56 protein-coding genes, 1 tRNA gene and 1 rRNA gene (1 of these 58 running past the window's edge) are annotated in these 56,432 nt (G+C 67.7%); 13 read left to right on the top strand and 45 right to left on the bottom strand.

All coding sequences use genetic code 11. From position 1 onward, the window contains the following. The 7 genes from B7R21_RS07535 to B7R21_RS07505 all read right to left on the bottom strand — a co-directional run. Positions 1 to 397, bottom strand: the start of a protein-coding gene (locus tag B7R21_RS07535; protein ID WP_116282656.1) for a family 1 glycosylhydrolase. Its footprint begins 869 nt before the window's first position; only the first 397 of its 1,266 coding nucleotides appear in the window; it begins with the start codon at positions 395 to 397; its stop codon lies off the left edge, out of view. Positions 398 to 417: 20 nt separating this feature from the next. Further along, on the bottom strand, positions 418 to 1,296 hold the full coding sequence (locus B7R21_RS07530) for a carbohydrate ABC transporter permease (protein ID WP_253259692.1): 879 nt from the start codon (positions 1,294 to 1,296) through the stop codon (positions 418 to 420). Beyond that, positions 1,293 to 2,246, bottom strand: coding sequence for a carbohydrate ABC transporter permease (locus tag B7R21_RS07525; protein WP_116282624.1), 954 nt, complete (start codon positions 2,244 to 2,246; stop codon positions 1,293 to 1,295). Before B7R21_RS07525 ends, B7R21_RS07530 begins: the two co-directional genes overlap by 4 nt. Positions 2,247 to 2,333: 87 nt before the next feature. Further along, the gene (locus B7R21_RS07520) at positions 2,334 to 3,599 is read right to left on the bottom strand and encodes an ABC transporter substrate-binding protein (protein WP_116282623.1); all 1,266 of its coding nucleotides are present in this window, start codon (positions 3,597 to 3,599) and stop codon (positions 2,334 to 2,336) included. Positions 3,600 to 3,740: 141 nt separating this feature from the next. Next, complete coding sequence (locus tag B7R21_RS07515; protein WP_116282622.1) at positions 3,741 to 4,766, bottom strand: LacI family DNA-binding transcriptional regulator; 1,026 nt, start codon at positions 4,764 to 4,766, stop codon at positions 3,741 to 3,743. Positions 4,767 to 4,893: 127 nt separating this feature from the next. Continuing rightward, a complete protein-coding gene (locus tag B7R21_RS07510) occupies positions 4,894 to 5,736 on the bottom strand; it encodes a glycosyltransferase family 8 protein (protein ID WP_116282621.1) in 843 nt (280 codons plus the stop codon). Between the two features lie 33 nt (positions 5,737 to 5,769). After that, entirely contained in the window at positions 5,770 to 7,152 is a 1,383-nt protein-coding gene (locus tag B7R21_RS07505) for a D-arabinono-1,4-lactone oxidase (protein WP_116282620.1), read from the bottom strand. Positions 7,153 to 7,344: 192 nt separating this feature from the next. Here B7R21_RS07505 and B7R21_RS07500 point away from each other — a divergent pair, with 192 nt between their 5' ends. Next, a complete protein-coding gene (locus tag B7R21_RS07500) occupies positions 7,345 to 8,259 on the top strand; it encodes a 2-hydroxyacid dehydrogenase (RefSeq protein WP_116282619.1) in 915 nt (304 codons plus the stop codon). Between the two features lie 67 nt (positions 8,260 to 8,326). Here the strand turns inward: B7R21_RS07500 and B7R21_RS07495 are convergent, their stop codons facing one another. Beyond that, a complete protein-coding gene (locus tag B7R21_RS07495; RefSeq protein ID WP_172592089.1) occupies positions 8,327 to 9,373 on the bottom strand; it encodes a glycosyltransferase in 1,047 nt (348 codons plus the stop codon). After that, on the bottom strand, positions 9,346 to 10,155 hold the full coding sequence (locus B7R21_RS07490; RefSeq protein ID WP_116282617.1) for a glycosyltransferase: 810 nt from the start codon (positions 10,153 to 10,155) through the stop codon (positions 9,346 to 9,348). Before B7R21_RS07490 ends, B7R21_RS07495 begins: the two co-directional genes overlap by 28 nt. A gap of 177 nt (positions 10,156 to 10,332) precedes the next feature. Between B7R21_RS07490 and B7R21_RS07485 the strand changes: the two genes are divergently transcribed. Next, entirely contained in the window at positions 10,333 to 10,866 is a 534-nt protein-coding gene (locus tag B7R21_RS07485) for an alpha/beta fold hydrolase (RefSeq protein ID WP_116282616.1), read from the top strand. A gap of 38 nt (positions 10,867 to 10,904) precedes the next feature. Here B7R21_RS07485 and B7R21_RS07480 read toward each other — a convergent pair whose 3' ends face one another. After that, positions 10,905 to 11,555 carry a TMEM175 family protein gene (locus tag B7R21_RS07480; RefSeq protein WP_116282615.1) on the bottom strand — a complete coding sequence of 217 codons (651 nt, stop codon included), beginning with the start codon at positions 11,553 to 11,555 and terminating at the stop codon, positions 10,905 to 10,907. A gap of 105 nt (positions 11,556 to 11,660) precedes the next feature. On the opposite strand from B7R21_RS07480, the gene B7R21_RS20425 reads away from it, so the two are divergent. Together B7R21_RS20425 and B7R21_RS20420 are read left to right on the top strand one after the other, a co-directional pair. Next, entirely contained in the window at positions 11,661 to 11,819 is a 159-nt protein-coding gene (locus B7R21_RS20425; protein ID WP_216364167.1) for a VOC family protein, read from the top strand. Beyond that, positions 11,810 to 12,010 carry a VOC family protein gene (locus B7R21_RS20420; protein ID WP_216364165.1) on the top strand — a complete coding sequence of 67 codons (201 nt, stop codon included), beginning with the start codon at positions 11,810 to 11,812 and terminating at the stop codon, positions 12,008 to 12,010. Before B7R21_RS20425 ends, B7R21_RS20420 begins: the two co-directional genes overlap by 10 nt. 25 nt (positions 12,011 to 12,035) lie before the next feature. Here the strand turns inward: B7R21_RS20420 and B7R21_RS07470 are convergent, their stop codons facing one another. The 4 genes from B7R21_RS07470 to B7R21_RS20040 all read right to left on the bottom strand — a co-directional run bounded on the left by B7R21_RS07470 (position 12,036) and on the right by B7R21_RS20040 (position 13,546). Beyond that, complete coding sequence (locus B7R21_RS07470) at positions 12,036 to 12,452, bottom strand: type II toxin-antitoxin system VapC family toxin (protein WP_116282614.1); 417 nt, start codon at positions 12,450 to 12,452, stop codon at positions 12,036 to 12,038. Further along, positions 12,449 to 12,790: a FitA-like ribbon-helix-helix domain-containing protein gene (locus B7R21_RS07465; protein WP_216364163.1), complete on the bottom strand. Its 342-nt coding sequence runs from the start codon at positions 12,788 to 12,790 to the stop codon at positions 12,449 to 12,451. The genes B7R21_RS07470 and B7R21_RS07465 overlap by 4 nt, the downstream gene beginning before the upstream one ends. Before the next feature lie 105 nt (positions 12,791 to 12,895). Beyond that, complete coding sequence (locus tag B7R21_RS07460) at positions 12,896 to 13,252, bottom strand: DUF2200 domain-containing protein (protein ID WP_116282613.1); 357 nt, start codon at positions 13,250 to 13,252, stop codon at positions 12,896 to 12,898. 123 nt (positions 13,253 to 13,375) lie between these two features. Then, positions 13,376 to 13,546 (bottom strand): hypothetical protein, encoded by a 171-nt coding sequence (locus B7R21_RS20040; protein WP_172592088.1) that lies wholly within the window; start codon positions 13,544 to 13,546, stop codon positions 13,376 to 13,378. A 152-nt stretch (positions 13,547 to 13,698) separates the two neighbouring features. On the opposite strand from B7R21_RS20040, the gene B7R21_RS19705 reads away from it, so the two are divergent. Further along, complete coding sequence (locus B7R21_RS19705; RefSeq protein ID WP_147305842.1) at positions 13,699 to 14,316, top strand: hypothetical protein; 618 nt, start codon at positions 13,699 to 13,701, stop codon at positions 14,314 to 14,316. Positions 14,317 to 14,355: 39 nt separating this feature from the next. Then, a complete protein-coding gene (locus B7R21_RS20930; RefSeq protein ID WP_367379391.1) occupies positions 14,356 to 14,451 on the top strand; it encodes a hypothetical protein in 96 nt (31 codons plus the stop codon). Positions 14,452 to 14,743: 292 nt separating this feature from the next. Here B7R21_RS20930 and B7R21_RS07450 read toward each other — a convergent pair whose 3' ends face one another. The 5 genes from B7R21_RS07450 to B7R21_RS07430 all read right to left on the bottom strand — a co-directional run bounded on the left by B7R21_RS07450 (position 14,744) and on the right by B7R21_RS07430 (position 18,179). Next, complete coding sequence (locus tag B7R21_RS07450) at positions 14,744 to 15,244, bottom strand: NUDIX hydrolase (RefSeq protein ID WP_116282653.1); 501 nt, start codon at positions 15,242 to 15,244, stop codon at positions 14,744 to 14,746. Positions 15,245 to 15,327: 83 nt separating this feature from the next. Next, positions 15,328 to 16,158, bottom strand: coding sequence for an SDR family oxidoreductase (locus B7R21_RS07445; protein WP_116282611.1), 831 nt, complete (start codon positions 16,156 to 16,158; stop codon positions 15,328 to 15,330). Between the two features lie 116 nt (positions 16,159 to 16,274). Then, on the bottom strand, positions 16,275 to 16,751 hold the full coding sequence (locus B7R21_RS07440; protein ID WP_116282610.1) for a VOC family protein: 477 nt from the start codon (positions 16,749 to 16,751) through the stop codon (positions 16,275 to 16,277). 27 nt (positions 16,752 to 16,778) lie between these two features. Further along, on the bottom strand, positions 16,779 to 17,648 hold the full coding sequence (locus B7R21_RS07435; RefSeq protein WP_116282609.1) for an LLM class F420-dependent oxidoreductase: 870 nt from the start codon (positions 17,646 to 17,648) through the stop codon (positions 16,779 to 16,781). A gap of 9 nt (positions 17,649 to 17,657) precedes the next feature. Next, positions 17,658 to 18,179: a hypothetical protein gene (locus B7R21_RS07430; protein ID WP_147305840.1), complete on the bottom strand. Its 522-nt coding sequence runs from the start codon at positions 18,177 to 18,179 to the stop codon at positions 17,658 to 17,660. Between the two features lie 199 nt (positions 18,180 to 18,378). On the opposite strand from B7R21_RS07430, the gene B7R21_RS07425 reads away from it, so the two are divergent. The 4 genes from B7R21_RS07425 to B7R21_RS07410 all read left to right on the top strand — a co-directional run bounded on the left by B7R21_RS07425 (position 18,379) and on the right by B7R21_RS07410 (position 22,268). Further along, a complete protein-coding gene (locus B7R21_RS07425) occupies positions 18,379 to 19,758 on the top strand; it encodes a sensor histidine kinase (RefSeq protein WP_116282607.1) in 1,380 nt (459 codons plus the stop codon). Continuing rightward, entirely contained in the window at positions 19,755 to 20,423 is a 669-nt protein-coding gene (locus tag B7R21_RS07420; protein WP_253259691.1) for a response regulator, read from the top strand. The genes B7R21_RS07425 and B7R21_RS07420 overlap by 4 nt, the downstream gene beginning before the upstream one ends. Before the next feature lie 49 nt (positions 20,424 to 20,472). Continuing rightward, positions 20,473 to 21,549 (top strand): ATP-dependent DNA ligase, encoded by a 1,077-nt coding sequence (locus B7R21_RS07415; RefSeq protein ID WP_116282606.1) that lies wholly within the window; start codon positions 20,473 to 20,475, stop codon positions 21,547 to 21,549. A 95-nt stretch (positions 21,550 to 21,644) separates the two neighbouring features. Further along, positions 21,645 to 22,268 carry a TIGR00730 family Rossman fold protein gene (locus B7R21_RS07410; RefSeq protein ID WP_116282605.1) on the top strand — a complete coding sequence of 208 codons (624 nt, stop codon included), beginning with the start codon at positions 21,645 to 21,647 and terminating at the stop codon, positions 22,266 to 22,268. Between the two features lie 22 nt (positions 22,269 to 22,290). On the opposite strand, the gene B7R21_RS20605 is transcribed toward B7R21_RS07410, so the two are convergent. From B7R21_RS20605 to B7R21_RS07395, 3 genes are all read right to left on the bottom strand, one after another. Next, positions 22,291 to 23,181, bottom strand: coding sequence for a hypothetical protein (locus B7R21_RS20605; RefSeq protein ID WP_172592087.1), 891 nt, complete (start codon positions 23,179 to 23,181; stop codon positions 22,291 to 22,293). A gap of 298 nt (positions 23,182 to 23,479) precedes the next feature. Next, positions 23,480 to 24,508 carry a non-homologous end-joining DNA ligase gene (ligD, locus tag B7R21_RS07400; protein WP_172592086.1) on the bottom strand — a complete coding sequence of 343 codons (1,029 nt, stop codon included), beginning with the start codon at positions 24,506 to 24,508 and terminating at the stop codon, positions 23,480 to 23,482. A gap of 394 nt (positions 24,509 to 24,902) precedes the next feature. Then, the gene (locus B7R21_RS07395) at positions 24,903 to 30,962 is read right to left on the bottom strand and encodes a DUF3320 domain-containing protein (RefSeq protein WP_116282603.1); all 6,060 of its coding nucleotides are present in this window, start codon (positions 30,960 to 30,962) and stop codon (positions 24,903 to 24,905) included. Between the two features lie 199 nt (positions 30,963 to 31,161). Between B7R21_RS07395 and B7R21_RS07390 the strand changes: the two genes are divergently transcribed. From B7R21_RS07390 to B7R21_RS07380, 3 genes are read left to right on the top strand one after another with little or no spacing between them, the layout of a single operon-like run. Next, positions 31,162 to 31,740 carry a helix-turn-helix domain-containing protein gene (locus B7R21_RS07390; RefSeq protein WP_172592085.1) on the top strand — a complete coding sequence of 193 codons (579 nt, stop codon included), beginning with the start codon at positions 31,162 to 31,164 and terminating at the stop codon, positions 31,738 to 31,740. Then, on the top strand, positions 31,740 to 32,183 hold the full coding sequence (locus B7R21_RS07385; RefSeq protein WP_116282601.1) for a hypothetical protein: 444 nt from the start codon (positions 31,740 to 31,742) through the stop codon (positions 32,181 to 32,183). The genes B7R21_RS07390 and B7R21_RS07385 overlap by 1 nt, the downstream gene beginning before the upstream one ends. A 23-nt stretch (positions 32,184 to 32,206) precedes the next feature. Beyond that, a complete protein-coding gene (locus tag B7R21_RS07380; protein ID WP_116282600.1) occupies positions 32,207 to 32,704 on the top strand; it encodes an SRPBCC domain-containing protein in 498 nt (165 codons plus the stop codon). Positions 32,705 to 32,710: 6 nt separating this feature from the next. Here B7R21_RS07380 and B7R21_RS07375 read toward each other — a convergent pair whose 3' ends face one another. From B7R21_RS07375 to rrf, 23 genes are all read right to left on the bottom strand, one after another. Next, positions 32,711 to 34,177: a GmrSD restriction endonuclease domain-containing protein gene (locus B7R21_RS07375; RefSeq protein WP_116282599.1), complete on the bottom strand. Its 1,467-nt coding sequence runs from the start codon at positions 34,175 to 34,177 to the stop codon at positions 32,711 to 32,713. Positions 34,178 to 34,426: 249 nt separating this feature from the next. Further along, the gene (locus B7R21_RS07370; RefSeq protein WP_116282598.1) at positions 34,427 to 36,751 is read right to left on the bottom strand and encodes an ATP-binding cassette domain-containing protein; all 2,325 of its coding nucleotides are present in this window, start codon (positions 36,749 to 36,751) and stop codon (positions 34,427 to 34,429) included. A 34-nt stretch (positions 36,752 to 36,785) separates the two neighbouring features. Beyond that, a complete protein-coding gene (locus B7R21_RS07365; RefSeq protein WP_253259690.1) occupies positions 36,786 to 38,849 on the bottom strand; it encodes an amidase in 2,064 nt (687 codons plus the stop codon). Positions 38,850 to 38,906: 57 nt separating this feature from the next. Beyond that, positions 38,907 to 38,980: transfer RNA gene (locus B7R21_RS07360), tRNA-Pro, on the bottom strand. A gap of 60 nt (positions 38,981 to 39,040) precedes the next feature. After that, entirely contained in the window at positions 39,041 to 39,601 is a 561-nt protein-coding gene (locus B7R21_RS07355; protein WP_116282597.1) for an MOSC domain-containing protein, read from the bottom strand. A 69-nt stretch (positions 39,602 to 39,670) separates the two neighbouring features. Further along, entirely contained in the window at positions 39,671 to 41,209 is a 1,539-nt protein-coding gene (der, locus tag B7R21_RS07350; protein ID WP_116282596.1) for a ribosome biogenesis GTPase Der, read from the bottom strand. Continuing rightward, positions 41,187 to 41,915, bottom strand: a complete 729-nt coding sequence (cmk, locus tag B7R21_RS07345; protein ID WP_116282649.1) for a (d)CMP kinase — start codon at positions 41,913 to 41,915, stop codon at positions 41,187 to 41,189. The genes der and cmk overlap by 23 nt, the downstream gene beginning before the upstream one ends. A 35-nt stretch (positions 41,916 to 41,950) precedes the next feature. Next, positions 41,951 to 43,033, bottom strand: coding sequence for a prephenate dehydrogenase (locus B7R21_RS07340; RefSeq protein WP_116282648.1), 1,083 nt, complete (start codon positions 43,031 to 43,033; stop codon positions 41,951 to 41,953). Then, the gene (locus B7R21_RS07335; RefSeq protein WP_116282595.1) at positions 43,026 to 43,868 is read right to left on the bottom strand and encodes a pseudouridine synthase; all 843 of its coding nucleotides are present in this window, start codon (positions 43,866 to 43,868) and stop codon (positions 43,026 to 43,028) included. The genes B7R21_RS07340 and B7R21_RS07335 overlap by 8 nt, the downstream gene beginning before the upstream one ends. Next, positions 43,852 to 44,472 carry an SMC-Scp complex subunit ScpB gene (gene scpB, locus B7R21_RS07330; RefSeq protein WP_116282594.1) on the bottom strand — a complete coding sequence of 207 codons (621 nt, stop codon included), beginning with the start codon at positions 44,470 to 44,472 and terminating at the stop codon, positions 43,852 to 43,854. Before scpB ends, B7R21_RS07335 begins: the two co-directional genes overlap by 17 nt. Further along, positions 44,462 to 45,307 carry a segregation and condensation protein A gene (locus B7R21_RS07325; protein WP_116282593.1) on the bottom strand — a complete coding sequence of 282 codons (846 nt, stop codon included), beginning with the start codon at positions 45,305 to 45,307 and terminating at the stop codon, positions 44,462 to 44,464. Before B7R21_RS07325 ends, scpB begins: the two co-directional genes overlap by 11 nt. Beyond that, complete coding sequence (locus B7R21_RS07320; protein WP_116282592.1) at positions 45,291 to 46,169, bottom strand: ParA family protein; 879 nt, start codon at positions 46,167 to 46,169, stop codon at positions 45,291 to 45,293. Before B7R21_RS07320 ends, B7R21_RS07325 begins: the two co-directional genes overlap by 17 nt. Before the next feature lie 140 nt (positions 46,170 to 46,309). Then, on the bottom strand, positions 46,310 to 47,257 hold the full coding sequence (gene xerD, locus B7R21_RS07315) for a site-specific tyrosine recombinase XerD (protein WP_253259695.1): 948 nt from the start codon (positions 47,255 to 47,257) through the stop codon (positions 46,310 to 46,312). Then, positions 47,254 to 47,901 carry an NUDIX domain-containing protein gene (locus tag B7R21_RS07310; protein ID WP_116282591.1) on the bottom strand — a complete coding sequence of 216 codons (648 nt, stop codon included), beginning with the start codon at positions 47,899 to 47,901 and terminating at the stop codon, positions 47,254 to 47,256. Before B7R21_RS07310 ends, xerD begins: the two co-directional genes overlap by 4 nt. Positions 47,902 to 47,912: 11 nt before the next feature. After that, on the bottom strand, positions 47,913 to 49,616 hold the full coding sequence (locus B7R21_RS07305) for a CTP synthase (RefSeq protein ID WP_301182557.1): 1,704 nt from the start codon (positions 49,614 to 49,616) through the stop codon (positions 47,913 to 47,915). A gap of 30 nt (positions 49,617 to 49,646) precedes the next feature. Next, on the bottom strand, positions 49,647 to 51,506 hold the full coding sequence (locus tag B7R21_RS07300) for a DNA repair protein RecN (protein ID WP_253259689.1): 1,860 nt from the start codon (positions 51,504 to 51,506) through the stop codon (positions 49,647 to 49,649). Then, positions 51,499 to 52,416 carry an NAD kinase gene (locus B7R21_RS07295; protein WP_253259688.1) on the bottom strand — a complete coding sequence of 306 codons (918 nt, stop codon included), beginning with the start codon at positions 52,414 to 52,416 and terminating at the stop codon, positions 51,499 to 51,501. Before B7R21_RS07295 ends, B7R21_RS07300 begins: the two co-directional genes overlap by 8 nt. Further along, positions 52,413 to 53,267 carry a TlyA family RNA methyltransferase gene (locus B7R21_RS07290; RefSeq protein WP_253259687.1) on the bottom strand — a complete coding sequence of 285 codons (855 nt, stop codon included), beginning with the start codon at positions 53,265 to 53,267 and terminating at the stop codon, positions 52,413 to 52,415. The genes B7R21_RS07295 and B7R21_RS07290 overlap by 4 nt, the downstream gene beginning before the upstream one ends. Further along, positions 53,260 to 53,433 (bottom strand): hypothetical protein, encoded by a 174-nt coding sequence (locus B7R21_RS20030; protein ID WP_172582242.1) that lies wholly within the window; start codon positions 53,431 to 53,433, stop codon positions 53,260 to 53,262. Before B7R21_RS20030 ends, B7R21_RS07290 begins: the two co-directional genes overlap by 8 nt. A gap of 21 nt (positions 53,434 to 53,454) precedes the next feature. After that, on the bottom strand, positions 53,455 to 54,477 hold the full coding sequence (locus tag B7R21_RS07285; RefSeq protein WP_437184178.1) for an HAD-IIA family hydrolase: 1,023 nt from the start codon (positions 54,475 to 54,477) through the stop codon (positions 53,455 to 53,457). After that, positions 54,449 to 55,492, bottom strand: coding sequence for a tetratricopeptide repeat protein (locus B7R21_RS20410; protein ID WP_216364162.1), 1,044 nt, complete (start codon positions 55,490 to 55,492; stop codon positions 54,449 to 54,451). Before B7R21_RS20410 ends, B7R21_RS07285 begins: the two co-directional genes overlap by 29 nt. 115 nt (positions 55,493 to 55,607) lie before the next feature. Continuing rightward, a complete protein-coding gene (locus tag B7R21_RS07275) occupies positions 55,608 to 56,126 on the bottom strand; it encodes a hypothetical protein (protein ID WP_116282588.1) in 519 nt (172 codons plus the stop codon). 187 nt (positions 56,127 to 56,313) lie between these two features. Next, positions 56,314 to 56,430: ribosomal RNA gene (gene rrf / locus B7R21_RS07270) — 5S ribosomal RNA — on the bottom strand. Positions 56,431 to 56,432: the final 2 nt, after the last annotated feature.

Raw genomic sequence — 56,432 nt, 5'->3', positions numbered from 1 at the left:
CGACGTCACCATATCGCTCGGCAAAACGCACGCCGAACTCGGCAACGTGGTGGGGGTAGTCGGGGTTCGCGAACTGGTCGGTGAGCCAGAGCGGAGTGCCGTAGTGCAGCAGATCGACAATGGGTTTGAGGCCCAGCTGGCGAAACTCGTCCATTGCGCGGTCGACCCACGACCAGTCCCAGCGGCCGGGCTCAGGTGCGACCCGGTACCACGGAACACCCCAGCGCAGAAACTCGGCCCCGACCTCCACCGCCAGGCCGAAATCTGCCTCGACCTGGTTGTAGTGGTCGGTCAGGTCGTATTCGTCGATCGCTCGCTCGCCGGCACGGCTCTGCGGCACGAAGGTGTCTTCGATACCGATGGCGAAGTGCAGCTCACCGTCGTCAAACCATTTCACAGGGGTACTCGTCTCGTAGGTCACTTGAGGCCGGTGCTCGCAACGCTTTCGATGAAGCGTCGCTGCACGAGCAGAAACATGATCGCCAGCGGCAGGAGGGCCAGGAGGGCGCCTGCCATCATGACGCCCTGAGGGATGATGCCTCCGGGCCCGGTCAGAAGGGTCAGGCCCGAGGTGATGGTTCCCATGTTCTGGTCGGTGGTGAACACGAGCGGCCAGAGCAGGTCGTTCCAGTTGTTCACGAACAGGAAGATACCGAGGGTGAGCAGAGCAGGCACCGCGTTCGGCAGAACGATGCTTCTGAACACCCGCCACTCTGATGCACCGTCGATGCGGGCCGCGTTGTCGAGGTCTCTGGGCAACGAGACGAAGAACTGCCTGAGAAAGAAGATGCCGAAGGCGTCGGCAGCGCGGGGCGCAATCAGTCCCGCGAAGGTGTTCACCCAGCCCAGTTGTGAGACCAACTGGTAGATCGGAATGAGCGTGGCCTGAAACGGAATCATCAGGCTGGCGATGATGACAATGAGCAGGATGCGCGACCCACGAAAGTCGAGCCGGGCAAGTGCATAGGCAGCCAGAGAGTCGAACACCAGCGCGAACACGGTGACGCCGCCGGCAAAACCGAAGCTGTTCAGAATGAGCCGGCCGAACGGCAGCTCGGAGAAGATCGCCTCGAAGTTTGCGAGGGTCCACTGGTGAGGGAAAAGCGTCGGCGGGAAGGCGTTGACCTCTGAGGCCGGCTTGAAAGCGGTGAGCACGATGATGATAACCGGCAACATCAGAGCGAAAGTCACGACCAGGAATGCGGCGAAGAAGACCCAGCGCATCGGGTCGCCACGGTGCCGTCGCGAGCTCGCGTAGCTCGAAGGCAGGGCCCGGGGGCGGGCGAGAACGGTCACGAGTTGATGTCCTTTGAACGACGGCCGAAGAAGAGAAACTGCAGAAGGCTGAGCAGAAGGGTGACAATGAGCAGCACGTACGACAGCGCTGAGGCGAACCCGAGGTCGAGGTCTTTGAACCCGGACTGATAGATCTGCATCACGATGGTCTCTGTGCTCCGGTAGGGGCCGCCACCGGTCAGCACGTAGATCTGGTCGAAAGCTTGCAGCGCGGCGATGAGCGCGACGATGACGACGAAGGTGATCGTGTTGCTGAGCATCGGGAAGGTGACGTTGGTGAAGCGCTTCCAGCCACCCGCTCCGTCGAGCTGCGCGGCTTCGTAGAGGCTTGTCGGAATCTCTTGGAGGCCCGCGAGGAAGATGACCATGTAGAACCCGAAACTCTTCCACACCGCGACGACCACGACGGTGGGCATGGACAGGGTCGGGTCTTGCAGAACGTTTCCGATGCGGATTCCGACGGCCTGCAGCCAGTAGTTGAGCAGGCCGATCTGGGGGTCGAGCAGGTACGACCACGCGAACGCGGCGACGGCGAGCGACACGATGAAGGGCAGAAAGAGTGTCGAGCGGAAGAAGCCGCGAAACGGCAGTCGTGGGCTGTTGATGACGAGGGCGAGCAGAAGCGCCACGACAATGGCGGTCGGAGTGAAGAGCACCGCGTACAGGGCGGTATTGCCCATGGACTGCAGAATCTCGCCGTCAGTGAAGACGCGCACATAGTTGTCGAGACCCACGAACTCGGGTGTACCGAAGCCGCTCGCGTCGGTGAACGAGAGCTGCAGGGCAGAGATCATCGGCCAGGCTACGAACGCCCCGAGAATGATGAGGGCAGGGGCGAGAAAGCCGACGATGGTGGCACGTCGCTTGAACGAACCGTTCAGGGGGGTGCGCCCCCCGAGTTGCGCTGGTGGCCGGTACCGGCGGGGGCGTACGAGATTGTGTGTCGTCATGGTGTCTCCCGGCGAGCGACGGGGGTGTGGGGCTCGACTGCCGCACACCCCCGCCTCTGGCGTAGTCGGTGCTCCGTGTGGTCGGTGCTACTTGGTGAGGGCTTGCTGGATGCTCGCTGACGCGTCACTGAGCAATTGCTTCGGGTCGCCACCAGCAACGGCCTTCTGAGTGGCCGTGTCGATCGCCGTCAGCACGTCGGTACTGTTGACGACTCCCGGCAGCAGCGCCACGGTGTTCGGCGCGATCTCGGTCAGGCTGGCCACGGTCGCGTTCGCCGACACATCGGCAGACGTGATGTCTGTGCGAAGCGGCGGCCACCCCGACCCGAGCGACCACTTCGTGGCGGTCGTCTTGTCATTGAAGTAGGCGAGGAACTTCTCGGCCGCCTGCTGCGTGCGGGCATCCGTCTGCGCCGTGATGCCGATTGAGATACCGATCGCCGACGCCGCCTGCGCCTTCGGGCCCGCCGGGATGGCGGCGAGCCCATAGTCGATGTTCGAGGACGTCGCGACCCCGGCCATCCACGGGCCGCCGACCTCCATGGCGGTTTTGCCCGCGGTGAAGAGTTTGTCGGCGGCGATGCCGTCGAGGCCGGTCGGGGAGATCTTGTCGTTCTGAATGGCCTTCGACCAGTAGGTCAGGGTCTCGACGTTCTGCGCCGAGTCGATGGTGGACTGAGTGCCGTCTTCGTTGGTGATCGACCCGCCGTTGCCCTCGAACAGGCTCGGCCAGATGCCGTTGCCGACGGTAGCGTGGTCGGGTAGAGCGAGGCCGTACTGCTCGGGGGTACCGTCACCATTGGAGTCGACGGTGAGCTTCTTCGCATCGGCGACCCACTCGTCCCAGGTGGTGGGAAAGCTCGTGATGCCGGCGGCGGCGAACAGTGTCTTGTTGTAGATCACGGAGAGGGGAACAAATCCGCTCGGCACACCGAACTTCTTGCCTCCCACAGTCTCCATGGCGACAGCTTCGGGCTTCAGGTCGCTGGTATTGCTCGATGACTGACTGTAGAAGTCGTCGAGGTCGACGAGCGCCTTCTTCTGTGCGTAGACGGGCAGCCGGTCGCTGGTCATGGCCACGATGTCGGGGCCGTTCTTCGACGAGAGGGCGGGCAGGAGCGTGTCGTCGATGACGGCCCAGGTCTTCGTCTGGGTCGACACCGTGATGTCGCTCTGCGAGGCGTTGAAGTCTTTGACGATGTCGTCGAGCACTCCCCCGTCTGCTTCGGTGTAGCCGTGCCAGAACGTCAGCGAGACCGGGCCGCTGGCCTGATCATTCGACGATCCCGCGCATCCTGAGAGCCCCGCCGCAATTAACACTGCTGCTGCGGCGACTCCGATCAGCTTCTTCACTGAGTACCTGCTTACTGTTCCCGACGTCTGCGTAGGGGAACTCTTCGAGTGATGGGCATCAAATTTACATCGATGTAAAAGTGACAGTAAGCGACAAATTGTGCGCTGTCAACTCATGCGCGCCACGACACGCTGAGACGGCTACGTCGTCGCGAGCTGGCCGACGCTCAGCCCCGTCGACGACTCTCTGATCACCAGCGAATACCCGGTCTCGACATGCCGCGGAGCGGGGCGGGCACCATCACTCTCAATGCGCTCGATGAGGATGTCGACGGCGTTCTGCGCGATCTCGTCGCGGTGCGGCGAGATCGTGGTCAGCGACGGCGTCGAGTAGGCCGAGTCTTCGATGTCATCGAAACCGACCACCGCGACATCCTCGGGAATGCGAAGACCACTCCTGTGCAGAGCGCGCATTGCGCCGAGCGCCAGAGCGTCATTGAAGCAGACGACGGCGTCGAATGGAACCCGGCTGGCGACGAGTCGCTCCATGGCCTCGACGCCGTTCTCGCGATGCCAGAGAGCGGCCGAGACGATGAGGTCGACATCGACTGCGATGTCATGCTCAGCCAGGGCTTCGACATAGCCATGCAGCCGCGAGGCTGCCGTACCGACCGGGCCGTCAGGCTGAGTTCCGATGACCGCGACACGGCGTCGGCCCAACGAGAGCACGTGCAGCGTGGCAGCCTTCATGGCCTCGATGTTCGACATCGCGACATGGTCTGAGCGTGTGCCCACGACCTTCTCGCCGAGAACGACAATCGGAAAGTCGACGTCGAGTTGATCGACGTCACCAGGGTGAACGGCCAGGGGGCTGTAGATGAGTCCGTCGATCGAGTGGCGCCGCATGTCAGAGACAGTCGTGATCTCAAGCGACCGATCGACGAGCGTCTGCTCGATGAGCACCGTATAGCCTCGCGCTCCGGCTGCACGGATGACCGCATCGGCCAATTCCGCGAAGTACGCCTGGCTCAGTTCTGGAACCGCCAGCCCGAGCACCCGCGTACTGCCCACGCGCAGATTGCGCGCCGACACGTTCACCTCGTAGCCGAGCTCAGACACGGCGTCCATCACTCGAGCACGCATCTTCTCAGACACGTGCTCGTACCCCGACAACACGTTCGAGACCGTCTTGACAGACACCCCCGCCAGAGCAGCTACGTCTCGCATTTTCGGAGCTTCGCGCGCCGGCCGACCCATCAGCACCCCAATCAGATACGTGGGCTAAGAATACCCCGATGCTTTTGCCGAGGAGTCGCGACTCATCCGCTCACCACCGTGCCACTGCGACCGTCGCTCAGCGCTCGACGGTCACACCCAGGGTGTCTGCCATCTCCCACCACAGGCGGTTCACCTCGAAGTATCGATCGGTGGGGTCGAGCGGCTTCTCCCACGGCTTATCGATGATGTAGTGGATGTTCTTGACCGACGAAAGCTGCCAGACCGAGGGGTGCTGGTGCGGCAGGGTCTTCAGCGCGTTGTAGACGTAGGGAAGTGGGCGCCAGCGGCCTGAGTAGAACTCGTTCAGGAAGTCCTGCTCGGCGAACGGGTAACGCGACAGGTCGTCGATGATCGCCAGCCGATCCAGCATCTCGGCGAAGACGGCGCCGTCGGGCGACAACACGAGGAAGCCGCCGTTCAGGTAGTTGTCTGTGGCTCCCGGTTCGGTGACGTGGTCGCCGCCTCGGCAGTAGGTGTAGAAGCAGGTGGCGGGCATCCAATCCGGCGGATAGCTCGCGATCCGGTTGGGATTGCAGCGGCAGGCGTGGCAGGCGGCGATGGCGCCGTCTGGCAGGTCGAGCGAGAACAGCTCATCCATGTTCTGGGTCACGAGCATGTCGGCGTCGAGAAAGACGACGCGTTCGAACTCGGTGAGGCCCCAGACGGCCAGCTTCGTCCACACTTCAGCGAACCGGGAGTTGGCGTAGCTGCCCGCTGAACCTCCGGCTGGCCGAAGCGGCGCGACGTCGCGCACGAGGCATCCTTCGTCGGCAAGCAGGCGCCGCGTCGATTCGTCGATCTCCGAGGTCACCATCACGACGAGGGGCGCCTCGCTGCCGGAGGCGGCAAGTGAGGCACGAAGCGTGCGCACCCCGATCAGATAATTGGGCTGCGTGAGCAGGGTGACCCAGGCGTTCATCGGCGGTGCTCCTGTTTCGATGGCAGCGCCCCGTCAGTCGAGCAGGGCCGCGGTGAAGGCATTGGCGAAGCGGTGCTGCGGGTCGAGGGCCTCGCGCACGCCTTGAAAGGCCTCCCACTCAGGGTAGAGCGCCGGCCAATCGTACAGGGACTCGTCGAAGTACTTGCCCCAGTGGGGTCGACCACCCTCCTCGGCCACGACACGTTCCACTGCCCTCAGAAAGTCCCCACCCTCCTCAGACAGGGAGCCGTCGGCCGCGTAGTAGACCACGAAACCGAAGTAGCAGGTGTCCTCGTTGCGAGAGGGGCTCAGCCAGCCGTCTGAGGGGCCGGTGCAACGCAGAATCACCGGGTAGTGCATCCGCGGCTGGGTCTCGGCGTGCCACTGCTTGATCTTCGCAATTACTGCTCCGGCCCGAGCGAGCGGGATGCCGATCTCGACGTTGATCTGGGGAGTGGCGATGCCGCGGCAGAACACCTGGTAGACGTCGCCCGTGATGTCGGTGAAGTCGCGGAAGCGGCTCACTGTTCGAAGCGGCTTGCCGTCGTCGGCCACTCCCCTGGTGTCGTCGCGCAGCTGGCGGAGCGTCGACTCCACCGTGTCGTTCATCGCCTGGTTGGTGGCCGCGTGCTTCAACAGTTCACCACCGCCGTCGTTGTAACGGCGTAGTTCGTCGTCGGTGGCCTCGTTGGCCTTCCACACCTGCACCTGGCCTTCTTGCGGGAACCACCACGCCTTCACCATGATGTTCTCGCGGTTCCAGGTTTCGAGATCCGCTTCAAGGTTGCCTGCGTCGACCGCGGTCTTGATGCAGGTGTAGATGATCGATGTGCGCGTGCGGAGCGTCACCGCAGTGATGACGCCGAGTGAGCCGAGGCTGAGCTGCACGGCACCGAAGTCAGGATGGTCGCGATCGAACTCTGCGACCGTTCCGTCGGCCAACACCATCCGAATCGACACTGCGGCACCAGCGATCGAGCTCTGCTCGAGGCCCTGGCCGTGGGTGCCGGTCGACACGGCACCGGCCAGGGTCTGCTCGGCGATCACCCCGGGCGAGGCGGGCAGCATCTGCCCGCGCGAAGACAGGTAGGCGTACACATAGGCGAGTGGGGTGGAACCGGCGAACGTTGCGGTGTCGTCAGTGCTGGAGATGAGGCCGCTCAACCTGCTCAGGTCGAGCAGGGTGCCGCTGCCGTTGGCCACCTCGATCATTCTGCCCGGCGACATACGGCTGCCGATCATCCGGATGCGGCCGTCGCTCGTGGCGAGGAAGTCGCACAGTTCTGCCTCGGTGGCCGGGGCCACGACCGAGCCGGGAGGGCCGAGCCTGGAATTCTTGGCCCAGTTGCGAAGCCGGGTGTCCTCGCCGACGAGCTCCGGCTCCTGAGGGGGGTAGGACAGCTGCGTGGTGGTCATGGCGCGTCTCCTGTTCACGTTCGGCCCTGCTTTCGGAGCCGCACTGTTCCGCAGAGCTGATTCACCGGCACGCGAACAATCTCATGCCTTATGGCAGTCTAAGTACTTGAACCGACCGAACTTCCACCTTGCGTAGAAGTCGAAGAGACACTAGGGCGGCGGCCTGATCCCAGCGGTGATTACTCTAGGACCATGACTGTCGTATGCGTGCCGGATTCGAACGCTCGTGAGCTCCTCGGAGCCCTTCCCGACGGGGTCGAGGTGATCGCATGGAACGGTGAAGACGAGAAGCCCGACCGCCTGGCGGAGACCGTCTTCTGGGTACCGCAGGTCGAGGACTCCACCAACCTCGAGGGCAAGTTCCGCGCCATGCCTAAGCTCGAGGTCACCCAGCTGACGAGTGCAGGCACCGAGGACATCCTCGACCACGTGCCCGACGGCGTCACGCTCTGCACCGCGCGAGGTGTGCATGGCTCAGCGGTTGCCGAGCTCGTCATGACGGTCATCCTGGCGACGCTTCGTCAACTGCCCCACTTCATCGAGGCACAGCGGCAGGGGCGATGGGATCCGGTCGAGGCCGATGACCTCCGCGACAAGCGGGTTCTGATCATCGGTGCCGGTGACCTCGGTGAGCAGACCGCTCGGCGCCTGAGGAGCTTCGACGCCACTCCGGTGCTCGTCGCGCACACGGCTCGCGACGGCATCCACGCCACCTCGGAGCTGCCGAAACTGCTTCCCGAAGCCGATGTCGTCGTGCTGACCGTGCCGCTCACCCCCGACACCACGGGGCTCGTGGACGCCGATTTCCTGGCCCGGATGCCCGACGGCGCCCTGCTCGTCAATGTTGCGCGCGGCAAGGTCGTCGACACCGAAGCGCTGCTCGCCGAGCTGACCTCCGGTCGGCTGCGCGCTGCCCTCGACGTGATGGAGCCGGAGCCGCTCCCTGCCGGACACCCGCTCTGGACGGCGCCGAATCTGATCATCACCCCGCACGCGGCCGGCTCCATCGCGAAGGCAGGGCCGCGAGCTTTCGCTCTGGTCAACGCGCAGGTGCGACGGTACCTGGCCGGCGAGGAACTCGTCAATGTCGCGAAGAGTGGCCACTGAGCCCGGGGGCGCATGTGCCTGAGCCCTGGGCGTACACGCCTGAGTTCAGAGGCGTACGCGCCCGAGCTCAGGCGTAGGCGGTGAAGTTCGGGCCGAGGCTGTCGAGCCAGGCTGCCGGATGCACGGCCACCGATGCTCGGCCGGGACGCTCCCGGGCGGCGCTGAGCGCCTCCTCCAACGCCGCGCCGGTGCGCTCGAACGTGTAACGATCCAGCACCCAGCGCCGGTTCGCCGCACGCAGTGACTCACGGTCGTCGATGTCGTGGATCAGTTCCGCCACCCTGTCGCGGATCAGCAGCGGCCGTTGGTCAGGAACGCTCCATGCCCCTGGTGCCTCGAAGAGTTCGTGACCGCCTCCGCCGTCATAGCCGACCACGAGACATCCAGAAGCCAGCGCCTCGGCCACCGGCAGACCGAAGCTCTCGGTGTGCCCGAGCGCGATGAAGACCGCCGTGCTGCCGAGGGTTGCAGCCACCTCGGCCCGCGAGACCTGCACGAGCTCCACCAGTTCGACTCCCGTGAGCCGTGGGTCGTTGGCGAGCAGGCGCTTCAGGAGCGAGGCCTCGCGCGGCCGCTTCTTGGGGAACCAGCTCACTCGGAGCCGATCAGTCTGGAGGGGGGCGAACAGGTCGCCGTCCACCGGGTTCGGCACCAGGCTCACGGGCAGGCCGGGTAGCGTGGCCGCGAGCACGTCCCGGCTCTCGGCCGACACCGCCCAGAGCGCCGGCGCCGGCTCCCAGCCGGGAAAGTTATCTGCCGGAGTGCCTGCTGCAAAGGTGTAGAAGTGGTTCTGGTTGAAGATGACCTTGCGTGCCCCGGGTGCCGGGTCGCGGCCCTGGATGGTCGGGGTCTCCGGCAGCACCAGAAGGTCGTCTGCGCCGATCGGGATGGTGGCACCGAACAGCATCGGCACGTCGCGCGCGATCCAGTCGGTGCGGTCATCCGCATCGGGAAGCCACAACCAGGCCTCGTGGCCGCTCTCCCGCAGCAGGCGCACGTGCTGGGTCATCACGTGCACGCCGCCGCTCTGGTGGCGGGTGGCGAACCCCGCGAAGACGATCCGCCCCTGGGATGGGTTCGGCGGGCTCACCATTCCGGCGGGGTCAGGTACCACGACGCGCCGCTGCCCGTGTTGTGGGCGGGAAACGACTCCGGCCCCAGCCCGACCTCGGCGCGCCATCCGTCGCCCCACTTGGCGTTCAGGCCATCGAGAATCTCGGCCCGGTTGCCCTCGGACGACTGGCCGGTGCGGTTCATCGTCTGCCGGCGGAGGTGCGAGACGTAGGCGCCCTCGGTGACGACGCATCGAAGCCCGGCCGCGCGCGCCCTGATGGCCAGGTCGATATCCGCTCCGTAGCCGTGCCCGGAGAACGTCACCTCGTCGAGACCACCCAGTTCGGAAACGGAAGGTACCGAGAACGCAAGGGCCGTGCCGTCACAGAAAGCGACATCGCGAAGCACATCACGCGGCGCGTACTCAGCGGCCGACGGCGGAATCGTGTGCGCCCGCTGGTGCAGCCAGAAATCGTCGTAGCAGGATGCCACCAGCGCCAGATCGTTTTCCGTGCCGAACGGGGCGAGAAGTCCGCTGAGAAAGGCGGGTGACAGCCGGATGTCGTTGTTCAAGACGACGCAGACCTCGTGCCCCTCGCGTGACGACGTCTGCAGCGCCCAGTTCGCGGCGCCGATCCACCGCAGGTTACGGCCTGGACGGTAGACCTCGATGTTGCCCTGCGGCAGCACATAGTCACCGGCGTTGTCGACCACGACGATGCGCACCGCGGGGTCGAGATCGCTTTCGTCGCGACACAGATCGGCGACGACCGCATCGGTCAGCTCCGGCGAGCCGAACGCGGGGATGACGACGAGGGCCGACAGGGCCTCAGCAGCGGTCATGGCTCAGTGTGGGACCCACGGCCCCGGCTGTCGCGGCTGTCGCCGCTGTACACGGTGATCACGAATCTCGATTCCCGTCAGGTCAGGTGGATGTGACTACGGCAGCCAACAGTACCCGGTCTTCTTCCGTGCGCGGCGGACCAAGTGCGGGCGGCGCGCTCTCGTATATTGGGTGCAATGAGCGAGAAACAGATATTCACGGCGGCTGGGCGATCCGTCGCCTTCGCAGTCGAAGGTGCGGGCCCCGCGCTCGTCATCGTGGCCGACCAGGGTTCGGAGCTTGCAGGGCTGGCCGGGCTCTCGCACCTGGTCTCCGAGGCGGACTTCCGCGTGGTGCTCATCGAGACCGACAGGGCAGAGGATGTCGTGGACCTGCTCGACAGTCTCGACATCACGGACGCGTGGATCGGCGGTCACGGTAGCGGCGGGGTCGTTGCGCGCACCATCGCCATCGAGAACCACGACCGGGTGAACGGCGTGCTGCTGCTGGGCGTGGCAGGCGAGGCGCCGGCGCTGGCCGAGGGCATTCCGGTGCTCGTGGTGCAGGCGAGCGACGACGAGGTCACTCCCCCGGCCAACGGCGAGGCGCTGCGGGATTCCGCTCCGGGCCTGGTGAGCGTGGTCACGATCGACGGCGGGGGTCACCAGTTCTCCGAGACGCGCGCCGGCGAGACGGCCTGGGCGATCGAGGACTACCTCGACTGGGACTGACGACTCGTCTGTCGTGAAGCCCTGGTCGTCAGTCCGGGTCAGCCGCCGTCTGCTCCATCGCCGGCGTCGAAAGCTGGATCTTCGCGCTCGAAAAGCCGCGCCGAGAGGAAGGCCGCGGCCACCACGAGGTACAGCACGAGTGCGGCCAGCGGCGAGAAGATCGCCACGACGACGCTGACCACCGCGACGACGAGGGTGCCGGCCGAATAGAGCGCGTGACGGCGCATCCACGCGACGCCATCCGGAGTGTTCAGGAGTTCGGGATGCCGCGCAAGGTAGAGGTCGAGCGCGACCCACGGCACGCTGATCACGGCGGCCACGACGGCGAAGACGACCATCGCGGCGAACTGGGCGGGGTGGTCGCCCTCTCGGAGGGCATCCGAGATCAGCGCGGTGGGCCATGGCACGAGTGAGGCGCCGAGGAGAAGGCCGAGGTTCAAGACCAGAACGACCGGGGTGGTTCGGGCGACCCGCGCCATCTCCTCGTTGTGATTCAACCAGATGATGCCGATGGTGAAAAAGGCCGCGAGGTAGGCGATGTAGGTGGGCCAGTTGTCGAGCAACTGCGCGGGCGACTGGGAGCCGGTCGGCAGGAGGTCGAGCACGAGCAGGGTGAGAACGATCGCCAGCACCGCGTCGCTGAAAGCTTCGAGCCGGGCGATTCCGTTGCGCTTCTTCCGTGTCCCCATGCGTTGAATCTAGCCATGATCGGCTCCGGCGAACAGTGGATGCCGCGCCCTCCCGCGTCGACGGAGGATGCCCCCTACCGTGGCGCGGGCGGATAGCGTGGAGGCATGACGCTGACATTTGAAGAGATCGTCGTGGACTGCCACGACTTCCGTACGCTCGGGCACTGGTGGGAGGCAGCGATCGGGTGGACGGTGATCGATGAGGACGACGGGGTCTGGAGCTGCAGAATCCTGACGGTTCCCATCCGACGCTCATGTTCCTGAATTCGACGGAGGCGAAGGTCGGCAAGAACCGACTGCACCTCGACTTCGTGCCGGACGACCAGGAGGCAGAGGTCGAGCGCCTGCTCGGCATGGGCGCCCAGCACGTCGACATCGGACAGGGCGAGACTCCGTGGGTGGTTCTGGCCGACCCTGAGGGCAACGAGTTCTGCGTTCTGTCCGCCCGCCTCTGAGCTTGCCAGTGCGCAAGTCCGACGGTCAACCCCGATCCCACGGGTCGATCAGGTCGATGTCGAGGCCGACGAAGTCCTTCGTGTTCCTGGTTGCCAGGCTTGCGCCGGAGACGAAGCAGATCGCAGCGATCATCCCGTCTTCCACGCTGAGCGGTCGTCCCATTCCGACGCGTCGTTCATGCATGGCTGCATAGGCTCGCGCCGCGCGCACGTCGTAGGCGAGGATCTCTTCCCCGAAGTCGTCTACGACGCCTTCTATTGCTGCCATCAGAGCATTTCGCCTTCTCCCTGGAGGGAGGCTTCGGGCTCCGACGAGCAGTTCGGCGACGCTGATCGATGTGATGTTCGCGTTGCCCGCGGCCTCGCGAAGCCATGCGACGACTGCGCGATCGGGCGAACTGCGGAGGGGCTCGGAGAGCACATTCGTGTCGAGAACGATCATGCCGCTCCGGACTCGCGCGGAGCGGATCTCGTCGGCAGTTCGAAATCGTCTTCGTGGAGCTCAGCTGCTGCGGCCAACCAGGAGGTGACCAGGCGATTTTCGGAAACCGCCGCGCTAAGGATCGCACGAGCCTCCGCCTCCATCGAGCGGCCATTTTCAGCTGCACGAAGCCGGATGCGGCGCTGCACCTCATCGTCGAGGTTTCGTACCGTCAGAACTCCCATGTCGATGCCTCCGCTGGCAATGCTAGCATCGACAGCGACCGACAGGAAGCGCGCGATCCAGCTTGCACTGCCGTCGTTCCAGGGAGCAGGTCTCGCGCCAGCACGAATGAGCACATGACGATGTCGTGGACCACCAGATCGTGAGAACACGGGCCGCGAGAACCGGCATCGAGAGCTCCTCTCTTCGCGTTGCGCCGATCGTGACAGGTTGGAACGGGCTCAGGCGCGGAGGATCGCAGTCAGCTTCTTGCCGCGGGCGACCTCGTCGACGAGCTTGTCGAGGTAGCGGATGCGCTGCATCAGCGGGCCCTCGATCTCCTCGACGCGGATGCCGCAGATCAGCCCCGTGATGAGGGTGGCGTTCGGGTTGAACGCGGGCGACCCGGCGAAGAAGGATTCGAGGTCCTCGCCTCGAGCGATGGCCCGATCAAGACCGGGCTGGTCATAGCCCGTGAGCCAGCGGATGACCTCGTCGACTTCGGCGAGGGTGCGGCCCTTGCGCTCCACCTTGGCGACGTACAGCGAATGGATGCGCGCAAACGTCTCGGCGAAGATGCGGTGGCGTGGCTCGCTCATGAGTCCATTCTCGGTCAGCGAAGGAGAAAACGATGCCGCGCACCGCGACTCAGGCCGCGGTGTCCCCCGCCGCGGCCGGCGCCTTCCGACCGCGCGGGCCGCGGGCTCCGTTCACGCGACCCTTCACGAGGATGATCGCCAGGATGGCGACGCGATGGAGAGGTAGTTGAAGATCCCGGCGATGCTGATCAGCCCCGCCGGTCCGGCCGACGCGGTGGTCGTGTCGACACCCCCGGTCGCCAGGATGGTCGTGGGGTCGATCGCGGCATGCAGCAGCGCGACCACGATCCACATCCAGCCGCCAGGCCGAGGAAGACGCTCTGCGGATCGGCGAAAAGGAAAAGGTTGCCACCACCCGCCTCGGTCGAAGAACCGCTGCCAGCCGTTCGGCTGATCGTAGAGGCGCTCCCCTTCTCGGCAGGGCGAGTCCGAGTAGCCTGAGCAGGGTGGGCATACGGAAGACGGATCGGCGGCGGAACGTTCCGGCCGACAGGCCGTCATCGGCAGAGCAGGCGCTCGGTGAGGTCAGGCGTCGCCTGCTTGCGGCAGATGCCGCCGAGAGTGCCGGTGACGGCGTGCTTGCCCGGCGACTGCGGGACGAGGCGCTACGGCTGACATCCTTGTCTCGAACTCCGGATGCTGCCACAACGTCGAGCGTCACATCGGGGATGCCCTCAGCGGAGAAGCCTGCAACCGCCCTGCAGGCCTTCGTCGACCGCGGTCATCGGCTCGCGAAGAGACCCACGCTGCGGCGGGCGGATGTGGCGAAGCTCTTCGGCGACAGGGACGAGGGCAAGCGCGTGATGGCGCTGGCGATCATCCAGAAGCGTCCGGAGTTGGGGAGCTTCGAGATCCTGGTCGAGGCGGTCGGGGGCACGCGGGGCGCCGTCGAGCACGGCGAGGGGCTGAGTGCGGCCCTGGCCGCCGTCGACGCTGGGATTCTCCGCGCTGAGGAGGTGGATGCGCTGAAGCGCGAGATCCGCGGGGTGCTGGAAGCGGGGCACCTGGGCGGCAGCGCGGGCGGCGCCATCGCGAAGCGGATCCTCGACTCCGAACCCCGCTGACCGCCCATACTGGTTGCCAGCGTCGACGCACCCACCGCGGTGCTGGTGCACCCCGACGGCTATGTCGCCTGGGTGGGCTGGGGCAGCAGTGCCGGGTTGCTCGACGCGCTGACGACCTGGTTCGGAGCGGCCTGACCCCGGGTGACGGCGGGTCCGTTCCACGCGGGAATCCGATGCTCCTTCACGATGAGCACGATGAAGACGAAGACCTCGACCAGGCGCCACAGAACGCGAAGGACCGGATCGGGAATCGGGAGGGGGCGTTCGGGCATGGGCGGTGATCCTTCCTCATGCCTCCGATGGTAGGCACTCGCCGGGCTCCGCCATGGCGGGAACGGCGGCGAGAAAGTGAGGGTTCGGTGAACGGATGCTGAACCGTCGGCCTGCGGACGCTCGGCCGCCTCGCTCGTCTGTCAGGAGCCGGGCTTCAGACGCCGGAAGCGGCCGCCGAGACGACGAACTCCGTCGCGATCTGGTCGGCGAGGGCATGTTCGATGCGCTCACGGATGTTCGGGGCGATCGACGGCAGCGCATCGAGCCGGAACCAGCGGGCATCCGTGTTCTCGCCGTCGGCCGGATGGGGCTCGCCCGAGACGTACCTCATGCGGAAGGTGAAGTCGAGGTAGTCGGCCTGGTCGCCGTTCGCATAGGTGACGCGCGGAATGGTGTGCACCCAGGCGAGCCTTTCAGCGACAGCGACGATACCGGCCTCTTCGAGCATCTCGCGGGCCGCGGCGTCGGCGGGCTCCTCGCGCGGGTCGATGATGCCGGTCACGGGCGTCCACGCGCCGGTGTCACTCCGTTTCACGAGAAGGAGTTCCGGGCCCGACTCCGTCTCGCGCGTCAGCACAGCGGTTGTGCCGATCAGCCAGATCGGTGCGTGGCCGATGGCCTCGCGGAGGGCCAGCACGAAATCGGGAGTCGCCATGTCCACAGGCTAGCCGAGCATCCGCTGGCCACCCGCCCCACTGAAGGTGAAGGCGCAGGCGGGCGACCAGTGATGTTGGCAGGCTAGGAGGCCGAACCGCCCTGCGCCAGCACGGAGACGTCGTTCCACTTCTCCCACGTCTCGATCCGCGAGGCGTAGTCGGCCTTTGCGATGCCGAGCGGGGCGCTGCCGAAGAAGACGCGGAGGGGCGGCTCGTCAGCATCGACGACCTTGAGGATCGCCGCGGCGGAGGCCGCGGGGTCACCGGGGGTGGCGTTCCGCGATTTACGGGCTTCCGCTACCCGCTCGTGCAGCTCGCTGTAGTCCGCGAGCGGCTCCGACGTCGACGACGACGATCCGGCCCAGTCGGTGGAGAATCCGCCGGGCTCGACGAGCGTGACCTTGATGCCGAAACCGGCGACCTCCTGCGCGAGCGACTGGCTGAAGCCCTCGAGGGCCCACTTCGAGGCGTGGTAAATGCCGACCAGCGGGAAGGCGGAGATACCGCCGATGGATGAGACCTGGATGATGTGGCCGCTCTTCTGCGCGCGCAGGAACGGCAGCGCCGCCTGCGTGATCCAGAGCGCGCCGAAGACATTGGTCTCGAGCTGTGCACGTGCCTCGTCTTCGGTGATCTCCTCGACGAATCCGAAGTGGCCATAGCCTGCGTTGTTGATGACAACGTCGAGCCGGCCGAACTTCTCGTGCGCCTGGGCGACGGCGGCGAAACCTGCCGCACGGTCGGTGACATCCAGCGAGATCGGCAGGATGTTGTCGCCGTACTTCTCGACGAGATCGTTCAGCGAGTCGGTGTTGCGTGCGGTCGCCGCGACCTTGTCACCGCGCTCGAGGGCAGCCTCAGCCCATTCGTGGCCGAAGCCGCGCGACGTTCCTGTGATGAACCAGACCTTCATAGTGTTCCCTTCAAGGTGTTTCGTACTCTCTGATCAACGCGCGAGGAGCCGGAAACCTGCCCGATTGCCCGGATGCCCGGTGGGAAGTGGATGATCGCCGACGGTGTCGGCTCCGCTCACTCCCCGTCGTGTGCGCGCTGGAGATCGGCGATGACGATCTTCTGCATCTTCAGCATCGCCTGCATCGTGCGGCCGGACTTCTCGGGGTCGGGGTCGCCCATCAACTGCCCGAGGGCCGGAGGCACAATCTGCCAGGACAGACCGAACCGGTCTTTCAGCCAGCCGCACTGCGACTCCGTGCCGCCGCCGGCGAGGAGCGCCTGCCAGAGGTAGTCGATGCGCTCCTGCGTCTCAGCGGGCACGAAGAACGAGATCGCCTCGGTGAAGTGGAACATCGGGCCCGCGTTCAGAGCCTGGAATTCGAGGCCGTCGAGCACGAAGCTGACACTCATCGCGGTGCCGGCGGGATAGGGAGACCCCTCGGGGTAGCGCGAGATGCTCGTGATCGCCGAGTTGTCGAAGATGGAGACGTAGAACTCCGCCGCCTCTACAGCCTGGTTGTCGAACCAGAGGAACGGACTGATCGCCTGCATGGGAACTCCTTCGTCGGGTTGTGAGGATCAGATCGCGGACAGGCGCGGCACAACCGCCTCGGTCGTGCGGGCGACCCATGCAGCCGGCTCGGGCGAGCTCGGGGCCGTCGTCACGAGGTCGATGCCGATGGCCGCGTACTGCTCCATCGAGGCCAGGAAGGTGTCGGGAGCATCCAGAGCATCGGCCCCCGTGATGAGCGTCTTCTCGATCGCGTCGTAGTCGGTTCCGAGCCGGTCGCAGTGCCCGCGCAGCACGTCGAGCTTGTGCTTGACGCCCTCGACGCCGATGTCGAAGATGTTGCAGGCGTTGCCGTACTGGGCGACGAGTCGCAGGGTCTTCTTCTCACCGCTGCCACCGATCATGATGGGCGGGCCGGGCTTCTGGAGCGGCTGCGGCACGCAGATCGTCTCGGCGAGCTGGTAGTGCGCGCCGTCGTAGGGCCCGTCGTTGTCGCTCCACATCTGCTGGCAGATCTGAAGGGTCTCCTCGAGGCGTTCGAACCGCTCACTGATGTCGGGGTAGGGCACGCCGAGCCCGAGGTGCTCGCGCTCGTACCAGGCGGCACCGATGCCGAGCATCGCGCGACCCTCGCTCAGCACGTCGAGGGTGGTGACGATCTTCGCCAGCAGCCCGGGATGACGGTAGGTGACACCCGTGACGAGCAGGCCGAGGCGCATCGTCTTCGTCCTGCCAGCGAGGAAGCCGAGCGAGGTGTAGCCCTCGAGCATCGGATCGAAGGACGTCGCGAGGCTCTCCATCTGGAACCAGTGGTCCATCAGGGTGAACAGCGACACGCCGCCCGCCTCCGCCGCTTCGGCCGTTGCCGCAAGCGTGGGGGCGAGCGCTTCCGGGCCGCCTGGAAGGGTGAAGTTCGCGAAGTGGATACCGAGTCTCATGCTCCGACTCTACGACTTCGAGGAGGACTCCCCGGTGAATTCTTCGGTGGTGCCGTCGCCAGGCGCATCCGCACCCTCCTCGCCGATCCCGGTCGAGTAGATCTCGTTGCGAGCGCGCGCGCGGTCCTCGCGCTCGAGGCGCAGGCGCTCCTGCTTCTCCTCACGGGCCTTCAGCCACTCCTGGTTGACTTCGACCTTCCGCACGGTGACGCCCCGCCGCGCCGGAGCTGCCTGCCGCGCTGTCGCCGCCGAAGCCCCGGCACCCGAACCCGCGCCGGTCACACTGGTGCCGGTCGACGGCTTGTACCGCTCGGCCGACGCCGAACCCGCGGAGGAACGGGCGCGGGAGGCAGCCGCGGAACCCGATCCGGAGCCTCCGGATGCCCGGGGGGCCGCCACAACGGGAGCCTGGCCCGTTCCCGCGCACCGCTCACCGTTCTTGGTCTCGTGCTGGATCAGCGTGCCCGAGACCAGGCCGACACCGACGGACTTGCCACAGACGGGACACTTCATTCCCGTGCTTGCTGCCATGACTGTTGTGCCCCTCTGTGCCGCACCGCGTGCCGCGTTCGTGTTGTGGATCTGTGCGAGGGCGCCGCCGCCGCAATCTGTGCGATCGTGGATACCAAACCGCGCCAGTTAGATTGTACGAGCCGTGCGGCACCGAGTGGATCGCCCGGCGCCTGTCGCCTGCATGAACGCGAGTCGAAGAAGGGGGTGACGTCACCCGATGCCAACTGCCCCGCCCACCGCCGACGGCTGGATCGTCGTGACGGATCCCGCGGGCCGACGGGATCCGGCCCCCGTCGCGCGCCGGCCTCTGCTCGCCTGGGTCGCCGCCGCCGCTGTCGCCGTCATCGCGCTGGTGGTCGTTCTGGGACTCGTCGCGGCGCGGGCACTGGCTGAATCCGAAGCGGTGAACGGTGCGGCCAAACGTGCCGACCTCATAGCGGATGCCCTGATCGAACCCGATCTCACCGACGGCCTCCTGACGGCCGATCCTGCAGCAATCGCGCGCATCGACGAGGTCGTGCAGAACCACGTGCTCAGCGCCTCGATCGCCCGGGTGAAGATCTGGGCTCCGTCGGGTGAGATCGTGTATTCCGACGAAACCCGCCTGATCGGCCGCAGCTTCGCGTTCGACGACGACGAGCGCGAGGCCTTCGAGCGTCCCGAGGTGCGCGCCGACGTGAGCAACCTGGATGCCCCGGAGAACGTCTACGAGACCAGTGGCGGCAAGCTCCTGGAGACCTATCGGTCGGTCAGATCTGATTCTGGCCAGCAGTTCCTCTTCGAGGCGTACTTCCGCTACGACGAGGTCGACGTTCGCACCAGCCAGCTCTTCTATGGTTTCTCGTGGATCACCGTCGGCAGCGTGCTGCTGCTCGTACTTCTCCTCGCCCCTGTGCTCTGGCGGCTGCTGAGGCTGCTGCACCTCGAGCAGCGCCAGCGCGCAGAACTCCTGCAGCGTTCCCTCGACGCGTCCTCAGCCGAACGGCGCCGCATCGCCCGCACCCTCCACGACGGCGTGGTGCAGGATCTGGCCGGCATCTCCTTCGCGCTGTCCGGTTCGGCCGGGCGAGCGGCCGGGCTCGGTGACACCCGGCTCGCCTCCGATCTGACGGGGGCCGCGGCCACGGTTCGCGGAAGCATCGGCGGCCTCCGCTCCCTTCTCGTCGACATCTACCCACCGAGCCTCGAGACGGCGGGCATCGAAGCGGCGCTCACCGACCTGGCGGCGGGCCTCCGGTCGCGGGGGGTCGAGGTGCTCGTGGAGGTCGACCCCCGTACGGCTCTGGATGCTCCGCAGTCCCGCCTCGTCTTCAGGGTCGCCCAGGAGTGCCTGCTCAACGCCGCGAAGCACTCGGGCGCTTCGCAGGTCGTCATCCGGCTCGGGCCGGATCGGCTCGAGATCGCCGACGACGGCACGGGTTTCGACGCGGCCGCCGCCCTCCGCGCCCCTGCCGACGGGCACTTCGGGCTGCGCGTGATGGCTGACGTCGTGTCGGAGGCGGGCGCCGAGCTGGCCCTGTCGACGGCGCCGCGCGCCGGCACGCGCTGGCGGCTTCGGATGCAGTCGGGGCCGGCGGAGCCACAGGCGCGGTCGTGAGCGGCGTGGATGCCACGCCCGGCCCCCGCACCACCGTGCTGGTCGTCGACGACCATCCCCTCGTGCGGGGCGGACTCGGCACTCTCCTCTCGTCCACAGCCGACCTCGTGGTCGTGGGCGAGGCCGGGAATGGTCTCGACGCCGTGCGGCTCGCCGCAGAGCTCCGGCCGCAGGTGATCCTGATGGATCTCTCCATGCCCATCCTCGACGGCGTCGAGGCGACACGGCAGATCCTCGAGCAGCAACCCGAGGCGCGCATCGTCGTGCTGACGTCGCTCCACGACCGGGTACGCGTTCACGAAGCGCTCGGCGCCGGAGCGATCGGATACCTGCTGAAGGATGCCGAGGCGGAGGTGCTGCTGGCGGCGATCCGCTCTGCCGCCCTCGGGCACTCCCCGCTCGACCCGCGTGTGGCGGCCGCACTCCTGCCGGGAGCGCTGGTCGCGCCGCCGGATGCTGCGGGTCTGGCGCGCACCTCCCCCTTGAGCGCACGCGAGTCCGAGGTGCTGCAGCTCATCACCAGCGGGCTCTCGAACAAGCAGATCGGGCAGCAGCTCGGCATCGCCGAGCGCACAGTGAAGGCGCATGTCGGCAGCATCTTCAGGCACCTCCGCGTCGCCGACCGCACCAGCGCCGCCATGTGGGCTCGCGACCACGACTTCTGACCCGGACATGCCACTGTCGCCGGGGCGACGCGTGCTGCATGATCGGAGCATGCGTTTCAGCCCGGAGAACCCCCTCACCCCCATGCTCGCCAAGGCCACGCCGACCGTGCCGGGCGCCGATCGCGTCGAGGGTGGCCTCAGCTACGAGCCGAAGTGGGACGGCTTCCGCGCCATCATCTACTTCGACGGAACCGACGTCGAGATCGGCAGCCGCGGCTCGAAGATGCTCACGCGGTACTTTCCGGAGCTGGTCGAGGCGTTCCGGACCCTGCTGCCCGGGCCGTGCGTGCTCGACGGCGAGATCGTCGTGCGTTCCGGCGAGCCCGGCCATGAACGCCTCGACTGGGAGGCACTCAGCCAGCGCATCCATCCGGCGGCCAGCCGCGTCGCGAAACTGTCCGCCGAGACACCGGCGATGTTCGTGGCCTTCGACCTGCTGAGCGTCGGCTTGGGCGACGACTCCGACGAGGACAACGTCGACTATGCGGCCCGGCCCTTCGGCGAGCGCCGCGGAGCCCTCGAGACGCTGATGGCGGGCCTCGGGCATCCGCTGCATCTCAGCCAGGTCACCACCGACGAGGACCTCGCCGGGCGCTGGCTGGTCGAATTCGAAGGCGCCGGGCTCGACGGCGTCGTCGCGAAACCGCTCGCCGCCGCCTACGCGCCCGGCAAGCGCATCATGCTGAAGACCAAACACCACCGCGAGGCCGACGTCGTGGTGCTCGGATACCGGATGCACGCCAGCGGCCGGGGCGTCGGATCCCTGCTGCTCGGCCTCTACACCTCCGGCGGCGAGCTGCAGAACGTCGGCGGCGCCTCTGCGTTCAGCGACGCCCGCCGCCTCGAACTCATCGGCGAGCTGGAACCCTACGTCGAGCGGGACGCCGACGGCGAGATGGTGCGCGGCGAGACCGAACGCAGCCGCTTCTCCGGGTCGAAGGATGTCTCGTTCGTGCGCCTCCGCCCCGAACTCGTCGTCGAGGTGCGCTACGACCAGATGGAGGGCCAGCGTTTTCGCCACACCGTGCAGTTCGACCGCTGGCGGCCCGACCGCGAGGCGCGTTCCTGCACCTATGAGCAGCTCGAGCGCCCGATCGCCTACGACCTCTCCGAGGTGCTGGTCTGAGCCCGGCCGGCTCACCCCGATGCGCGCTTCTGCCCTCCGGTAATCTCCCCGCAATGCAGGTGGGCTAGGTTCAGGATGCTCACCGAAAGGCTCACATGACAGAACCCGCACGCCCGTTCACGATCGCCGTCTTCTGCGGATCCAGCACCGGCAACGACCCCGTGTATCTCGAAGCCGCACGAACTGTCGGCCGGACCCTCGCCGAGCAGGGAATCGGCGTGGTGTACGGCGGCGGTCATGTGGGGCTCATGGGCGCAGTCGCCGACGCCGCGCTCGAGGCGGGCGGGCAGGTCACGGGAGTGATTCCGCGGGCGCTGCACGAGCGGGAGATCATCCACGACACCGTCAGCGAACTCTTCATCGTCGACTCGATGCATGAGCGCAAACTGATGATGGCCGAGCTCTCCGACGCATTCCTCGCGCTGCCCGGCGGCCCGGGAACGCTCGAGGAGATCACCGAGCAGTGGACCTGGGCACAGCTCGGCATCCACGAGAAGCCCTGCGGTTTTCTGAACGTGGCCGGCTACTACGACCCGCTGGTCGTGCTGGTGGAGTCGATGCGCGACCGCGGTTTCACGCACCCGCGCTACACCGGGATGCTGCGGTTCTCCGACTCGATCGACGAGCTGGTGGCTTCGTTCCGGAGCTACGAACCGCCCGTGCGGGTGGCGGCCTCCCCCGGCAGCGAGATGAGCAACCTGGCGCCCGTACAGCCCTGAGCCCCGGATGCCCCCGGGCGGGTCAGTACCAGTTCACCGACTGCGAGTGCGACCAGGCCGAGCAGGGCGTTCCGTAGGAACCCTTGATGTAGGCCAGGCCCCACTTGATCTGCGTGGTGGCGTTGGTCTTCCAGTCGTCGGCGATCGTGGCCATCTTGCTTCCAGGCAGCGCCTGCGGGATGCCCGTGGCCCCACTGGACGCGTTGTAGGCCTCGTACGACCATCCGGATTCCTTCGACCAGAGCGACGAGAGGCAGGAGAACTGGCTGTCGCCCCAGCCGTATTCGCTGGAGGCGAGGCTTGCGGCGGTGGCCTTCGCGCCCGAGACGGTGTTGCCGTCGGCGAGCGCCTGGGCTGCTGCTGCGGCAGCGGCGGCGGCATCCGCCTCAGCCTTCGCGGCGGCTGCGGCGGCGGCCTCGGCCGCGACCCGGTCGGCCTCCGCGGTGGCTGCGGCGATCGCGTCGGCCTGCGAGACCGTCTGCGTCGTGAGGGCGGTCACCGTCTGGGTGTCGAGCGCGGAGTAGTTGTTGAGCGTCGCGATCGAGGCGATGAGAGGCGTCGCGTCGACCTTCGCCTGCGCCTGATCGACGACGGTGTTCGCCTTCGACAGCGCGTTCTGGGCGTCGGCGTCGATCTTCGACTGCTCGACCCGCGCCACGACATCGGCCTGGGTGCGGGCGGTGGATGCCGCGGCCTCCGCGGCGGCCTGGTTGGCCGAGACGGTGGACTGCACGACGAAACCCGAGCCGACCAGGAGACCGGTGGCTACGATCGCGCCGGAGAGGATCACCTTGCGGCTCCGGAACCGTTTGCCGGGCTTCCGGAGCGAGCGGCGGGTGGGGAGTTGGGGACCGGATGACCCGGATGTTTCGCTTCCGGGTGTTGCTGACTCGGGTGTTGCGGATTCGGACACAGGTGAAGCGGATGATTCGGGCTGCATGACTTCCAATGGTCGGCCGACCGGTGTCGCCACGCGAGGGGGGCACACGGGCATCCATGGAGTGTCGACCACTCGGGCACGACGGGTTCCGCACCGGCCGGGGTAAGCGGCCTCACGCGGACAGGATGTCAGTCGGATTCGTAGGCGAGAAGCAGGGGGGTCATCTCACCGAACGCCCGCAACCTGGGGTTGTCAGCCGGGCGAAGCAGCCAAAATACGTCGACTTCCTGAACAAATGCCCACAGAGTGCACGAAATCCCGCTCAGAAGCGTTACTCGGTCTTCTTCGCGCGACTCGGCTGCACGCGCGGCGGCTCCCCCGGCATCTTCGGGTAGTCGGGCGGAAACGGCAGTTCGCCGAGCCCGGAAGCGACATCCCGCTCCCACCACGAGAGCAGGGTGTCGATGGTCGCCGGATGCTCGTGCATCCGCTCCCACGGGTCGCCGGTCATCCGGAGCCGTTCGGGCACCGTGCCGATCGTGAACGCCTTCGGGTCGGCCGACTCGAGTTCGCTCCACTGCAGCGGTGTCGACACGGGCGCGTGTGCCAGAGCGCGCGGGCTGTAGGCGCCGGCCATGGTGCGGTCGCGGTTCGCCTGGTTGAAGTCGACGAAGATGCGGGTGCCGCGCTCCTCCTTCCACCAGGCGGTGGTGACCTGCTGGGGCATCCGCCGCTCGAGTTCGCGGGCGGCCGCGATGACGGCGTGCCGCACCTCGAGGAACTCATGCGTCGGCTCGATGGGCGCGAAGACATGCAGGCCACGGTTGCCGGAGGTCTTCACGAACGCCTCGAGGCCGGCCTCTTCGAGCACCTTCCGCAGCTCGATCGCTGCCGGTATCGCGTCGTCGAAGTCGGTTCCCGGCTGCGGGTCGAGGTCGATTCGCAACTGGTCGGGAAAGTCGCTGGTCTCGGCTCGCGATGCCCACGGATGGAACACCACCGTGTTCATCTGCACCGCCCAGACGGCGGCGGCCGGTTCGTCGATGACGAGCTGCGGATGCGTGCGCGCACTCGGATACACCACCATGACCGAGCGCACGAACGCCGGCGCCCCCTTCGGCGGGTTCTTCGAGAAGAACTGCTCGCCGTCGATGCCCTCGGGGAAACGTTGGAGAGACACCGGGCGGTCGCCGTTCGCCCGCACGAACGCGACGCCGACCTCGATCATGTAGTTCGCAAGATCGAGTTTCGTGATGCCGGGCACCGGCCAGAGCACACGGCCCGGACTCGAGAGACGCACCTGTCGCGTCTCGCCGTCGCCGACACCGGGAACATCGAGCATCACCGCTTCGCTTGCCATGGTTCCACGGTAGTGGCGGTGGCCTGCCGAGGCACGGATTGGTGATCGAGCGTCATTCTGTGATATGGTTCTGGCTGCTCGCTTGACCGCCCTGCGGAAGCTCGAGCACGGGGCATGAAGACATCTTCTCGAACGGCGCCACACCAGGCATTTGCTAAGGCAGCATGCGGTGAGGCCCTCGGAATGTGCACCTTCCTGCCGGTACGACCCCGCCGAGGTTCACCTCGAAAACTTTTGTGATTCACTGCACGGTGAAGAGCGTCGCTGATTCTTTGACAACTCGCGGCCTTCTTCGAAATGCGTCGATCGGGATTTTCGATGAGCCAAGCGATTTCCTGTCCGGGCTGACGTGGCAGGGAATCGCAGCGTGGACGCACGCCCCCACCCCTTCCCTTCAGTCAGCTGCATAGAGCCGATCGGCGCGCTCGGTGAGCAGGCCGCGGGCGACCGCCACGGCGAGTGCGCGCTCCATTCGGCCACGGATGCCTGCCGTCAGGCGGGCGAAACCGAAGGCCTGGGCGGCCTCGCGAACGAGGTCGTCCTGGGTGACCCCGAAGCCGAGTCGGGCGACGGACTGCATCGCGTTGCCGAGCTCGACGAGCGAGATGTCGTCCACGGGACGCCCAGCGCCGGCTTCTGACGTCTGCCAGTGCGAATGGATGCCCGGAGCCTGGGTCGCCAGGTACCGAAATCCCTCTTCGCCCCTGACGATTCCGGCGAGGTCGAGCGCGAGCAGTTTCTCGGCCCGGCGGGCGAGCATTCGCGGGAGGTTGTAGGCGAGGGCGAGCTGGCGGAGGAGCCGCTCCGGCGACACCGGGCCCTCGGTCTGAATCAGCTCCGCGACCGTCTCCGCCAACTGGGACCGCATGGCGGGCTCATCGAGCCGATCCAGGTCGGCGGGTTCCCCGCGACGGCCCGGTGTCCAGGCACGCCAGACGGGAACGTCGGCCCAGGCGCCGGCTGCGGTCGGTGCCACCCCGGCGGAAGCGCCCGGGCCAGGTGCACCCGCGGTGGGCCCGGCGGCGAAGGGAGCGGCGCCGGCACCAGCGGGCACTGCGGCGGCCGCGGCGACGGCCGTCACGTTCGCCGAGAAGGGTTCCCCCACCGCAGCACCCCGCCCCGCAGCATCCTGGGCCGCCCGCACCAGGCGTTCGACCTCGGCGTCGCGGTCGCGCAGCCAGGTCGGCAACCAGACCCGCTCGATGGCCGGCCAGCCCATGCGTGTCGTCAGCAGCTCGGTGGGCAGGGCATCCCGGTCGCCGGCCGTCAGGCGCGAACGCCAGGCCGGCCCGTCGAGCAGGATGCCGAGCACACGCCGCCCGGGAACGTCGGGGTCGAGCACGGCGATGTCCACCCTGAACTCTGAGAGCCCCACATCGGGTACGCAGGCCAGGCCCCGGGCACGGAGCGCCGCGAGGATCTCATCCCGGTGCCGATCGACCGCACGCACCGTCTGGCTCGAGACGGCCCCGGAGGAGTTCGTGCCGTACCGGGCGAGTTCGAGGTAGCTCTTCAGATGACGGAGGCCGACCGAGCCAGACCCCTCAACATTCAGCTCGCCCGGTTCGAACGAACAGAACACGATCACCTGGCGGCGCGCCCGCGTGACCGCGACGTTCAGGCGGCGCTGGCCGCCCGCCTGGTTCAGCGGACCGAAGTTCAGCGGCATCACGCCGCGATCGTTCTTCGCGAACGCGATGGAGAACAGGATGACGTCCCGTTCACTCCCCTGCACGCTCTCGAGGTTCCGCACGAAGATCGGTTCGTCTCCGCCGCCGTCGAGGGCGGCGCGCACCTCATCGTCGTCGACCGCGTCCAGCAGCTCGGTGATGAGCTTCTGCTGCTCCTTGTTGAAGGTGACGACGCCGATGCTGGCCTTCGACAGCTCGGGGTCGCGCACACGGCGCACGATCTCGTCGACGATGGCCGCCGCCTCTGCAGGGTTGGTGCGGAGTCCTGCCGGCTCGGCTCCCCCGGCCCCGGATGACCGCCCGCGCCCGCGCCGAAGGAATTCGCCCTCGACCTTGACGAACGACAGCCCCTTGTCGACGAGCGTCTCGGATGCCGACGGGAACGAGCTCAGCCGACCGTCGTAGTACTGCTGGTTCGAGAACGCGATCAGGGATTCGTCTTCGCTCCGGTAATGCCACGACAGCATCACATCGGGAACGCGCGCCTGCACAGTCTCCGAGAGGATGCTCTCCTCGTCGATCACCACCCCGTCGACGTCGTCGCCCTCGGTGTCGCCCTGGCTGCTGGATGTCTCCGCCACCGACGTGGGCGGCATCTGCTTCGAGTCGCCCACGATGACCGCCGCCCGGGCCCGGCCGAGCGCCCCGATGGCATGGGGAACGCGGATCTGGGAGGCCTCGTCGAACACCACGAGGTCGAAATCCGAGAGGCCCGGGTCGAGGAAGCGAACCACAGAATCCGGGCTCGCCAGAACGCAGGGGGTGAGACGGGAGACGACGTCCCAGTGGTCCTTCAGCAGGCGGCGGATCGGCTTGCCTCCGCGGCTCCGCCCCAGTTCGCGTCGCAACTCACCGATCGCACCGATCTGCGTGCCCGTGTCGAAGCCCCGCCGCTCGGTCAGCTGGGCGCCGAGCAGGGCGGGAAGGGCATCCCGAACCCGGTGCGTGGCCGTGTCGAACGCATGCACCTGCTGGTCGTAGGCCGACCCGTCGAAAATGTCGAGCTCTTCGTCGTCGAGCTGGCGCCTGAGCACCGCAGCCAGGAATCCGCGCTCGAACGCCTGCTCGGCATCGCCGAAGGCGACCGCACCCGAGAGAACGGCGCTCTGCGCCCCGACGAGGGAGTGCTGGCGAAGAGGCGCCAGGGCAGAGACGAGGTTCGCCCACCGTCGAAGCTGCGTGAATCCCCGCTCGACGGAGTCCCGCTGCATCGCGGAGACGCCGGTCGCCCACCGAGCGGCGAATCCGGCAGTCGCCTGGCCCGCCCCGGAATCAGACGCGAGCGCGTCGCCAGCGACCCAGAGCGCCTCGCTCTCCTCGTTCACGCCGAGCACCTCGCTGAGCTCCCGGGCCGCCACACCGAGCGTCGCCAGGTGCGCCGCCGCCCCGGCGTCCGCCGCAACGAGCGCACGCGTGCGCCCGCGCGCGGGCGACGACGGCTGCTCCGAGAGCACCGACACCCAGTAGTCCATCCACTGCAGCTGGGAGACGACGGCCGCCCGCGCCGGGGCGCTCAGCGGATTCCAGCCCGCGCCGCCCGCGGGAAGACTGACACCCACGATCTCCTTCGCGAAGACCGTGAGCTGTACGCACTCCTGCTGCACCCGCCCGAGCAGGTCGATCGTCGCGGGCAGGTGCTCGCCCGTGATCGTAGAACCGTCGTCAAGGTACTCGGAGACGGCCGAGACCGCAGCCTCGATCCGCTTCTTCCGACCGATGAAGAAGCTCGAGCGTGCGGTGTCTGCCGCAACGCGGAGCCCCGCGACATCCGCCGCCAGCGCTCGTGGCCCGATCGAGGGCGGGTACGCCGTGGCCAGCGCCGCCAGCGACTCGGCGAGCGCCCGCCGGTTCGACACCTGCGACGGGGTGGATGCCGCGTCGATGACCTCGAGCGCGGGCATCCCGGGCTCTGCCAGCGCACCGGCCAGAGCGAGCTCACCGAACCCGGCGACAGAGGCGAGGTACGAGGCTCCCGCTGCGGAGGACCGCAGCGCGGCATCCTCCCGCGCCAGAGTGTCGACCGTGGAGGCCAACCGGTCGGTCACCGGACCCGTGAGCGCCGACGGCGCCACCGTCGCGAATGACCACGGGTTGCCGCCGGCCGTTCCCGCGGCGCGCCCGAACTCGCTGGCCTCGCGGAGCGCCCCGAGGATCGCGGCACTCACCGAGGCGCCCCCCGAAGCTTCAGCGGCGGCCAGGAAGGCGGCGGGAACCGGCAGCGTCTCGCCGGGCGGAAGCGCGAGCATCCGGTCGCGCGCTGAGTAGGCGGATTCACCGAACGCGCCGCGGGTGTGCAGGTGCTCCGGGTAGCGCTGGAGAGTCGGCAGCGCCCGGGCCAGTTCGGCTCGCGCCGTCTCGTAGGCCGGGCGGTCGGCGGTGACGATCGTGTCCATCACCAGGCTCAGTTGCTGGCGAACGGCAGCCGGACGCATCCCCTTGTCGTGCAGGTTGAGGCAGAACGCGCCGAGACCGACCTTGTCGAGACGCTCCTTCACCACGTTCAGCGCAGGCGGCTTCTCGGCGATGAACAGCACCCGCTTGCCCGACTGGAGCGCCCGGGCGAGCAGGTTGGTGATCGTCTGCGACTTGCCGGTGCCGGGCGGGCCCTGCAACACGAAGGTCTGGCCCGACATCGCCTTCTGCACGGCGACGACCTGTGAGCCGTCGGAGGCGACAGGCAGATCGGCGGCGAGGTCATCGAGGAGGATGGGTGTCGCCCCCACCTCGTCCACCGCCGGGTCGTCGAACTGCAGCTGCGGCGTGTACACCAGGTGCCTGACCAGCGGTTTCTCCACAAACGTCTGCCAGTTGTCGCCGAGGTCGCGCCACAGCCGGTAGGTGCTGAAGTCGAAGAAACCGAGCGTGCACGACTCGTCGACCCGGAAGCCCTCGAGCCCGGCCGCACCGATCTGGGCACGCACGTACGCGAGCAGTCCGTCGATGTCGACGCCCGAATCGTCGAGGTCGGGTTCGATCAGCTTCGGCAGCACGAAACCGGCATCCTGGCTGAGCTTCTCGGCCAGCGAGAAGTTCGGCGTCACCACGTTCGTCTCGTCGATCACGAGCGAGAAGGCGCTGTTGCGGTTCGAGGCCTTCAGCGTCACCGGAACGAGGATGAGCGGCGAACGCACCTCGGCCTTGCCGGCCGGCGTCCAGACGAGCGAACCCATGCCGAGGTACAGGCTGTTCGTGCCGGTCTCGTCTCGCACCGCCCGGGCCGCGCTGGTGATGCGCCGCATCCGGGCGAGGAACAGGTCGGGCTCGACATCGACCAGTACCCGGCGCTCCGCCGTCAGCTGGGTCTCGAGCGAGGGGTTCAGCCCGGCATCCGGCTCCCGTCTGACGTTCAGCGGAAGATCCGTCGCATTCGCGGCGAGCCTCAGCTCGCTACCCGTCTGCAGCAGATCCTCGATGGTGCCCAGCGTCTTCGCCGGCACCATCAGGTTGACCGACGACGACGACGCGCTCGAGTTGCGGTGGTTGATGAGGGGGTTGCGGAGGCTCAGGTCGAGCAGTGAGTTCTTCCACTGCCGCACGCGGGGCGGCGGGTCTTCGGCGCGGGTGTCGCGGCCGGCCGACCGTCCGCCGTGTTCGCCCTGCTCGCTCTGCACGCCCTGGTCTCGCTGAGCCGCAATGGCCGCCTGCAGCAGCCCGATCGAGAACTCCTGCGGCGTGTACTCGACGATCTCGACGGAGCCGTCGGGGTGCACCACGCGCGCCGGGATCGGCAGCACGCCATCCAGAACCCGCGCGAGGGCGATGTCGACGAAGCGGGAGGCGTCGGATGCTGCGGTGGTGGCGCCCAGCACACCCGACGTCACCACCCGCTCGCGCCCCTTTAGACGCGCGGCCGGGAACGCACCATTCGCCTGGCCGCTCGTCACCGTGGTCGTCTCGAACAGCACGAGCGCGCCGCTGTCGACCAGGTTCATCGCGCCTTCAACAGGAAAGACCGCCCCGGGCAGAGCCTGCCGCTCGTCGCTTGCCCAGTACCCCACCAGCGCGTGGCCCGGCAACAGCACCACCACCGGACGCAGCCCCACATTCTCGAGCAGGCTCGCGAAGAGCATCGTGGTGTCGAGGCACGTGCCCGCGCGCTCTCCCAGAACGGCGCCGGGCGTTCGCACCCGCTGGCCCGCCGAAGCGGTGTTGTGCTGCAGATCCCAGGCGGCCGGCGGGTCGACGTAGGTGATGCCGACCGCCCGCACGGCCTCGTAGATCGCCTCGACCATCGGCGTGACGTGCGCCGCATCCTGGTAGCCCGACAGCGCGCCGTCGTGGCCCCCGGCCACGAGCCTCGCCACCGCATCGTCGAGCACCGGCCGGAGCGCCGGATGGTTCGGCAGCGCGAACGCGGCAAGCGTGAGCGCGCCCTCGTCGATCGGCGTGGTGAGCACCCACGAGTCTGCTGCGAGCACCCGCACGTCACGCCGCGACGTGCCGAGAACCGTGTCGCCCTGCAGCACCCGCACCTCGAACGCCCCCGACTGCTGGTCGTCGAGCGCGTACAGGGACGCCGCGTCGAGACCGAGCTTCACGGGCGCCCAGGTCATCCCCTGCTCGCCCAGCTCGTGCACGCTCTGCACCCAGGCGTGCGAGAGCGGCCCGTTGACGCCAACCAGGCCCAGCTCGACCGTGACGCCGGCGAACGTCTGCCCGTGTTCCGCCCGCACGGAGAGGTTCTGGATGATCGACTGCCCGTTGTGCGCACTCGCGAACGAGACAACGGGCGAGAACTCGACGTCGATCAGTATCTGGGCCATGGCGTCCTTTTCCGTGCCCGGCGGGCCAGCGTTGTCGGTCGAATGGGGATGCACTCGAAGCTACCGCATGCACCTGACGCCGCCTTGCCGTGCGTCTTTAAATGAGTAATTGTCATACACTAGATGCATGACCACACCTCAGCCCCCGCGTGAGCCAACGCCCGGGTATTATCATATCCGTAAACATTGGAGATGGCTCATGGGTGCTGCAGCGCTGTTCCTGAAGGCGAGTCGCGAGTCCAGCGGGTTGACGCAGCAGGTCGTGGCTCTGCGCGCGCAGACCTCGACTCCGGCGCTCTCACACATCGAGAACAGCAAGCGTGACCCGAGCGCAGCCAAGCTCGACACGTTGCTGCGTGCGACCGGCAATCGGCTGGGAGTGGTGCCCACGAACCGGTCGGGTTCGCTCGAAGCCGGGGCGGCGATCCACGACGAACTGGCCATCGGTGACGAGAAGTCCGCTTTTCGGAGTTTCCTCCAGTTCAGCGACAATCTCGCGGCCGAGACGGGAGTCGTGCGGGTCGTTCTCGCCGCCAACGAGCCCCCCTCGACAGGCTCGCTCCTCTGGGATGCCGCACTTGCTGCCGTCTCGGAGTACTGGCTGAACCGTGGGCATCTGCCCGTTCCCGATTGGACAACTCAGGCGGATCGAACGCTTGCACACCGAACTGTGCTCTCCGGCGACCGATACACGCGCTCGATCGACCAACACGACGTCCCGCGGGAGTTTGCGGCGAGAAACGTCGCGGTCGACCGCTCCGTTCTGGCGAGTGTCTGATGGCCGCACAGAACGCGAACCGGCTCGACGCGCAGATCAGCCCCGAAGCTCACTGCCTCGATCACGCTGCGGGGATCGCGAAGGATCGAGGCTGGGCAGCCGACTGGCTGAACACCAGCGCGAATGTCTTCATCCCGATCGCGCGAGACGCAGGGTGGCACCTGCTCTCAGACGACGGCGTCACCCGCGTCTGGGTTGCGTCGGCCGAGTGCCTGCTCGCGATGAAACTGAGGGCTTCGCGCCGGGGCCGGGACAGTGACGACATCGCCAACCTTCTGGCTTATCTCGGCTTCACGTCGATCGAGCAGGCAGAAGAATTGTTCGAGTCGTTATTTCCGGGCGAGATCGTCGAGGCGAAGGGAATCCGCATCCTCACCGATGTCTTCGAGGCCGGGTTGCCCGACATTCCACCACGGCCTGCCGTACCGGTCTTGGTCGGCTGAGTGAGGAACACCATGATGGGAACATGACCAGCGCAATCGATCCGGAACTCGACCTCGTCGTCTCGCGCGTACTTCCGGCCCCGCGGAGCGCGGTGTGGGCGTCCTGGGCAGATCCGCGGCGCTTCGAGCAGTGGTGGATACCCGCTCCGGCCCGTTGCCGGGTGGCCGAGTGGGAACCGCGCCCGGGAGGGGCCTTCGTCACGGAGATGAGTGTCCCCGGCACCGACGGCGGAGTGGATGACGGCACCTTCGTTCCGCATCTGAACGGGTGCTTCCTGGCCTTCGACGAGGGCGAGCGAATCGTCTTCACCACGTGCCTCGTGGGCGGTTTCCGGCCCGCCACGCAGCCGTTCATCACCGCCGAGTTCACCTTCATCGATCATCCGGAAGGCACCCTCTACATCGCGCGCGCACTGCACTCGACGAGCGAGGCGCGCACGATGCACGAAGAGTTTGGCTTCTACGACGGCTGGGGCACCGTGACAGAGCAGCTCGCGGATTTCGTCAAGCGCACGAACTGACGCTCCTCAGTTCTCGCAGCCGATACCGTCGCCATCCCTGTCGAGTTTCGAGCTGTAGCCGGGGTCGCCCCGATAGATGGGCGCGGCTCCGGCGGCCCGCACTGCATCACAGTTCTTGTACGTCACATCGGCCGGTGCCGGCGCCACGGGTTCGGGTGCAGGCGCGGCGGGCGCGGGCGCAGACGCCGCGGGTTCGACCTGCGCTGGAACGGGCGCCTCAGCCGGAGTGGGCGCGGGTTTCGCGTCAGCGGCCACCGCCGGCGCGGCCTTGGTGAAGGCAGACGACGTCGCCGCCTGCTCGGGGCATGCCGCGAGGATGCCGGCCAGCGCATCGTGCTCGGCCTGGGTCACCCACAGACCGTACGTCGCCTTCACCGAGATCTGCCTGGCCGCATACTCGCAGCGGAAGCTCTTCGAGGGCGGCAGCCAGGTCGCCGCATCGCCGTCGCCCTTCTGCTGATTCGTTGCGCCGTCGGTCGCCCACAGATTGAGCGGATCGTTCGCCAGGCTGATGCGCTGGGCCTGGCTGAGCTGCTGCGCACCCTTCTGCCAGGCGTCCGACAGCGCGACCACGTGATCGATCTGCACGAGAGTCGACGTCGTGTTGCCCCGGAGGAACTGGAGTGTGGTCCCCGTGTACCGGTCATCCAACACGCCCGAAAGCACCTTGCACGGCCCTGACATCGTCACCCCGGTCAGATCGCGCGCGAGGATGTCGTTGCGCGTGTCGCAGCCGTTCCGGTCAACATCGAGCCAGGCTTCGCCGAACTGGGCGGTGCGCTGGTATCCGGTCTTCGGAGCCCGACCCTTCACCTCGAGCGTCGCCAGCACCGCGAGGGCGGTTCCGGTGGTGGCGCTCGTGTCGAGTGCGACCACGCTCGAACCCTCAGGAGGAGCCGAAACGGTCTCGGGATCGAGGTCGACCTCTGATGCAGGCGTGGTCACGGCGGGCGTCGGCTGAGCGGTGGGCGATGCGCTCGCGCTCGGAACGGCCGTCGGCTCTGCTGTCTCGACAGCTGCGGAGGCCGGGGATGCCGGTCGCCCGGGCCCGCTGACCCCCGCCCCCACGCCGAACAGAACCAGTGAGGCAACGACGACCCCCGCGGCAAGAGGGCGCGATGCGGGGAGCATAGCCCAACTCCGCCGCTTCGTGATGACGACGTAGAGCCCGGTGAGCAGCGCCACGAAGGCCAGCATGATGAGCAGCCCACCGAGACCGCCGGCCAGCGCGAACAGCACCAGCGCCAGCACGACGAGTCCGCCGACGATCCAGGTCGGCAATGGTATGCGCCGGCGGAGAGCGGATCCTCTTGCAGTCCGACTCGTGCCCGTGGTCGGTGGGGGCGGAGGCGGCGGCGTTCCGAAGGTGGGCGGTGTTGCACGACGCTCCGTCGTCCATGCCGATCCATCCCAGTAGCGCTGGCCCCCTTCGACTTGATTGTCGGAATACCAGCCCGCGGGCGTGTTCGTCATACCGCTCATCGTTTCCCCCCAGATGCGATCGTCCTGAGCCTAGTGGGGATTCAGCGTCGCCTCCGACGCCCTCCCCTCGACGCGTCGCAGCCGTCGCCGCCCACCTCCTTCGCAGCCGTCCCCTGTGACGCGCGCCAGTTCGGCAGAGCTGCTCCCCTTCGAGCTGGCGCGGATGCGCGGGACTGGCGCCTGAAGCGATGTTCGGGCCGAAAGCGGCTTCGGGGCCGACGCGAGGGTCAGACGCGAGGGTCAGACGGCGCCCACGTACTCGGCGAGGTGGATGCCCGTGAGGGTCGACTTCGCCGCGACCAGTTCGGCGGGGGTGCCCTCGAACACCACGAGGCCCCCATCGTGCCCCGCACCCGGGCCGATGTCGATGATCCAGTCGGCGTGCGCCATCACGGCCTGGTGGTGTTCGATCACGATCACCGACTTTCCCGATTCGACGAGCCGGTCGAGCAGCCCGAGAAGCTGCTCCACATCGGCGAGGTGCAGCCCGGACGTCGGCTCGTCGAGAACGTAGACACCGCCCTTCTCCGCCATGTGGATCGCCAGCTTCAGCCGCTGCCGTTCTCCGCCCGAGAGGGTCGTGAGCGGCTGCCCGAGGCTCAGGTAGCCGAGCCCGACGTCATTCAGCCGTTCGAGGATCGCGTGCGCCGCCTTTGCCGCAGCGCTCGCCCCGGCCTTCCCTGCGTGCACCGCACCTATACCCGTACCCCCGAAAAAGTCGGCAGCCGCAGCCACCGGCATCGCAAGCACCTCCGCGATGTTCGACCCACCCAGCCTGTACTCGAGCACCTGCGCCTGGAACCGCGCTCCCCCGCACTCCTCGCACACCGTCGCCACCCCGGCCATCATCGCCAGGTCGGTGTAGATCACCCCCGCGCCGTTGCAGTTCGGGCAGGCCCCGGTGGAGTTCGCGCTGAACAGCGCCGGCTTCACCCCGTTCACCTTGGCGAACGCCGTGCGGATCGGGTCGAGCAGACCCGTGTAGGTCGCCGGATTGCTGCGCCTGGACCCCCGGATCGGCGCCTGGTCGACCGACACCACATCCACACCCCGCGGAATCGACCCGTGGATCAGCGAGCTCTTGCCCGACCCTGCGACCCCCGTCACCACCGTCAGGATGCCGAGCGGAACATCCACATCGACGTTCCGGAGGTTGTGCCGCGTCGCACCCCGGATCTCGAGCGCCTGTCGCGAAACGCGCGGGGAGGTCTTCAGACGGGTGCGGTCGCCGAGGTGCTTCCCGGTCAGGGTCTCGGATGCCTCGAGCTCCAAAACCGTGCCCGTGAAGCAGATCTCCCCGCCGTTCGTACCGGCCCCGGGCCCCAGGTCGATCACGTGATCGGCGATCCTGATCGTCTCCGGTTTGTGCTCGACGACCAGCACCGTGTTGCCCTTGTCGCGAAGGCGCAGCAGCAGCCCGTTCATCCGCTGGATGTCGTGCGGGTGAAGCCCGACCGTCGGCTCGTCGAACACGTACGTCACGTCGGTCAGGCTCGACCCCAGGTGCCGCACCATCTTCACGCGCTGGGCTTCACCGCCCGACAGGGATCCACTCGTTCGATCGAGGCTCAGGTAGCCGAGCCCGATCTCGACGAACGAGTCGAGGGTCTGGCTGAGGGTCTCGATGATCGGCGCGACGGATGCCCCGGTGATGCCCCGCGCGAACTCCGCCAGGTCGCTGATCTGCATCGCCGTGCAGTCCGCGATGCTCTGCCCGTCGATCTTCGAAGCGAGCACCTCCGCCTTCAGGCGCGATCCGTGGCACTCGGGGCAGGTCGTGAAGGTGACGGCCCGGTCGATGAAGGCGCGGATGTGCGGCTGCACCGAGTCACGGTCTTTCGACAGCATCGACCGCTGCACCTTGGGCACCAGGCCCTCGTAGGTCATGTTGTTGTTGCCGATCCGCACCTTCTCGGCCGGGCGATAGAGAAAGTCGGCGAGTTCCTGGGCGTTGAAGTCGGCGATCCGTTTCGACCCGTCGACGAACCCGGACTCGGAGTAGATGCGCACATACCAGCCGTCGGCCGTGTACCCGGGAACCTTGATGGCGCCGTCTTCGAGCGACAGGGAGCGGTCGACGAGCTCGTCGACGTCGATGTCGTTCACCTCACCGAGCCCCTCGCACCGCGGGCACATGCCCTCGGCGCTGTTGAACCCGTAGTGGAACGACGGCCCCACGTGCGGCTCGGCCAGCCGTCTGAAGAGGATGCGCAGCATCGCGTTCGCGTCGGTCGCCGTGCCGACGGTCGAGCGTGAGTTCGCCCCCATCCGTTCCTGGTCGACGATGATCGCGGCGCTGAGCCCGGTGAGCCCGTCGACGTCGGGCCGCGCGAGCGACGACATGAACGACTGGACGAACGCCGGATACGTCTCGTTGATGAGCCGCTGCGACTCGGCGGCGATGGTGCCGAACACGAGCGAGCTCTTGCCCGAACCGGAGACCCCCGTGAACACCGTCAGCCGCCGCTTCGGAATGTCGACCGACACGTCTTTGAGGTTGTTCTCCCGCGCCCCGGACACCCGGATGAGGTCGTGGCTGTCTGCTGCGTGTCGCGTCTCGGTCATGGCACCGATGCTAGCGAAGGCTTCCGACATTCGCTCAGTTCAGCGGCGGCAACGGGGCGAAGACCAGAGACGCCGCCGATCTGCCGGTCGCGACCAGTACCATCAGCTCGTCGGTCAGGCGGGCCCGCGACAGCGACACCGTCCCCCGGTAGACGCCCGGCGCCCCTGGATCGGCCCGCAGGATGTGCCCGTCGGCCCACACGCGGGTGGTGGACGCCGTGGCCGGGCCCTGACCGTCGCCGACTCGCACCTCCACCTCCCACGAACGGCCCCGCGCCTCGACGGAGACGACGGTCAATGTCGACGTCATCGCCGCCGAAGCGACCCCGCCCCGCGCATCCACCTCGCTCCGGGCATCCAGCTCGCCCGGCGCGTCACCCGCGACATCCACATCGATCTGGTTGCTCGGCAGCGTCGGCGTCAGAAACGCGGGCTGCCGCCGCAGCGTCGCGCCCTCATACGCCGACGCATAGTCGAGCAGCCGGTCGTCGCTGTACGCAGCACCCGCGAAGGTGAGCCCCACGGGCATCTGGATGTCGCCCATGAACCCCATCGGCACCGTCACGGTCGGGATGCCGAGGTGACGCAGCACGCGGTTGCCGTTCGAGTACACGACGCCGTTCCGCGACGCGGCCTCGAGGCTCTCCGGGCGGCTGAACAGGTCGACCCGGCCGACGTCTCCTGCGGCGGGGAAGACCACGAGGTCGAGCCCCTGGGCGAGCATCCACTCTTCGAAGTCGACCGTGCGCGCCTCCTCGAGGCCACGCAGCAGGTGCGCGAGGCCCGGCACCTCGTCGAAGGTCGCGGGCAGGCCCTGCTTCACCAATTCGGCGAGACGCTGCCAGTCGAAGCCGCCGCGCGCCCGGGTGATCCACACGGGCACCGGCGCATCCGCAAGAGGGAACACGGTGTCGCCGTCGACGTCCGCCCAGCTCGACAGGTGCGGGTCGGCGTTGTCTCGCAAGAACGCATCGAGCGCCATCGCCGTGATCGGCCCACCCTCGAGCGCGCGCCAGTTCGGGGGCACCAGTCCGCGCGCCGCGAGACCCTCGGCCTCGGGGCGATCCTCCTCGTAGTTCGACACCACCGGAAAATCGACCTCGACCACCTCGGCGCCGAGCGCCCGCAGGTCGTCGGCAGCCCGGTCCCAGAGCGCCCGCACGCTCGGGCGGATGACCGGCGGGTCGATGGGCACAGCATCCTCGCCTATGTAGAGGCGCGGCACACCGATCCGCAGGCCGTCGAGCCGCGAGGGGCGGGGCCGGGACACTGGATGCGGCAACACCTGTTCGGGCGTCGGCAGCTCCACCGCGCTCTGCTGTCGCCAGAAGTCGCCCGAGCGGTCCGGATCCTCGACCGCGAGCACATCGAGCAGCAGGAGCAGGTCGGCGACCGTGCGGGTGTGCGGCACCACCACGTCGCAGGTCGGCCGGAGCGGCCAGTTGCCGCGGATAGACAGCACCCCGCGTGAGGGCGTGTATGCCACCAGCGAGTTGTTCGAGGCCGGCGCGCGCCCCGACGACACGGTCTCCTCGGCCATGCCGAAGGCGCAGAGACTCGCTGCGGTAGCTGTACCCGATCCGTTCGAGGAACCCGATCCATAGGCCGCCGTGAGGTACTGCGGGTGGTACGGGCTCCGCGCGTAGTCGTAGAGCCCCGGCTGCATGCCTCCCGCTGCCATCGGCGGCATGTTCGTCTTGCCGAGCAGCACCGCCCCGGCCGCACGCAACTGGGCCACGGATGCCGCGTCGTCGGTCGCCACCAGCTCCGCCAGGGCCGGGCTGCCGGATGCCACAGTCAGTCCCTTGACCTTGTAGCTGTCCTTCACGGTGAACGGGATGCCCTCCAGCGCGCCCACCGGCTGGCCGGCCGCACGCCGGGCGTCAGAGGCGGCGGCCTGTTCGAGGCAGGTCGGGTCGAGCACCGCGATCGCGTGGAGGCACAGCCCCGTGCGGTCGTAGTAGGCGATGCGGTTGAGGTACGCGGACACGAGCTCGACGCTCGTCACCCGGCCCTCGTCGAGCGCCGCCTTCATCTCGCTGATGCTGAGTTCGACTACATCGATCCGCTGCACGTCGCCGCCTTTCGTCACCCCCATCCTCCCAGCCCGGGAAGGAGGAAAGGGCCGCCCCGGAGGGCGACCCTTTTCGTGATGTCGGGCTGACAGGATTTGAACCTGCGACCCCCTGACCCCCAGTCAGGTGCGCTACCAAGCTGCGCTACAGCCCGTGGGTGGGATGACAACTTGTCCATATTAGCCCACCCGCGCGGCACCCGCGAACCGGTGTGTCAGACCAGCGCGGCTTCGCCCGTGAACACCTGCACGATGGTCGGGGCGTCCTCGGGAACCGAGACGACCTCGATCTCGTCGCCAGCTTCGATCGTGCCCGATGCCACCACGCGCAGGTACGCGCCTGGGCGTGCGGCCGCAGCGAACCGCTTCACCCAACCCCGTTCATCCGCTCCCCCGACCCAGCGGGCGAACGTCTGGCAGGGGGTTCGTGGTGTTGTGACCTCCACGACGACGGTGGCGCCGATGCGCCAGCGTTCGCCGAGCCGTGCGCCCGACACGTCGATCCCGGATACGCGGAGGTTCTCGCCGAACCAGCCCGGTGACAGCGGCCGACCGAGCTGGGATTCCCAGTACGCGGCGTCCTCGGCCGAGTACACGTACAACGCCTTGTCGAGCCCCCCGTGGTGCTTGCGGCTGGCTTGCACATCGGCATGGAGCCCGAGCGGGCGCACCTTCACGGGCCCGTCGACCGCCCGCTTGTCGATCGCGGTCACCCCGACGCTGCCCGCATCGGCCCGCAACCCCTGCACCACGCACGCCGCCACCAACACACCCACAAAAGCCTCCGACCTCTCCCGGCCACCCTACCAACCCCGAAACGCCAATCGAGTGGGCGGAGGGGCGCGTCAGCGCTTGCGCTTCTCGCGCACCCGCATGTTCACGTTGACGGGGCTGCCCTCGAAGCCCCAGATCTCGCGGAGGCGTCGGGTGATGTAGCGGCGGTAGCCCGGGTCGAGGAACCCGGTCGTGAACAGCACGAAGGTCGGCGGCCGCGAAGACGCCTGCGTGCCGAACAGGATGCGCGGCTGCTTGCCTCCGCGAACGGGGTGAGGATGCTCGGCCGTGAGCTCGGCGAGGAACGCGTTGAACTTTCCGGTCGGAATCCGGGTGTCCCACGACTCGAGCGCCAGCTCGAGGGCCGGAACCAGCTTCTCCATGTGACGCCCGGTCTTCGCCGAGATGTTCACGCGCGGCGCCCACGACACGTGGGCGAGATCCTGTTCGATCTCGCGCTCGAGGTAGCGACGGCGTTCGTCGTCGAGCAGGTCCCACTTGTTGAAGGCGAGCACCAGCGCGCGACCGGATTCGAGCACGAGGTCGATGATGCGGACATCCTGCTCGCTGATCGGCTGCGACACGTCGATCATGACGACCGCGACCTCGGCCTTCTCGAGCGCGGCCGATGTGCGGAGCGACGCGTAGAAGTCGGCGCCCTGCTGCAGGTGCACCCGGCGGCGGATGCCCGCGGTGTCGACGAAGCGCCAGATCTTGCCCGCGATCTCGACCTGCTCGTCGACGGGGTCGCGGGTGGTGCCCGCGAGTTCGTTCACGACGACACGTTCCTCGCCCGCGGCGCGATTGAGCAGCGACGACTTGCCGGTGTTCGGCCGGCCGAGGATGGCGACACGGCGGGGGCCGCCCACCTCCTGCTTGGCGACGGCCGAGACTTCGGGGAGCACCTTCATGATCTGGTCGAGCATGTCGGCGACGCCGCGGCCGTGGAGCGCGGAGACGGGGTACGGGTTGCCGAGGCCGAGCGACCAGAGGGAGGCCGCGTTCGGCTCCTGGCGCACGTCGTCGATCTTGTTCGCCGCCACGAACACGGGGCGCTTGGTCTTTCGGAGCATGCGCACGACGTGCTCGTCGGTCGCGGTCGGGCCGACATTCGCGTCGACGACGAAGAGCACGGCGTCGGCGAGGTCGATGGCGATCTCGGCCTGGGCGGCGACCGAGGCGTCGATGCCGCGGGCATCCGGCTCCCAGCCGCCGGTGTCGACGATGGTGAAGTGGCGGCCGGCCCACTCAGCCTTGTAGTTCACTCGGTCGCGGGTCACGCCGGGGGTGTCTTCGACGACAGCCTCGCGGCGGCCGATGATGCGGTTGACGAGAGCCGACTTGCCGACGTTCGGGCGGCCGACGATCGCCAGCACCGGCAGGGCCGGCAGGTAGGTGATCGCATCGGGGTCATCGCTGGCGGCCTGCAGGATCGCGAGATCCTCGTCGCCGAGGTCGTAGTCGGCGAGGCCGCTCCGCAGGGCATCCGCACGCCTCGTGACGAGGTCTTCGTCGAGGTCGCTGAGACGCTCGACGATCGCGTTCGAGACCTGGGGGTACTCGTCGTACTCGCCGTCGGTGTCTTTGTCAGCGCTGTGTATATTGACCATCTGAAGCCTTCGTTCGTGCAAGAGTGACAACTGCAACCACCGCTTGCACGGTCTGGCCGAAGTCGAGTTCGGTTGAATCGACGGTGGTGACCCCGTCTGCGGCATTCATGAAGTCGACGACCCGGGAGTCAGCCCGGTCACGAGATCTCAGCTGTTCGCCGACAACGGCGGCTGTCGATCCGACAATTTCTGCTGAACGCCTCTTCATTCTAGCGTCTTCCGAGGCGGTGAGCAGGATCCGGCTTGTGGCGTCTGGTGCGACGACCGTTGTGATGTCCCGCCCCTCGACGACGATGCCGGGCCGGGATGTCGCCGCGATGGTGCTCCTGAACAGCGCGGTGAGGAACGAACGCACCTCTGGCAGCCTCGCCACGAGCCGCACTTCGCTCGTCACCCACGGCTCTCGGATCGCGATCGTCACATCATCGGGCCCGACCTTCACGAAGTAGTCGTCGGGGTCGGTGCCGATGGCGAATTCGAACTCGGGCAGCGACGCGACGACGACCTCGGGGTTCTCGGCGTCGAGGCCGCGGTCGAGCAGCATCCATGCGAGTGCCCGGTAGGCGGCCCCGGTGTCGAGGTAGGCGAAGCCGAGCTCTCGCGCGGCGGCCTTGCTGACGCTCGACTTGCCGCTGCCGGCCGGGCCGTCGATCGCGACGACGACGGGGGTTCCCGGATGCCCGTCCCAGGTGTCTCGTTCCGTCATGCCGCGCACCTGTCCGTTGTCCTCATCTGAATCCGTCATCCGGCGATCCGCCAGCCGCGTCCGCCGAGCCACTCTGTCAGCCCCGCCACAGCCTCGGGCACCACGGCGATCTCCGCGAGTCCGATCTGTGCGCCCGGCGAATGCTCCAACCGGAGGTCTTCGAGGTTCACGCCGGCCTCACCGATGTCGGACACCAGCCGGGCGAGCTCGCCGGGCCGGTCGTCCACCATCACCACCAGCTGCGCAAACCGACGGTCCTGCCCGTGTTTGCCCGGGATGCGCGCCACCCCCACGTTGCCACCGAGCAGCTCCTCGGCGAGCCGGCGCCTCGCACCCACGGCTTCAGGCGCATCGAGCGTCTCGATCACACGGTCGAGATCCGACCGGAACGACTTCAGGATGCCCACCACAGGCCCGGCATTCGCCCCCAGGATCTGCACCCAGAGCCCCGGATCGCTCGCCGCAACCCTGGTCACGTCGCGAAGCCCCTGCCCCGCGAGGTTCACTGCAGCAGAAGGAGCGTCGGCCAACCGCCTCGCCATGAGCGTCGACACCACCTGCGGAACGTGCGACACCAGCGCGACGCCCGCATCGTGGGCCTCCGGCGTCATCTCGATGAGCGTGGCACCGAGATCGAGGATGAGGTCGTCGATGACCCCGCCCCGCTGGTAGGAGATGCCATCGTGCGCGGCCACGACCCAGGGCCGCCCGAGAAAGAGGTCGGCACGCCCCTGCAGGGGCCCGCCCCGCTCGCGGCCGGCCATCGGATGGGTGCCGATGTAGCGCGAGACGTCGGCTCCGGATGCCCGGAGTTCATGCAGCACGCTGAGCTTCACGCTCGCGACATCCGTGACCGTCGCGTGCGGGAAGGCTTCGAGTTCGGCCGCGACGACGTGCGCGGTGACATCGGGCGGAACACACACGACGATGAGGGCGGGACGATCATCCGGAGCCGCGGGGCGACCCGCGCCATAGTCGACCGCGATGCTCACGTGGGTGGGAGACGCATCGGCCACGATCACGTCGACGCCGCGGGCGCGGAGGCCGAGACCGATGCTGGTGCCGAGGAGCCCTGCGCCGACGACACGCACGGAGCCGGTGAGCCGGCTCTCAACCACGATCGGCTGCACCCTTCGAGCCTGCAGCGCCTGCCGCGCCGGCAGAACCCGAAGCGCCCGCCTCCGGCCCGGCCTTCGCCTCACGCGACAGCGTCAGCAGTGCCCCGAGCTCCTCGCGCGTGAGGTCCCGCAGCTCCCCGGCCTTCAGCGACCCGAGATGCAATGGGCCGAACTGCCGCCGCACGAGTTCGATGACCGGGTGACCGACCTCCTCGAGCATCCGGCGCACGATGCGGTTGCGGCCGGAGTGCAGTGTCACCTCCACGAGGCTGGAGGAGTTCGACGAGTCGAGCAGGCGTGCCTTGTCGGCCACGATCGGCCCGTCGTCGAGTTCGACGCCCTTGGTCAGCTTCGCGATCGTCTGCGGAGCCACGCGCCCCTCGACCTGCGCGATGTACGTCTTCAGCACCCCGAACGACGGGTGCGCCAGAACATGCGCGAGTTCGCCGTCGTTGGTCAGGATGAGCAGGCCGCTCGTCTCGGCGTCGAGCCGGCCCACGTTGAAGAGCCGCTCCTCGTACTGCGAGGTGAAGCGTGAGAGGTCGGGCCTGCCGTGCTGGTCGGCGAGCGACGAGACGATGCCCACCGGCTTGTTCAGCAGCACATAGCGCTTGGTCGTGTCGAGCTGCACGGCCGTGTTGTCGACGGCGACCTTGTCGGTGTCGGGGTCGATCCGGCGCCCGAGTTCCCGAACGACTTCGCCGTTCACGCGCACCCGGCCGGCAGTGATCAGCTCTTCCGACACGCGACGGGACGCAACGCCGGCTGCCGCCAGAACCTTCTGGAGGCGCACACCCTCGGGAGCCGGGCGTTCGTCTTCACTGGAACTGGTCATCGAAACCTTCCGCACCATCGGCGAGGAGTGGTGAGATCTTGGGGAGCTCGTCAAGCGAGTTGATACCGAGCTGGGTCAGGAGCACGTCTGTCGTTCCATAGTAAATGGCGCCCGTCTCGCCGTCGGTCGAGACCTCGGTGATGAGGCCGCGGCCGAGCAGGGTGCGCACGACCGAATCCACGTTCACCGCCCGGATCGACGCGATCGCGCTTCTCGTGATGGGCTGCTTGTAGGCGATCACCGAGAGCGTCTCCAGTGCGGCCTGGGAGAGCCTGGACGGGTTCTCGGTCACCACGAAGTCGCGAACGACCCGGTCGTACTCGCTCCGCACGTACAGTCGCCAGCCGCCCGCCACTTCGCGCAGCTCGAATCCCCGCCGCACTCCGCCGTTCTCGCCGTCGTAGTCGGCGACCAGCCGTTCGATGCTCTGCCGCACCGCTGCAACGGGCCTCGCGAGCGCCGTCGCCAGGGTCATCAGGCTCTGCGGCTCGTCGGCGACCGTCAGGATCGCTTCAAGCGCCCGTTCGAGGTCGATCGGATGATCATCCGGAGCCTGCTCGCGGGGCGGCGACACAGTCTCAGCTGCCACAGTCTCAGTTGTCATAGTCGGCCCCCAGATTCGAGAGATTCTCTTCCGACCAGTGCTCGGCCGTCCAGCGGATCGTCAGCTCGCCCAACGGTTCGAGCTGCTCGAACGCGATCGCCGCGTGCCGGTAGAGCTCCAGCACCGCGAGGAACCGCGCCACCACGATCCCCTTCTCGAGGATCCCCTCTATCAGCCGCCGGAACGACACGGTCTCGCCCGACCGGAGCGTCGCCACAACATGCGCCGCCTGCTCCCGGATGCTCACCAGGGGTGCGTGCAGATGCTCGAGCCCGACGACCGGAACTTCGCGCGGCGTCAGCGCCAGCACGGCCAGCGCCGCGAAGTCGTCGGGGCTGAGCGACCACACCAGTTCGGGCGTCTGCTGCCGGAACTTCTCCTCCAGTCGCACAACGCGCGCATGCCGGCGACCTTCGTCGTCGAAGTGGGAGGCGAACCACAACGACACCTGCTTGAACGCCCGGTACTGCAGAAGCCTGGCGAACAGCAGGTCGCGCGCCTCGAGCAGCGCCACATCCTCGGCGTCCACAAGCTCGCCCTGCGGCAGCAGCCCGACGATCTTCAGGTCGAGCAGCGTCGCCGCCACGACGAGGAACTCGGATGCCCGCTCCAGCTCCTCCTCGGAGTCGAGGTTTCTCAGGTAGCCCAGGAACTCGTCGGTCACCGCGCTCAGGGCGATCTCGGTGATGTCGACCTCGTGCTTCGAGATCAGCGACAGCAACAGATCGAACGGGCCCTCGAAGTTCGACAGAGTCAGCGAGAACCCGGGAGCGGCGGCCGCCACATCCGGGGCCCCACGCTCAGCAACCAGTGCGGCCCTAGGCGACCGCGCCACGGAAGACCAGTTCTCGGGCCAGCTGGCGGTACGCAGTCGCCGCCGGATGATCGGGGGCGAACTGGGTGATCGGGGTACCGGAGACGCTCGCGTCAGGGAACTTGATCGTTCGCCCGATCACCGTCTCGAGCACCTCGGGCCCGAACGCGTCGACCACGCGCTGCATGACCTCCCGCGAGTGGAGGGTGCGCGAGTCGTACATCGTCGCGAGGATGCCGTCGAGCTTGATGGCAGGGTTCAGCCTGTCCTTCACCTTCTCGATCGTCTCGACGAGCAGGGCGACACCGCGAAGCGCGAAGAACTCGCATTCGAGAGGGATCAGCACGCCGTGGCTCGCGGTCAGCGCGTTCACCGTGAGCAGGCCGAGCGAGGGCTGGCAGTCGATGAGGATGACGTCGTAGTCGTCGCTGACCTTCCGAAGCACCCGGGCGAGGATCGTCTCCCGGGCCACCTCGCTGATGAGGTGCACCTCGGCGGCCGACAGGTCGATGTTCGCGGGGATGATGTCGAAGTTCGGAACACTCGTCGACCGGATGACCTTGCGCGGATCCTTCTCGGTGCCGAGCAGCAGGTCGTAGATGGTGAGGCTGTCGTGCGTGTCGACGCCGAGCCCGGCCGAGAGAGCGCCCTGCGGATCGAAGTCGATCGCGAGAACGCGTCGCCCGTCATCCGCCAGCGTCGCCCCGAGGTTGACGGTGGTCGTGGTCTTGCCGACGCCGCCCTTCTGGTTGCAGAGGGAGATGATCCGCGCGGGCCCGTGGCTCTTCAGCGGCGCGGGCTGCGGGAACACCCGCTTCGGGCGGCCGGTCGGGCCGAGAACGGGCGCCTCGAGGCCCGGAAGCTCAGAGGCACCGTGTTCCATGGGTGCACTGGCGTTCTTCTTGGCCGTCACAGGCGGTGCTCCTCACGTACCCCGACCTCTCCCAGGGCGGTGCCACGATTCTACCCGCGCACACCGCTACACCCGGCGAACCGCGCCGACCCCCGCCCGAATGTGAGGCGTCACCTGGCCCGCGGATGCGCCGTCTGGTACATGTCCCTCAGCGTGTCGGCGGTCACCTGCGTGTAGATCTGCGTCGTCGTCACCGACGCGTGCCCGAGGAGATCCTGCACGACCCGCACATCTGCCCCACCCGTGATCAGGTGTGTCGCGAACGAATGCCGGAACGTGTGAGGGGAGATGTGCGTCTCGAGCCCCGCGCGCTTCGCTGCCGCTTGGATGACAAGCCACGCGCCCTGCCGACTCAGCCGATCGCCCCGCAGCCCCAGGAACAGGGCGGGGGTCGCCCGTCCGCGGGCGGAGAACAGCGGCCGCACCCGCACCAGGTACGCATCCAGCGCTGCCCGCGCAAAGCTCCCCACCGGCACCACCCGCTGCTTGCTGCCCTTGCCGACCACCCGCACGAAATCGTCGTCGCTCCCCACATCGTCGACGTTCAGCGCCACGATCTCCGAGACCCGGGCACCCGTTGCATACAGCACTTCCAGCAGCGCCCTGTCGCGCAGGGCGAGCGGATCGTCCCCCGCCGTCGCCTCGAGCAGCGTCGTCATCTGGGCGATCGTGATCGCCTTCGGCAGCCGAAGACCGAGCTTCGGCGGCTTGACCTCCCGCGCGGCATCCGTCGGCGTCTCGCCCTCCTCGGCCAGGAACCGGTGGAGGCCCCTCACAGACGACACGATGCGGGCCACGGATGTCGCGGCCAGCGGTTTCGTGGCGACCCCCGCCTCGGGAAGCGTCTGCAACTGCCGCGTGAAGGCAGCGATGTGCGCCTCCCCGACCGCCTGCGGGCTCTGGATGCCCGCGGCCGCCAACCACGCCGCATACCGCCCGAGGTCGCGCCGGTAGGCGGCCAGCGTGTTGGCCGAGAGCCCCCGCTCGATCGTGACGTGCCGGAGGTACCCGTCGATCACGTCGTCGATCGCCGACACCGGCAGCCGCCCAGCCGTCAGGAGGCGATCGGGTGCAGTCGCGAGTACTCCGGCCACGGGGCGTCGGCCGCGCCGAGCGAGACCCACCCGCGTGACCGGCTCGCCGCGAGCGCGAGGGAGGCGATCACGAGGTTCGGATTCTGCAGCTCACGGCGGAGCACGGCATCCACCACCTCGTCGAGGTCGACCCAGCGCACCTCGATATCGGCCTCTTCGTCTTCGCGCTCGAACGCGTCGGCGGTCGGCCTCACGTCTCTGGCCAGGTAGATGCGGATCAACTCGTTGTTGCCACCCGGGGTCGTCGCGTAGTCGGTGAGCACGTTCCAGCGGTCGGCTTCGAGGTCGGCCTCCTCGGCGAGCTCGCGCTGGGCCGCCACCAGGAAGTCCTCCCCCGCGATGTCGAGCAGCCCCGCCGGGATCTCCCACTCCCGGGCCCGGATCGGGTGCCGGTACTGCTTGATGAGCAGCATCCGGTCGTTCTCGTCGAGCGCGACGATCGCCACGGCGCCCGTGTGGTCGACGAACTCCCGCACCGTGTCGGCGCCGTTGTAGACGAAGGTCTCCCGCCGCACGTCCCAGATCTTGCCGTCGAAGACGACCTCGCTCGACGTGATCCGCTGGTCGTCCGGCTCATCGCGGAGCGGCGACGGAATGCTCTCGGTCACAACGGGCCTTCCTAGGCGTCGGTCGGGAACAGGCGGGTCGCCTCCTGGCGCTCGAGCGCGGCAGAGATCAGACCGTCGAACAGCGGATGCGCGCGGTTCGGGCGCGACCGGAGCTCCGGGTGCGCCTGGGTTCCCACATAGTACGGGTGGGCATCCTTCGGCAGCTCGACGAACTCGACGAGGTGGTCGTCGGGCGAGGTGCCGGAGAACCACAGGCCGGCGTCGGCGATCTGGCCACGGTAGTGGTTGTTGACCTCGTAGCGGTGACGGTGGCGCTCCTCGATGCTCGGCGCACCGTAGAGCGACTCGACCAGCGAGCCCGGGGCGAGCTTCGCCTCGTACAGCCCGAGTCGCATGGTGCCGCCGAGGTCGCCGCCGGCGATGATGTCCACCTGCTCGGCCATCGTCGCGATCACAGGGAAGGGCGTGTCGGGGTTGAACTCGCTCGACGAGGCGTCGCCGAGACCCACCACGTTCCGGGCGTACTCGATGACCATGCACTGGAGGCCGAGGCAGAGTCCGAGCGTCGGGATCCCGTTCTCGCGCGCGAACCGGAGGGCGCCGAGCTTGCCCTCGATGCCGCGCACTCCGAACCCGCCGGGCACGCAGATGCCGTCGATCTCGCCGAGCTCCTTGGCTGCCATCTCCGGCGTCTCGCAGCTGTCGGAGGCGATCCACTTGAGCGTGACCTTGGTGCGGTGGGCGAACCCACCGGCCTTGAGCGCCTCGGTCACCGAGAGGTAGGCGTCGGGCAGGTCGATGTACTTGCCGACGAGGCCGATCGTGACCTCGTGCTTGGGTTCGTGAACGGCTTCGAGGAGGGCGGACCATCCCGACCAATCGACGTCGTTCGTCGTCAGGCCGAAGTGGTCGATGATGTAGGCGTCGAGCTTCTGGTCGTGCAACATCGTCGGGATGTCGTAGATCGAGGGCACGTCGATCGCGTTCACGACCGCGTCTTCGTCGACATCGCACATCAGCGCGATCTTGCGCTTGTTCGAGTCGGAGACGGGCCGATCGCTTCGCAGCACCAGTGCGTCGGGCTGGATGCCGATCGACCGGAGTGCGGCCACGGAGTGCTGCGTGGGCTTGGTCTTCTGCTCACCCGAGGCGTTCATGTATGGCACCAGCGACACGTGCACGAAGAACACGTTGCTGCGGCCGAGCTCGTGGCGCACCTGGCGGGCCGACTCGAGGAAGGGCTGCGACTCGATGTCGCCGACCGTTCCGCCGATCTCGGTGATGATCACGTCGGGGGCGTCCTCGCCCTGCGCCTGCAGGCGCATGCGGCGCTTGATCTCATCGGTGATGTGCGGGATGACCTGCACGGTGTCGCCGAGGTACTCACCCCTCCGCTCCTTCGCGATGACGCTCGAGTAGATCTGGCCCGTCGTCACGTTGGCGGCCTGGTTCAGGTTGATGTCCAGAAAACGCTCGTAGTGCCCGATGTCGAGGTCAGTCTCCGCGCCGTCGTCCGTCACGAAGACCTCGCCGTGCTGGAACGGGTTCATCGTTCCCGGATCGACGTTCAGGTACGGGTCGAGCTTCTGCATCACGACGTGCAGCCCGCGCGCCGTGAGGAGGTTTCCGAGGCTGGCAGCCGTGAGCCCCTTGCCGAGGCTGGAGACGACACCGCCGGTCACGAAGATATGTTTCGTCAGTTTGTCCGACTTGGTCGAAGCGTTCAACAGCGTTCCGTTTTGATCATCATCCACGGAGTTCCACTCTAACAGTATGGATGCCCGTCACCGGCCTGTCGCCGCCAGCTCGATCAGTTCGCGGGCGTGCGCGAGCCCGCTCTCGGAGTCGGGCAGCCCCGACAGCAGCCGTGCCATCTCGGCCACCCGGTCTTCTCCGGTGAGCTGCTTCACACTCGACTCCGTGACGGCGCCCTCGCTGTCTTTGACGACCGAGAGGTGGTTCGTCGCGAAAGCGGCAACCTGGGCGAGGTGCGTCACCACGATGACCTGCGATCCGCGGGCCAGCTGGGCGAGCCGTCGGCCGATCTCGATCGCGGATGCTCCCCCGACGCCCGCATCGACCTCGTCGAACACGAACGTGGGAACCGGATCCGTCGCCGCCAGCACCACCTCGATCGCGAGCATGATGCGGGAGAGTTCACCGCCCGACGCTCCCCGGCCGAGCGGCCGCGGCTCGGCCCCGGCGTGCGAGGCCAACAGGAAGTGCACCGTGTCGCGGCCGGTCGGGGTGAGCTCCGTTCCCGGCAGCACCTCGACCACGAGACGCGATCCGCCCATGGCGAGTGCGCGGAGTTCGTCGGAGACCAGACCGCTCAACCGGCCGGCCGCCTCGATCCGCGCGTCGCTCACGTCGGCGGCGAGCGTCTCGGCGAGGCCCAGGGCGTCGGCCACGGCATCCGTCAGCTCCTCGATGCGGTCGGAGTCGTTGTCGAGCTCGATCAGGCGCGGCCCGGCACTCTCGAAGTAGACGATCACGTCGTCGATGGTGGGGCCGTACTTGCGCGCAAGCACCGACAGGGCCGCGCGACGGTCCTGCACCTCGTCGAGCTCCGTGCCGCCGTCGGTGTCGAGCTCGGCCAGGTAGCTCGAGAGCTGGGTCGAGATCTCGGCGACCAGGAACGACGCGCTGGCCAGCGACTCGACGATCGGTTGCAGCGCGCCGTCATGGGCAACCACCCGCTCCAGCTGGCGGAGCGCGGAGTCGAGCAGCCCCACCGTGTCGGCCCGGCCGTCGAGCTCGTTCGACGAGATCGACTCCCGCGCAGAAGCCGCCGCGAGCCGCAGGTCTTCGAGGTTCGTGAGCCGACTGGCGCGTTCGGCGAGAGACTCCTCCTCCCCTGCCACCGGCGCGAGCGCATCGATCTCGGTCACGGCAACCCGCAGCGCCTCGGCCTCCCGGATGCGCGCTTCGCGCTGCGTCACCAGCGTCTCGAGTTCGTCCCGCAGCGCCTGCCAGGAGCGGAAGGCATCTTCGTAGCCGTCGAGGGATTCGCGGAATGCTCGCCCGGCGAACCGGTCGAGCGCGGATCTCTGCTCGGTGGATGACCGGAGCCTGAGCTGGTCGGACTGGCCATGCACCACCACCAGGCTCTCACCGAGTTCACCCAGAACGCCCACCGGAGCACTCCTCCCGCCGACGATCGCGCGGCTCCGGCCCTCTCCCGACACCGACCGGGACAGGATCAGCTCGGCCAGCACGCCGCGACCGGGCGAACCCGCCCCGTCTCTGCTCGCCCCGGATGTGCTCACCCCGGGTTCGATCGCACCGGTCTCGGTCGCCCCGGATTCGCTCGGCCCGGTCTCGCTCGGCCCGGGTTCGATCGGCCCGGGTTCGATCGGCTCGACCTCGCCCCCCGCATCCCGCACCCGGTCTGCCACGACTCCGTCGAGCGGAACACGCCAGCGCCCCTCCACCCAGGTCTGTGCGCTGCCCACCCGAACCTGGCCGGCCACAGCCCGCTCACCCATCAGCAGACCGAGCGCCTGCACCACCATCGTCTTGCCGGCACCGGTCTCCCCGGTCACCGCCGTGAAGCCCGGACCGAGCGGCAGAACCGCCTCGGCGATCACACCGAGGTCGCGGATCGTGATCTCGTCGATCACACCGCCCGCCGCGTCACTCATGGCGCTCGACCGGGCCACGCCAGCCCTCGACGGGCAGCGCGAACTTGCGCACCAGCCGGTCGGAGAACGGGCCGTGGGTCAGCCGGGCGAGGCGCACCGGCACCGCCGACCTCCGCGACTCGATGCGGGAGCCCGCGGGCAGGTCGAACCCCCGCCGGCCGTCGCACCAGAGCACACCGGCACCGGGGGTGCGTTCGAGCATCTCGACGGCGAGCACCGACTCGGGGCCGATCACCAGCGCACGCGAGAACAGTGCATGCGGGCTCAGCGGCACGAACAGCAGCGCATCGAGGCTCGGCCACACGATGGGCCCGCCGGCCGAGAACGCATAGGCGGTGGAACCGGTCGGCGTGGCCATGACCACCCCGTCGCACCCGAAGCTCGACAGGGGCCGGCCATCCACCTCGATGACCACCTCGATCATCCGCTCCCGGCTCGCCTTCTCGACGGTCGCCTCGTTCAGGGCCCAGCCCGTGTGCACCACCTCGGAGCGATGCGTGACGACGACGTCGAGCGTCATGCGCTCCTCCACGATGTAGTCACCCTGAAGAACCCGCTCGACCGATGCCCTCAGGTCTTCCCGTTCGCTCTCGGCCAGGAATCCCACATGCCCGAGGTTCACGCCCAGAAGGGGGACGGGGCAGCCGCGAACGACCTCCGCCGCGCGGAGGATGGTGCCGTCACCACCCAGCACGATCACCAGCTCGAGCCCGGCCGTCTGAACGTCGACACCGAGCAGGGCGATGATCGACGGATCGGTCAGACGCTCGGAGATGTCGTCGAGGTCGCTCGGCGAGAGCACCGGGGTCACCCCGGAGGCCGCCAGCTGGTCGCAGACCTGCACGGCGGCATCGACCGAATCGCGACGCCCGGTGTGCAGCACGACGAGGAAGTAGCGGGGTGTCGTCACGACGTCTGTGCTCCTGAAAGTGAATGTGCGCGGTGCAACCATTCTGTCGGATTGGTTCCGGCCGAGGCGCTCAGCCAGACCAGATACTCGTGATTCCCCGCGTTTCCGACGACTGGGGACGAGATGAGCCCCGCCGTGCCGAGACCGGCGTCGAAAGCCGCCCAGAGCACACCCGTGATGGCGTCTGCCCGGAGCCCGGCGTTTCGCACGACGCCTTCGCGGATGCCCGTCCTGCCCACCTCGAACTGCGGCTTGACCAGCAGCACGAAGTCCGCATCGGGCCGAGCGAGGGCCACGAGAGCCGGCAGCACGGTGACGAGGGAGATGAACGACAGGTCGGCGACCACCAGCGCGGGGGCCTCCGTCACGCCCGACGCTGCGGCGAGCGTCTCCGGCGTGCCGTAGCGGATGTTGTACCCCTCCACCACGCTCACCCGGGCATCCGTCGCCAGCACCGGCGACAGCTGGCGGTGACCGACATCGACGGCGAGCACGGCCCGCGCACCACGCTCCAGCAGAACCTGGCTGAATCCGCCGGTGGACGCCCCGGCATCCAGAGCGAGCCGCCCCGTGACGACGACACCGGTGAACGCGTCGAGCGCAGCGACCAGCTTGCCCGCACCACGACTCACGTAGTGGTCGCTGCCCTCGACCCGCAGCTCCTGCCCGCCGAACACCTTCGCCGACGGTTTGACCACCACGACGCCGTCGACGCTCACGAACCCGTCGGCGATCAACTGTGCCGCGTGGTTGCGGGAGCGCGCCAGGCCGGTGGACGCCAGCGCGGAGTCCAGCCGGCTCCCCTCCGCGAACCCGAGCGCCTGGCCGTCGCCGTCCTCGAACTCAGGCACGGGAACCGGGGGCGTCTCCGCCCTCGAGGCGGCTCCGCAATTCATCGTGAAGCTGCACGTAGGCGGTCGAACGCGCCGCAAGCGGCTGGTCCTCGATCACCCGCAGGCGCGTCAGCAGCTCACCTTCGAGCGCCTCACCGCCGACCTCGCTGCTTTCGTCCGTCACCCCTTCAGGCTACCCGACGCCTCAGCTGTAGAGCTCAGGCGCGACCTGCAGGCCGTAGATGGGGCGACCGGATGCCCAGATGAGCGATGACGCTGCACGCAACCTGTCGACCGAACTCTCCCCCGGCCGCACAACCTCGATCGCATCTCCCCTCAGGCGCACGACCGCCGAACCGACCGTAGCGGTGTTGCCGTCTTTCGAGAACTCCGTCTCGGGGTACGGCTCGAACAGCCCGCGCAGGTCGTCCAGGATGAAGGTCGGACGGGAGTCCTTGTCGGCGGCGAGCAGCTGCTTGGGCCCGTCGATCCCGGTCAGCACGTGTACAGACCTCATGCCCGCACGATTGGCGCCCACGATGTCGGTGTCGAGTCGGTCGCCGATGAAGAGCGGTGTCTTCGCGTCGAACCGTTCCACCGCTGCGTCAAAGATCGCCTTCTCAGGCTTTCCGCCCACGACCGGCAGTATGCCGACCGCGGTGTGTACGGCCGAGACGAGGGTTCCGTTGCCCGGGGCAATGCCGCCCTCCACCGGAATGGTCCAGTCCGTGTTTGTCGCCACCCACGGAATGCCCGTGTGCAACGCGAAGCTCGCCTGCGCGAGGTCGGTCCACGCCACCGTCGGCGCGAATCCCTGGATGACCGCTGCAGGATTGTCCGACGCCTGCCGGGTGACGCTGAAGCCAGCCTTCTCGACCTCGCTCGTGAGCCCCTCCCCACCGACCACGAGGATCGTCGAGCCGGCGGGAACGAGCCCTGCCAACAGCAGCACGGCCGCCTGGGGGCTCGTGACGACATCCCGCGGAGCCACGGTGAGACCGAAGCTGGTCAGATGTTCTGCCACCTGCACGTCGGTACGCGATGCATTGTTGGTGATGTAGCCGACAGCCACGCCATCGCGCACGGCCCGGCCGAGGGCATCCACAGCATGCTCGATCGCATTCCTGCCGGTGTAGACCACACCGTCGAGATCCGCGAGGATGACGTCGACGCCGTCGAGGGGGGTGGATGCCACAGCTCTACTCCTTCGTTTCGGGAACAGGTTCAACCGTCGTGTCTTCCGTTGTGTCAGGCGACGTGTCAGGCGTTGCATCGGGCGAGCCGTCGTCGTCCGAACCCTCTTCTTCGAAGACCTCGACCAGGTCGTCGTCCTCGTCGGTGGATGCTGCGTACAGCGCCGCCTCCGCCCGGTCGGCGTTCTCCCGCCACTCGGCCGCCTCACCCTGCCGGCCGAGGTCGTCGAGCACCTCGGCATAGGCCCAGAACAGCTCGGGGCTGTAGGTGTAGGCGCGCTTGGCGTCGAGCTGGGGAATGTGCAGCTCGGCGAGTGCGGCTTCCGGCTGCCCCTGGTCGAGCCGCGCACCGGACATGGCAATCGCCACCGCAACCTGCGAGGCAGGCGTGAGACTCTCACGCGGAACCGACCGGCCGAGCTCGAGCGCCCTGTCGGGTCGGCCGAGTCCGCGTTCGCTGTCGACCATGAGAGCGAGCTGCTCGTTCGAACCCGAGATACGTCGATACGTACGGAGCTCCCGGATCGCCAGGGCGAAGTCCCCGGTGGCATAGGCGGTGATCGCCAGAGTCTCCCGGACCATGGCTATGCGGCCGGCCCGACGGGAGGCGGATGTCGCGTGCTTGTGCGCCAGTTCGGGGTCGCTCTCAATCAGGCGCGCCACCATGACGAGGTGTTTGGCCACGCCCTCGGCGTTCTCCTTCGACAGCGTCTTCAGCTCATTGAACGCGCCCTTGTCGAGCTCCTTCACCGAGACGTCTTCGGGAACGTCCGGATCGTCGTGGTGCGGCCGAACGGCACGGAGCTCCCGCTGTCGGAGCTCCTCAGGGGTGAGGCCCTCGTCGCGGTAGCCTCCGCGGTTGGCTTTGTCCCTCGCGCCGGGGGCGGCACTCCGAGCCGGCTTGCCGTCACTCGTCCAGAGCTTCTTCTCCCCGGACTTCTGCGGCGGGCGGGTGCCTCTCGGCCGATCGGACCCGTTCCGGGGCCCGTCAGATCGCGCACCGTCCTGTCGACGCCCGGGCCGCTTCTCCCTGTCTGGCGAATCGCTCATGACACTCCTGTCGTCTGGTGCGCGCTGTGTAGATGTGGAACGAGTCTACCGTTCCCACGAAAGAAGCCCGGCCTGCTGAGCAGGCCGGGCTTCCCGAAGAGAAAGGTCGAATCGATCAGGTTGCAGAACAGAGGACCGCCGTGCAGCTGAGACCGGCAGACGACTTGGCGCCCGTCGACATGTAACCCGTAGGAAGCGCTGCGACCGCGGAGAAGGCGAACGCGAGGTTGATCGACACCGTGCTCAGGAAACTGATGGTGGCACCGGCCGCCAACTCCGACGTGAGCGTGTACAGCGCGCTGGTCGGGCTGAGTACATTGGCCGAAGCCGTTCCTCCGGTCACGCCGATCACACCGACGTTGACGAGCCCGTTGCCCGTGATGGCAACCGTGGTTCCGACAGGAAGCGCAACCGTCCCCGCCTTGAGACGGAATCCGGGAACAATCAATCCGAGTAGCCCGGATGTCGCGGTGAGAGTGAAGGCACCGACGTTGACGTCGCCTGACGCCGCGTGAGCGGGGACCCCGATTGCGAGTGCGATGGCAGGCACACTCCAAGCGGCCGTCCTGACCACCGTTCGCCGCTCGATGAGCCTCTTTGCTCCGGTTGTTTCGAACTCGTCATTCGTCTTCATCGAATACCCCCTAGGTATGTCTTTTGTGGATGGGGTAATCATTCGACGGATGACCGAGCGACGAGCGAAGCGTCCCCTCAAAGGTGTATGGACCAAAAGGGTGAGGCGGGGGGCTCTCGGCAGCAGGTATTGGGGGTTAAACGAAAGAAGCCCAACCGGTGAGGGTTGGGCTTAATTCGTAATGTGGGTCCGGCGGTGTCCTACTCTCCCACAAGGTCTCCCTTGCAGTACCATCGGCGCTGAGAGTCTTAGCTTCCGGGTTCGGAATGTTGCCGGGCGTTTCCCTCTCGCTATGGCCGCCGAAAC

This window comes from Subtercola boreus (genome assembly GCF_003399625.1).
GTDB classification, from domain to species: domain Bacteria; phylum Actinomycetota; class Actinomycetes; order Actinomycetales; family Microbacteriaceae; genus Subtercola; species Subtercola boreus_C.
Note: the sequence above shows the minus strand (reverse complement) of the source record. Positions and strands in the feature narration are given on the sequence as shown.

Bases quoted from the DNA above. Each gene is read 5' to 3' on its own strand.
- B7R21_RS07375 (WP_116282599.1), bottom strand. From the start codon at position 34,177: ATGACGAACACGCCCGCGGGCTGGTATTCCGACAATCAAGTCGAAGGG.
- B7R21_RS20420 (WP_216364165.1), top strand. From the start codon at position 11,810: ATGTTCCTGAATTCGACGGAGGCGAAGGTCGGCAAGAACCGACTGCAC.
- B7R21_RS07510 (WP_116282621.1), bottom strand. From the start codon at position 5,736: ATGAACGCCTGGGTCACCCTGCTCACGCAGCCCAATTATCTGATCGGG.
- B7R21_RS07450 (WP_116282653.1), bottom strand. From the start codon at position 15,244: ATGGCGACTCCCGATTTCGTGCTGGCCCTCCGCGAGGCCATCGGCCAC.
- B7R21_RS20040 (WP_172592088.1), bottom strand. From the start codon at position 13,546: ATGTGGATCGTGGTCGCGCTGCTGCATGCCGCGATCGACCCCACGACC.
- B7R21_RS07395 (WP_116282603.1), bottom strand. From the start codon at position 30,962: ATGGCCCAGATACTGATCGACGTCGAGTTCTCGCCCGTTGTCTCGTTC.
- B7R21_RS07430 (WP_147305840.1), bottom strand. From the start codon at position 18,179: ATGGCAGCAAGCACGGGAATGAAGTGTCCCGTCTGTGGCAAGTCCGTC.
- B7R21_RS07525 (WP_116282624.1), bottom strand. From the start codon at position 2,246: ATGACGACACACAATCTCGTACGCCCCCGCCGGTACCGGCCACCAGCG.
- der (WP_116282596.1), bottom strand. From the start codon at position 41,209: ATGGTCAATATACACAGCGCTGACAAAGACACCGACGGCGAGTACGAC.
- B7R21_RS07410 (WP_116282605.1), top strand. From the start codon at position 21,645: ATGACAGAACCCGCACGCCCGTTCACGATCGCCGTCTTCTGCGGATCC.
- B7R21_RS07335 (WP_116282595.1), bottom strand. From the start codon at position 43,868: ATGACCAGTTCCAGTGAAGACGAACGCCCGGCTCCCGAGGGTGTGCGC.
- B7R21_RS07490 (WP_116282617.1), bottom strand. From the start codon at position 10,155: ATGACCGCTGCTGAGGCCCTGTCGGCCCTCGTCGTCATCCCCGCGTTC.
- B7R21_RS07275 (WP_116282588.1), bottom strand. From the start codon at position 56,126: ATGAAGACGAATGACGAGTTCGAAACAACCGGAGCAAAGAGGCTCATC.
- B7R21_RS07480 (WP_116282615.1), bottom strand. From the start codon at position 11,555: ATGGGGACACGGAAGAAGCGCAACGGAATCGCCCGGCTCGAAGCTTTC.
- scpB (WP_116282594.1), bottom strand. From the start codon at position 44,472: ATGACAACTGAGACTGTGGCAGCTGAGACTGTGTCGCCGCCCCGCGAG.
- B7R21_RS07390 (WP_172592085.1), top strand. From the start codon at position 31,162: ATGGGTGCTGCAGCGCTGTTCCTGAAGGCGAGTCGCGAGTCCAGCGGG.
- B7R21_RS07380 (WP_116282600.1), top strand. From the start codon at position 32,207: ATGACCAGCGCAATCGATCCGGAACTCGACCTCGTCGTCTCGCGCGTA.
- B7R21_RS07435 (WP_116282609.1), bottom strand. From the start codon at position 17,648: ATGAGACTCGGTATCCACTTCGCGAACTTCACCCTTCCAGGCGGCCCG.
- ligD (WP_172592086.1), bottom strand. From the start codon at position 24,508: ATGGCAAGCGAAGCGGTGATGCTCGATGTTCCCGGTGTCGGCGACGGC.
- B7R21_RS07425 (WP_116282607.1), top strand. From the start codon at position 18,379: ATGCCAACTGCCCCGCCCACCGCCGACGGCTGGATCGTCGTGACGGAT.
- B7R21_RS07320 (WP_116282592.1), bottom strand. From the start codon at position 46,169: ATGGAACACGGTGCCTCTGAGCTTCCGGGCCTCGAGGCGCCCGTTCTC.
- B7R21_RS07505 (WP_116282620.1), bottom strand. From the start codon at position 7,152: ATGACCACCACGCAGCTGTCCTACCCCCCTCAGGAGCCGGAGCTCGTC.
- B7R21_RS07460 (WP_116282613.1), bottom strand. From the start codon at position 13,252: ATGAGCGAGCCACGCCACCGCATCTTCGCCGAGACGTTTGCGCGCATC.
- B7R21_RS07385 (WP_116282601.1), top strand. From the start codon at position 31,740: ATGGCCGCACAGAACGCGAACCGGCTCGACGCGCAGATCAGCCCCGAA.
- B7R21_RS07485 (WP_116282616.1), top strand. From the start codon at position 10,333: ATGAGCGAGAAACAGATATTCACGGCGGCTGGGCGATCCGTCGCCTTC.
- cmk (WP_116282649.1), bottom strand. From the start codon at position 41,915: ATGACGGAACGAGACACCTGGGACGGGCATCCGGGAACCCCCGTCGTC.
- B7R21_RS07515 (WP_116282622.1), bottom strand. From the start codon at position 4,766: ATGCGAGACGTAGCTGCTCTGGCGGGGGTGTCTGTCAAGACGGTCTCG.
- B7R21_RS20425 (WP_216364167.1), top strand. From the start codon at position 11,661: ATGACGCTGACATTTGAAGAGATCGTCGTGGACTGCCACGACTTCCGT.
- B7R21_RS07300 (WP_253259689.1), bottom strand. From the start codon at position 51,506: ATGAGTGACGCGGCGGGCGGTGTGATCGACGAGATCACGATCCGCGAC.
- B7R21_RS07440 (WP_116282610.1), bottom strand. From the start codon at position 16,751: ATGCAGGCGATCAGTCCGTTCCTCTGGTTCGACAACCAGGCTGTAGAG.
- B7R21_RS07415 (WP_116282606.1), top strand. From the start codon at position 20,473: ATGCGTTTCAGCCCGGAGAACCCCCTCACCCCCATGCTCGCCAAGGCC.
- B7R21_RS07470 (WP_116282614.1), bottom strand. From the start codon at position 12,452: ATGATCGTTCTCGACACGAATGTGCTCTCCGAGCCCCTCCGCAGTTCG.
- B7R21_RS07500 (WP_116282619.1), top strand. From the start codon at position 7,345: ATGACTGTCGTATGCGTGCCGGATTCGAACGCTCGTGAGCTCCTCGGA.
- B7R21_RS07365 (WP_253259690.1), bottom strand. From the start codon at position 38,849: ATGGGGGTGACGAAAGGCGGCGACGTGCAGCGGATCGATGTAGTCGAA.
- B7R21_RS20410 (WP_216364162.1), bottom strand. From the start codon at position 55,492: ATGAGCGATTCGCCAGACAGGGAGAAGCGGCCCGGGCGTCGACAGGAC.
- B7R21_RS07370 (WP_116282598.1), bottom strand. From the start codon at position 36,751: ATGACCGAGACGCGACACGCAGCAGACAGCCACGACCTCATCCGGGTG.
- B7R21_RS07445 (WP_116282611.1), bottom strand. From the start codon at position 16,158: ATGAAGGTCTGGTTCATCACAGGAACGTCGCGCGGCTTCGGCCACGAA.